Source organism: Chromatiaceae bacterium (assembly GCA_024235395.1).
In the GTDB taxonomy this organism is placed as follows: Bacteria; Pseudomonadota; Gammaproteobacteria; order Chromatiales; family Chromatiaceae; genus Thiosocius.
Map to the genome: position 1 here is coordinate 288,358 of JACKMK010000004.1, position 57,671 is coordinate 346,028.

At 63.3% G+C, this 57,671-nt stretch carries 51 protein-coding genes and 1 pseudogene (1 of these 52 running past the window's edge); 26 read left to right on the forward strand and 26 right to left on the reverse strand.

What is annotated here, in order from left to right; genetic code table 11:
* Positions 1-162 precede the first annotated feature (162 nt).
* Positions 163-1,026 (reverse strand): hypothetical protein, encoded by an 864-nt coding sequence (locus H6955_19835; GenBank protein MCP5315819.1) that lies wholly within the window; start codon positions 1,024-1,026, stop codon positions 163-165.
* A gap of 367 nt (positions 1,027-1,393) precedes the next feature.
* Between H6955_19835 and H6955_19840 the strand changes: the two genes are divergently transcribed.
* From H6955_19840 to H6955_19855, 4 genes are all read left to right on the forward strand, one after another.
* Positions 1,394-1,660 carry a hypothetical protein gene (locus tag H6955_19840; GenBank protein ID MCP5315820.1) on the forward strand — a complete coding sequence of 89 codons (267 nt, stop codon included), beginning with the start codon at positions 1,394-1,396 and terminating at the stop codon, positions 1,658-1,660.
* A 244-nt stretch (positions 1,661-1,904) separates the two neighbouring features.
* Positions 1,905-3,692 carry a hypothetical protein gene (locus H6955_19845; protein MCP5315821.1) on the forward strand — a complete coding sequence of 596 codons (1,788 nt, stop codon included), beginning with the start codon at positions 1,905-1,907 and terminating at the stop codon, positions 3,690-3,692.
* 39 nt (positions 3,693-3,731) lie between these two features.
* Entirely contained in the window at positions 3,732-4,343 is a 612-nt protein-coding gene (locus H6955_19850; GenBank protein MCP5315822.1) for a hypothetical protein, read from the forward strand.
* A gap of 10 nt (positions 4,344-4,353) precedes the next feature.
* Positions 4,354-4,827, forward strand: coding sequence for a type III secretion system chaperone (locus H6955_19855; GenBank protein MCP5315823.1), 474 nt, complete (start codon positions 4,354-4,356; stop codon positions 4,825-4,827).
* A gap of 253 nt (positions 4,828-5,080) precedes the next feature.
* On the opposite strand, the gene H6955_19860 is transcribed toward H6955_19855, so the two are convergent.
* Both H6955_19860 and H6955_19865 read right to left on the reverse strand, forming a co-directional pair.
* The gene (locus H6955_19860; protein ID MCP5315824.1) at positions 5,081-12,880 is read right to left on the reverse strand and encodes an autotransporter outer membrane beta-barrel domain-containing protein; all 7,800 of its coding nucleotides are present in this window, start codon (positions 12,878-12,880) and stop codon (positions 5,081-5,083) included.
* Positions 12,881-13,097: 217 nt separating this feature from the next.
* Positions 13,098-13,454, reverse strand: a pseudogene (locus H6955_19865) (peroxiredoxin).
* 94 nt (positions 13,455-13,548) lie between these two features.
* On the opposite strand from H6955_19865, the gene H6955_19870 reads away from it, so the two are divergent.
* Positions 13,549-13,728, forward strand: a complete 180-nt coding sequence (locus H6955_19870; protein ID MCP5315825.1) for a helix-turn-helix transcriptional regulator — start codon at positions 13,549-13,551, stop codon at positions 13,726-13,728.
* A gap of 159 nt (positions 13,729-13,887) precedes the next feature.
* Here the strand turns inward: H6955_19870 and H6955_19875 are convergent, their stop codons facing one another.
* The 13 genes from H6955_19875 to H6955_19935 form a co-directional block, all read right to left on the reverse strand.
* A complete protein-coding gene (locus H6955_19875) occupies positions 13,888-14,298 on the reverse strand; it encodes a cupin domain-containing protein (GenBank protein MCP5315826.1) in 411 nt (136 codons plus the stop codon).
* A gap of 612 nt (positions 14,299-14,910) precedes the next feature.
* The gene (locus H6955_19880; GenBank protein ID MCP5315827.1) at positions 14,911-15,468 is read right to left on the reverse strand and encodes an alpha/beta hydrolase; all 558 of its coding nucleotides are present in this window, start codon (positions 15,466-15,468) and stop codon (positions 14,911-14,913) included.
* Positions 15,469-15,574: 106 nt separating this feature from the next.
* The gene (locus H6955_19885; GenBank protein ID MCP5315828.1) at positions 15,575-15,895 is read right to left on the reverse strand and encodes a cupin domain-containing protein; all 321 of its coding nucleotides are present in this window, start codon (positions 15,893-15,895) and stop codon (positions 15,575-15,577) included.
* Positions 15,896-16,411: 516 nt separating this feature from the next.
* Positions 16,412-16,879: a type III secretion system chaperone gene (locus tag H6955_19890; GenBank protein MCP5315829.1), complete on the reverse strand. Its 468-nt coding sequence runs from the start codon at positions 16,877-16,879 to the stop codon at positions 16,412-16,414.
* A 33-nt stretch (positions 16,880-16,912) separates the two neighbouring features.
* Positions 16,913-17,416, reverse strand: coding sequence for a type III secretion system chaperone (locus tag H6955_19895; protein MCP5315830.1), 504 nt, complete (start codon positions 17,414-17,416; stop codon positions 16,913-16,915).
* Positions 17,417-17,467: 51 nt separating this feature from the next.
* Positions 17,468-19,768 (reverse strand): hypothetical protein, encoded by a 2,301-nt coding sequence (locus H6955_19900; protein MCP5315831.1) that lies wholly within the window; start codon positions 19,766-19,768, stop codon positions 17,468-17,470.
* Between the two features lie 731 nt (positions 19,769-20,499).
* The gene (locus tag H6955_19905) at positions 20,500-21,972 is read right to left on the reverse strand and encodes an ATP-binding protein (protein ID MCP5315832.1); all 1,473 of its coding nucleotides are present in this window, start codon (positions 21,970-21,972) and stop codon (positions 20,500-20,502) included.
* Positions 21,973-22,493: 521 nt separating this feature from the next.
* Entirely contained in the window at positions 22,494-24,581 is a 2,088-nt protein-coding gene (gene sctV / locus H6955_19910; GenBank protein MCP5315833.1) for a type III secretion system export apparatus subunit SctV, read from the reverse strand.
* Complete coding sequence (locus H6955_19915) at positions 24,581-24,922, reverse strand: tetratricopeptide repeat protein (GenBank protein MCP5315834.1); 342 nt, start codon at positions 24,920-24,922, stop codon at positions 24,581-24,583. The genes sctV and H6955_19915 overlap by 1 nt, the downstream gene beginning before the upstream one ends.
* Before the next feature lie 16 nt (positions 24,923-24,938).
* Positions 24,939-25,319, reverse strand: coding sequence for a hypothetical protein (locus tag H6955_19920; GenBank protein ID MCP5315835.1), 381 nt, complete (start codon positions 25,317-25,319; stop codon positions 24,939-24,941).
* A gap of 46 nt (positions 25,320-25,365) precedes the next feature.
* Entirely contained in the window at positions 25,366-25,740 is a 375-nt protein-coding gene (locus H6955_19925) for a CesT family type III secretion system chaperone (GenBank protein MCP5315836.1), read from the reverse strand.
* Complete coding sequence (gene sctW, locus H6955_19930) at positions 25,737-26,807, reverse strand: type III secretion system gatekeeper subunit SctW (GenBank protein MCP5315837.1); 1,071 nt, start codon at positions 26,805-26,807, stop codon at positions 25,737-25,739. Before sctW ends, H6955_19925 begins: the two co-directional genes overlap by 4 nt.
* A 58-nt stretch (positions 26,808-26,865) precedes the next feature.
* On the reverse strand, positions 26,866-27,342 hold the full coding sequence (locus H6955_19935; GenBank protein MCP5315838.1) for an ATP-binding protein: 477 nt from the start codon (positions 27,340-27,342) through the stop codon (positions 26,866-26,868).
* Positions 27,343-27,738: 396 nt separating this feature from the next.
* Here H6955_19935 and H6955_19940 point away from each other — a divergent pair, with 396 nt between their 5' ends.
* The 9 genes from H6955_19940 to sctU all read left to right on the forward strand — a co-directional run bounded on the left by H6955_19940 (position 27,739) and on the right by sctU (position 34,570).
* A complete protein-coding gene (locus H6955_19940; protein ID MCP5315839.1) occupies positions 27,739-28,077 on the forward strand; it encodes an STAS domain-containing protein in 339 nt (112 codons plus the stop codon).
* 8 nt (positions 28,078-28,085) lie between these two features.
* Positions 28,086-29,435 (forward strand): type III secretion system ATPase SctN, encoded by a 1,350-nt coding sequence (gene sctN, locus H6955_19945; GenBank protein ID MCP5315840.1) that lies wholly within the window; start codon positions 28,086-28,088, stop codon positions 29,433-29,435.
* A 24-nt stretch (positions 29,436-29,459) separates the two neighbouring features.
* Positions 29,460-29,927: a YscO family type III secretion system apparatus protein gene (locus H6955_19950; protein ID MCP5315841.1), complete on the forward strand. Its 468-nt coding sequence runs from the start codon at positions 29,460-29,462 to the stop codon at positions 29,925-29,927.
* Positions 29,928-29,937: 10 nt separating this feature from the next.
* Positions 29,938-30,684 carry a flagellar hook-length control protein FliK gene (locus H6955_19955; GenBank protein MCP5315842.1) on the forward strand — a complete coding sequence of 249 codons (747 nt, stop codon included), beginning with the start codon at positions 29,938-29,940 and terminating at the stop codon, positions 30,682-30,684.
* Between the two features lie 15 nt (positions 30,685-30,699).
* Positions 30,700-31,719 (forward strand): FliM/FliN family flagellar motor switch protein, encoded by a 1,020-nt coding sequence (locus tag H6955_19960; protein MCP5315843.1) that lies wholly within the window; start codon positions 30,700-30,702, stop codon positions 31,717-31,719.
* On the forward strand, positions 31,712-32,362 hold the full coding sequence (sctR, locus tag H6955_19965; protein ID MCP5315844.1) for a type III secretion system export apparatus subunit SctR: 651 nt from the start codon (positions 31,712-31,714) through the stop codon (positions 32,360-32,362). Before H6955_19960 ends, sctR begins: the two co-directional genes overlap by 8 nt.
* A gap of 10 nt (positions 32,363-32,372) precedes the next feature.
* A complete protein-coding gene (sctS, locus tag H6955_19970) occupies positions 32,373-32,642 on the forward strand; it encodes a type III secretion system export apparatus subunit SctS (protein MCP5315845.1) in 270 nt (89 codons plus the stop codon).
* Between the two features lie 84 nt (positions 32,643-32,726).
* Positions 32,727-33,512, forward strand: coding sequence for a type III secretion system export apparatus subunit SctT (gene sctT / locus H6955_19975; protein MCP5315846.1), 786 nt, complete (start codon positions 32,727-32,729; stop codon positions 33,510-33,512).
* On the forward strand, positions 33,509-34,570 hold the full coding sequence (gene sctU / locus H6955_19980; protein MCP5315847.1) for a type III secretion system export apparatus subunit SctU: 1,062 nt from the start codon (positions 33,509-33,511) through the stop codon (positions 34,568-34,570). The genes sctT and sctU overlap by 4 nt, the downstream gene beginning before the upstream one ends.
* A 235-nt stretch (positions 34,571-34,805) precedes the next feature.
* Here sctU and H6955_19985 read toward each other — a convergent pair whose 3' ends face one another.
* From H6955_19985 to H6955_20025, 9 genes are all read right to left on the reverse strand, one after another.
* A complete protein-coding gene (locus tag H6955_19985) occupies positions 34,806-35,441 on the reverse strand; it encodes an HrpE/YscL family type III secretion apparatus protein (GenBank protein ID MCP5315848.1) in 636 nt (211 codons plus the stop codon).
* Positions 35,420-36,088 carry a SctK family type III secretion system sorting platform protein gene (locus H6955_19990; protein ID MCP5315849.1) on the reverse strand — a complete coding sequence of 223 codons (669 nt, stop codon included), beginning with the start codon at positions 36,086-36,088 and terminating at the stop codon, positions 35,420-35,422. The genes H6955_19985 and H6955_19990 overlap by 22 nt, the downstream gene beginning before the upstream one ends.
* On the reverse strand, positions 36,081-36,851 hold the full coding sequence (sctJ, locus tag H6955_19995; GenBank protein MCP5315850.1) for a type III secretion inner membrane ring lipoprotein SctJ: 771 nt from the start codon (positions 36,849-36,851) through the stop codon (positions 36,081-36,083). The genes H6955_19990 and sctJ overlap by 8 nt, the downstream gene beginning before the upstream one ends.
* A gap of 158 nt (positions 36,852-37,009) precedes the next feature.
* Positions 37,010-37,486 carry a hypothetical protein gene (locus tag H6955_20000; GenBank protein ID MCP5315851.1) on the reverse strand — a complete coding sequence of 159 codons (477 nt, stop codon included), beginning with the start codon at positions 37,484-37,486 and terminating at the stop codon, positions 37,010-37,012.
* 141 nt (positions 37,487-37,627) lie between these two features.
* Positions 37,628-38,017 (reverse strand): hypothetical protein, encoded by a 390-nt coding sequence (locus tag H6955_20005; GenBank protein MCP5315852.1) that lies wholly within the window; start codon positions 38,015-38,017, stop codon positions 37,628-37,630.
* A 1-nt stretch (position 38,018) separates the two neighbouring features.
* Positions 38,019-38,228 carry a hypothetical protein gene (locus tag H6955_20010; GenBank protein ID MCP5315853.1) on the reverse strand — a complete coding sequence of 70 codons (210 nt, stop codon included), beginning with the start codon at positions 38,226-38,228 and terminating at the stop codon, positions 38,019-38,021.
* Between the two features lie 15 nt (positions 38,229-38,243).
* Positions 38,244-38,453, reverse strand: a complete 210-nt coding sequence (locus tag H6955_20015) for a hypothetical protein (protein MCP5315854.1) — start codon at positions 38,451-38,453, stop codon at positions 38,244-38,246.
* On the reverse strand, positions 38,450-40,042 hold the full coding sequence (locus H6955_20020; GenBank protein ID MCP5315855.1) for a hypothetical protein: 1,593 nt from the start codon (positions 40,040-40,042) through the stop codon (positions 38,450-38,452). Before H6955_20020 ends, H6955_20015 begins: the two co-directional genes overlap by 4 nt.
* Before the next feature lie 26 nt (positions 40,043-40,068).
* The gene (locus tag H6955_20025; protein ID MCP5315856.1) at positions 40,069-40,512 is read right to left on the reverse strand and encodes a type III secretion system chaperone; all 444 of its coding nucleotides are present in this window, start codon (positions 40,510-40,512) and stop codon (positions 40,069-40,071) included.
* A gap of 416 nt (positions 40,513-40,928) precedes the next feature.
* On the opposite strand from H6955_20025, the gene H6955_20030 reads away from it, so the two are divergent.
* The 9 genes from H6955_20030 to H6955_20070 all read left to right on the forward strand — a co-directional run bounded on the left by H6955_20030 (position 40,929) and on the right by H6955_20070 (position 53,864).
* Positions 40,929-41,228, forward strand: coding sequence for a hypothetical protein (locus H6955_20030; GenBank protein ID MCP5315857.1), 300 nt, complete (start codon positions 40,929-40,931; stop codon positions 41,226-41,228).
* Positions 41,229-41,290: 62 nt separating this feature from the next.
* Positions 41,291-42,064 carry a hypothetical protein gene (locus H6955_20035; GenBank protein MCP5315858.1) on the forward strand — a complete coding sequence of 258 codons (774 nt, stop codon included), beginning with the start codon at positions 41,291-41,293 and terminating at the stop codon, positions 42,062-42,064.
* A 276-nt stretch (positions 42,065-42,340) separates the two neighbouring features.
* Positions 42,341-42,862 carry a SycD/LcrH family type III secretion system chaperone gene (locus H6955_20040; protein MCP5315859.1) on the forward strand — a complete coding sequence of 174 codons (522 nt, stop codon included), beginning with the start codon at positions 42,341-42,343 and terminating at the stop codon, positions 42,860-42,862.
* Positions 42,862-44,157, forward strand: coding sequence for a type III secretion system translocon subunit SctE (sctE, locus tag H6955_20045; GenBank protein MCP5315860.1), 1,296 nt, complete (start codon positions 42,862-42,864; stop codon positions 44,155-44,157). The genes H6955_20040 and sctE overlap by 1 nt, the downstream gene beginning before the upstream one ends.
* 53 nt (positions 44,158-44,210) lie before the next feature.
* The gene (locus tag H6955_20050) at positions 44,211-45,287 is read left to right on the forward strand and encodes a hypothetical protein (GenBank protein ID MCP5315861.1); all 1,077 of its coding nucleotides are present in this window, start codon (positions 44,211-44,213) and stop codon (positions 45,285-45,287) included.
* A gap of 173 nt (positions 45,288-45,460) precedes the next feature.
* Positions 45,461-50,020 carry a hypothetical protein gene (locus H6955_20055; protein ID MCP5315862.1) on the forward strand — a complete coding sequence of 1,520 codons (4,560 nt, stop codon included), beginning with the start codon at positions 45,461-45,463 and terminating at the stop codon, positions 50,018-50,020.
* 171 nt (positions 50,021-50,191) lie between these two features.
* Complete coding sequence (locus H6955_20060; protein ID MCP5315863.1) at positions 50,192-50,746, forward strand: type III secretion system chaperone; 555 nt, start codon at positions 50,192-50,194, stop codon at positions 50,744-50,746.
* A gap of 72 nt (positions 50,747-50,818) precedes the next feature.
* Positions 50,819-52,465, forward strand: a complete 1,647-nt coding sequence (locus tag H6955_20065; GenBank protein ID MCP5315864.1) for a hypothetical protein — start codon at positions 50,819-50,821, stop codon at positions 52,463-52,465.
* 310 nt (positions 52,466-52,775) lie between these two features.
* Positions 52,776-53,864: a cache domain-containing protein gene (locus H6955_20070; protein ID MCP5315865.1), complete on the forward strand. Its 1,089-nt coding sequence runs from the start codon at positions 52,776-52,778 to the stop codon at positions 53,862-53,864.
* A gap of 110 nt (positions 53,865-53,974) precedes the next feature.
* On the opposite strand, the gene H6955_20075 is transcribed toward H6955_20070, so the two are convergent.
* Positions 53,975-54,769, reverse strand: coding sequence for a methyltransferase domain-containing protein (locus H6955_20075; protein ID MCP5315866.1), 795 nt, complete (start codon positions 54,767-54,769; stop codon positions 53,975-53,977).
* A gap of 168 nt (positions 54,770-54,937) precedes the next feature.
* Between H6955_20075 and H6955_20080 the strand changes: the two genes are divergently transcribed.
* The 3 genes from H6955_20080 to H6955_20090 all read left to right on the forward strand — a co-directional run.
* A complete protein-coding gene (locus tag H6955_20080) occupies positions 54,938-55,489 on the forward strand; it encodes a type III secretion system chaperone (protein MCP5315867.1) in 552 nt (183 codons plus the stop codon).
* A gap of 27 nt (positions 55,490-55,516) precedes the next feature.
* Positions 55,517-56,005, forward strand: a complete 489-nt coding sequence (locus H6955_20085) for a CesT family type III secretion system chaperone (GenBank protein MCP5315868.1) — start codon at positions 55,517-55,519, stop codon at positions 56,003-56,005.
* A gap of 204 nt (positions 56,006-56,209) precedes the next feature.
* Positions 56,210-57,671 carry the 5' portion of a hypothetical protein gene (locus H6955_20090; GenBank protein MCP5315869.1) on the forward strand. 458 nt of this gene lie beyond the right edge of the window, so the window shows 1,462 of its 1,920 coding nt (coding positions 1-1,462); its start codon is at positions 56,210-56,212; its stop codon lies beyond the right edge, outside the window.

Consider the following 57,671-nt stretch of genomic DNA (forward strand, 5'->3'; position numbering starts at 1 on the left):
TTGATGCCCCCTGCAACTCGGTCCAATCCAACACTGGCTGGATGACGACGCCCGAGGTCAACGCCGGGCCTGATACAAACCTTTGTGGCTCAACGCCTATCTGCGACGGGAGTACGTCATCAAAGGGCATCGACGCCGGAAGGCTACGAACAGCTGGGGCTGTCACCCTTTCCGACGGTTTCTAAACAGAGCAGTAAAGAAGAAGAGCCCCAGCAGGAATATCGCAAAGGAATACCACCATCCGATATTATCGCTTTTGTTTGCACGCGCCCTTGCTGACTCGACAAGTTGCTCTACGGATTTCTTTCCTGACTCGAAAAGATAGAGAAACTTTTCACTCTGATCCTCCACCGGATAGAGAACACCATCAGAGAGTCGTCCGATCAAACTAATCTCATCCAATGGATAGTAGGTAAAGGAAACTCGAATATCCCCCTCTTCGTAAGTCTTCCCCTCTTCTCGATTTGTAAACTCTCCATCAGAACGACACTTTAGAGTTTGCCCCTTATACTCTGGAATCGCTCCAATTCGCTCGTCGCCACACCGAATAACCTCACCTTCTATTGGCCAGTCGAGCATCTGGCTTGAAACCGCTACACCAGCCACCTTAAGCAATGATGGAGTTTGAACTGCATGCGAAAGTGGATGCTCACCTCCAAGCGACCATTCATAAGAGACGATCTTAGGTCCCCCCTCCATTCCTCTATGTTCAACCTGCCTTTTCAATTGCAAGACGTTGCGGTTAAAGAACACACCTCTAACGGTGAGCTGAAAAAGCTCATCAACCAGATCATCTTCTGACTCAGCTTTCCCTTGGACGTAGGCAAAGGGGAGGTCTTGAGATGCGATATTCTGCACACGCGAAACATCTTCATAAGAGACAAGAATCTCGTTTAGAGTATTGGTCGTGCCGGTTCGTTGTCCTTCACTCCAGAGGTAAAGCCAAGAGGCAGCCCCCATGATTGCTAGGCCGAGAACGATGGCTCCGATCCTTTTTCCTAAAGTGTGTTCTTCACCGTGACCCATAAACCCATCCCCAAAGCATCGTCGATACACTGATTAGTGTTAAGGGCGCTTCTAAAAATTCCCGTCCCGATGGAGCATGATGCGGTTTTCGGACGCAGAAGGAACGACGATGCAACCCAGCTCCTTCACGCTGGAGAACGAACCCCATCCCGATACCTATTTCGACTTTCCGGTGCGTTGAAGCGGCGTTGGACCCACTGCGTGCAGCGGGGCCGCGCAACTGGAAAAAGGGTCGCAACAAAAAAATGCTTCACCGGTCTGTTGATCAGGGCGGCACGACGCACATCACTCGGTACGCGGTGCCGGTTAGTATCGTCATTTGGAATCGCTGTGAACTCGGAGCCTATACTCCATCGGTAAGTACACGTTGACAAGCGTTGCCAAGGGCTGCCCGGCGCGAACCGTCGTCGCCACTGCACATCAGGTGAGGCGGCGGTTACGCGGCCGCGCCGGACACAACGACACGGAGTCCGTTTTGACCCGAGAAGGCAAAAATGTGGCAATCAACAACATCACCGATTTCGCCTTCGTGTCGATGCTGTCTGGCGCCGTTTTGGATGGCCTGTTTCGATCACTCGGCGGGCGTTTCTCTGAAATGTACGCCGTTTACAGAGGGCACCGATTGACGGTGTGACTATGCCGTGACCGAAACACCCAAGATCAATGGAGCGGCACCCCGGGTTCAACCGGCCGCTGCCAGCGCCGACGTTGGCGCGGCCGATGAGGCGCAGGCACAGTTGTGGCCCGCGGCGCGGCACGACCTGCGCCGCAACGGGCTCGCGGCGTTGCACCCGCAGTACCGAAAATCCGGACCGAGCGATAGAGACTTCGTCTGGGGACGCGCAGATCTCGCGGATTCCAAGGCATCCCTCGCGCAATTGCACAGCCTGGTGAAAAAACGGCACGACCAGAAGACCGAAAAACTGTCGTCATTGCGGAAGACGTTCGCGCTGTTCCGCAGCGGGCTGTTCGGCAACCAGACGATCAATGCTGCCAAGGACGAGATCGAGTCCCTCGAGGTCCTGCGGGGCGCCGCCGCGTCAGCCTCGAAAGCGGCCCAGGATTTCGATGTCGGCTACAAGAACTTCCATGCACTGCGATCGCAGGAGATCCCGACCGACGCTGATGTCCGCGCCGCGCACTTTCAACGCCTGCGTGCCGCCGGAAATGCACTGCAGACCGCCCACGATCAGCTCTCCCGCGCTGCAGATGCGTTGGACGAGACGCTGCTGCTGAGGCGCAATCACATCAAGGCAACGCGCACCATTTTCCGGCGCCTGCGGAAGCAGAGCGCCGCCTATCGGCCTCTCCGGCAACAGGAGGCGGCGCGCGATGCCTTCCGCGCGAATCTCCCGCCGACCTTCAGACGCGGCTCCATGGCGCAGCGCGTGACGCAGGAGCTGTCACGACTCGACGAACTGGAGCGGCAGCTGAATGGCGTGGCGCCCGCTCCGACGGGTCAGGCCGATCTTCGCCACTTGGTCGGCGACCCCGATGGGCGGGGGCCCAGGCTCCGCACGGGTATCGCGCTGGCCGCGCTGGCGGCTGGAGAGCCGCTGAGTCCGGCATTGAAGAACACATTGCCTCAATCTGCGATTCAGGGGTCATTGCGTCACCTCGGTGGCGGCGGTTTCAATGTGGTCTATAAGGCCAAACTGGCGATACCTGATGAGAACGGTAAATTCAAGGTCCGTACCTACGCGATCAAACCGCTCGATGCCAACGTCGTGAGCTCCGGGATGTTTGGTCTCGAACGCCGTCAGGTACGGGTCCATGCGCGGCAGATGGCAGCGGCTCGGACCTCCGCGGCGTTGGGCAAGAACCTGGTCCAAGAGCCGCATCTGATAGAGATCAATGGCCAACTCTGCATGGCGACTCGTCTCGTCAGCGGGATTTCGCCCATCGACTTTGAAAACAAGCTGGCGAGGCTTGGCGCAAAGACTTATCGCAAGGTCAACGAGGGCCTGCATAGCAACGCAGCAATGCAGACGGCGATGAAGAATGTGCAGCTCTTCCACACGATCACCGGCAATCCCGATGGTCACGGCAATAATCTGAAGTTGCGGTTTTTGGACCCGGTCACGCACAAAACCGTTTCGTTCGACGACATCGCCGCGATGTCGAAGGCCGACATCGCCCGCCTCGACGTTGGTGTGGGCCTGTACGACCTCGATATGGCGTTCATGCCGATCCACGACCACAACCCGGTTTTCAAGAGAGGGATCTACCCAAAGCACGGAATGCACATGCGGGATTACTTCCCTATGCGTTCACATTACCTCGGCCCTCCCCCGTATCATGACCAAGAAGACATGCGCGCTGTCGCGCAGTTGGAACAGGACCTGAACGGCGGCGAGTTGGGTCGGGATCTCCGATGGTCGCTGACCAATGATGAGCAGGGACACGACGAAATCGGTGCATTGCAATCGCGCGTCGCCGGGGTGCAGCGGACCATGGAGGATCAGTACCAGGCCCACCGCAGATTGGACGCGGCGTCAGGGCGCGTGATCGACCCAACGGACGGCCAGCCAATGGGCCCACCATCGCAGCAGCAAGCGATATCCGACCAAGCGCCGAAAATGTTGTCGTATGCCGATTCGATATACGGTTTCATGCCGACGCGTCGGTCACTGATGCACAAGTTCTTTCCGCTGCGACCCAGGTAGTCATCTCCAATATCGAGCCACTGGAATCGCGAGAAGCCGATGACAGACGAATTGACAGATCTCGGTGAAAACATGGCCATACCCGCCGATCCGCAAACAATCGTGCCGGGTGCGGTGGCCTGGCGGTTCAAACAGGCCGACCTGGTCGCGCAGCCATTGCCGAAGTCCCTGGAAGGCCACCTTCGCACCTATGGCGACTGGTGTTTCGCGACCTATGAGCCGACCGCGCCACCCTATCTGGTGGAGGACTTCATCGACGCATTGCTGCAGGCGTGGCCGGGTGATGGCCTGCTGATTGCCCACGACGGCCATGGCATCAACAGCTGGGCTCTGCACTATTTTTTGGTCCTCGGTTCATTCGCCTGTTTTCTGCAGCTTCCCTGGGGCGGTGCCGACATGGATGCGAACATGGGCCGGGAACGGATTCGCGATGCATTCGCCAAGGTCGAAGCGGTGATCGATACGCGCTATTCCGCCGGAGAGCGACTGATCGTCATCGACGTGCTGGCTGGTCGCTCGTTTGGGAAGATCCATGGCGGCACGGGGGAGATCGAGTGGCGGGAGTCGGATGACCCGCTGGCCGACGTCGTCGATGAGATCGGTGCCGGTGGCCTGCATGCCTCATCTTCGAACGTGATCATTCCTGTCTGAGAGGCTGGCGATGTCGAGGGAAACAGTTGAATCGGCGTTGAGGTCGCTGGCCGAGCAGCGCGGCTACGCCGGTGCCGGTCTCGACGCCGACGGATGTGCGGTGTTCGAACACGAGAACGGCATCGGTATGCTCGTCGTTTACGTACCCGAAGGGCCCGGTGCCGTGGCCTTGTACGCCGAGCTGGGACCGGCGGTCGATCCACCGGCGGTATTCAGGCTGGCGCTCGAGGCAATGCATCTGTGGAGCCGAGCCGGCGAATTGACACTCGGCGTGCTGCCCGACACCGATATCCTGACCGCCAGCGCACTGCTGCCCGTGGACGAAGACCTGAGCGAGCAACTGGGGCCAGCCATCGATCGCTTCGCGGACAGGGCGATGCATTGGGCGCGACTGGCCCAGGCGATCGACGAACCCGACGAGGACGGCACACCCAAGGATGGTGATGCCGACCCCGCTGGCGGGTTTCCGAAGATCATGGGGTGATCGCCATCGGTAGTCGCGTCCCCCCGGGGCGGCCGGGTGTCGTCTGCGCGGAGATATCCGCTGCCGCATTGCGACGACATCATTGCGAGCGGAGACGACCGGAAACATCAGAGCAAGGGCGACGAACATCACGACGATTCGCCGGGCGGTTCGGCAACCACAGCGACCTCAAGCGGATCGTCCATCCGTGGATCGACGGCTACGCAATCCGTCCTTTCCGGCCAACCCGGATGACCGGCCGCTTCCGACCGGCCTAGAACGGAATAGACAATCTCAAATGCCCTCCGTAGCTCTCGGTATTGTCTGAAAACCGGCCATTGCCGCCGATGCTGACCACCCAACCCCTGCCGGATATGACGTCTGCACTTAGACCCACATCGAACGATGTCCGATCGAGTTCACTCTTGCTGTCAAAATGGCCGATGTTCGACGGTGAATCCCTGAACCTCGCAGTCGCGGAGGGGGCGGCGTCCGTGAGGAATTGGGTTATCCCGAGCGTCAGCTTGGGGCGCACCAGGGTCTTGCCCCCTAGATCAACTTCGCCGCCGATCTCCACCGCCGGCTGCACGTAAACGTAAGTATCGTTCTGATCGTCGACGTGCAGGTTCACGCTACCGGGACCTTTCTCATCAAACTCATCCATGGCGATGTGATCGACCCCCAGATCGGCAAAGGGCTTGACGTACCAGTTGCCGTGCTCAAAAGCATGTGCCGCTCGCATCTGGGCCGAGGCGACCCAGAGCCTGGCGTCCCCTCTGGCCGTCGCCCCTCCGAACACATTTCGCTCCATATCGAATTCGGCGCGACCCACCGATAGTGCGCCCGCGATCGTTGTCGCGTCGATCTGCTTCTTGGCCACGATACCACCCTGCAACTGCCAGCCGTCTGCTGTGCCCAGATCGTCGTTGAGTTCCAGATCGCTATCCTCGTACGAAAGTGCTCCGCCGACATGCCAGCCGTTACCGACGTGCACCTGCCCGCCACCGGCATACTGGAAGGAATTCTGTTTGAACCCTATATGGTCCCTGCCGCCATTCTGCTCAAGCTGCCGTGCCTGTAGACGCACCCAGCCGCATTGACCCTGACGGACAAAACGATAGTCACCGGCTCGCTCGGCACAACTCATCAGCGAGTCATTGAACAACATGCTGGAGTACAAAGCGGCCAGTTGGCCGTCCGCGTAGGACTCGGCACCCAGTGAATCCATCGCCGTCGCGTAGCTCGACGAATTGGAGATTGCAGTGAGGCCGGCAAACGTAGCGTCGAGTGCACCTTGGCCGAACAGGCGCTGGATCTCCCCAGTCACTCCACGTTGATTTTCATTGCTCGCCGCGAGTATCTGCGGATTGGCAAAATCGATCTCGTAACTCAAGTCGACCTGGTCGGGGTTGGCGAATTCGAGCACATAGTTCGCCACCATGCTGGGTTCGACAGAAAACGACGTTGCGCTGCGATCTGACAACCCGCCGCCCGCTTTCACGATCGTGACCGAATCGCGTGCCTTGGGCAGCCCCATGTCGACGATCTTCACGACGGCCTTTCCCGCCAGGTCGGCCGCGCCGCTGACCTCCACCCCGTCGGCCACATTTCGCCTCGCATCGAGGTCCAGCAGCAGCCTGGCGGTTTCCAGATGACTGAATTCACCGCGGTGTCCCGTCGTAAGGATCTTTCCGGATCCACCAATGTTGAGCGTACCCTTGTTGACATGACTGTCGACCAGGAACGCTTCGCCCGTGTTGATCACGCCTGTCGTCTCGTTGTTGAGCACGATCTTGGAACCGGCGACAGCAACGTCTGCAGTGGCGGCCAACCGCGCGACGGCAGGAACGCCGGCAACCGCGGAGACGGCGACAAGAGTAGAAGCGGTGACTGCGGCGTTACTCGATGGTTCGCAGTCCCCGTCGGAGCAGATAGCACCGGTAATGGTACCGGTGTTATTGATGGTCAACGTCGTATCTGCAGCGACGATCGCCCTGCCGCTGCCGCCCTCCACCGACTGGATCGTACCCTTGTTGGTAAGCGTGCTGCTGGTGCCGCCGACTATGAAGACCCCGGCGCCGTCGTCACCCCCAGCAATGGTCGATGCACTACCGCCTTCGACCAGCCCGGTTTCAGCGACCACGATGTCGATCGCTCCCGTTCCATCGCCCGCGCTCTGCGCGAAAATACCGTGCGCACCGGCACCGGAGGCACTGACGCCCGCCGAGACGTTGACGCTGACCTTGGTCGCGGTACTCGTCGAACTGCCGGGACCGCCGACGCTTTGCGCGAAGATGCCGTGCGCGCCGGCTCCGGTTGTCGACAGCGTCTGGTCGCCGGCGTAGGTGACCGTAACGGCACCCCCCGTCCCGGAACCGCCACCGTTGCCGATCAGTACACTGGACCCGCTGAAGGAATCGGCAGAACCGGCCACGCCTCCGCCGCCACCGACGCTCTGCGCGAAGATGCCGACTGACGATCCACCGAGGGTCGTGATCGAACCCGATGCCACCACCGTGACCGCCCCGCCGTTGCCGCTGGACGTGGAGGTGCTGCCGAGGCTCAATCCCGAACCGAAATCATCTGCGGATCCCATCACGATCGAACCGGCATAGCCGCCACCGCCGCCGATGCTCTGCGCGAAGATGCCGTGCGCGGCGGTGCTGTCATCCAGCGTCGCCGAGGTCGCGGTCTCGATGCTGCCACTGTGCGTCACCGAAACCGAACCGCCATTGCCTTGTGCGCTGCCGGACCCACTGACCGCGAAGGTCCCGGTGGCACCCTCGAGGCCGTCGATGGCCGAACCGCCTCCGCCGCCGATCGACTGTGCAAAGACGGCACTTGCCGCGCGCCCTGCGGTGCTGATTGCCGTGGCGGTGTTGCCGATGGTGACCTGGCCGCCATTGCCACTGACCCCTGCTTCGCCACCGATCGAGATATCCAGTTGCGGGTTGGCGACGACCGATTGCTTGATCCCGGTATCGCCGCCGCCGCCACCGATGCTTTGCGCCAGGATGCCGAGCGCGCCGGCGCCCTGCGTCGTGATGGAGGCGCCGGACTCGTTGGTCACCTTGACTAGCCCACCGTCACCACCACCGCTGCCGTTGCCGCCGATGCTGAGACTGTGTACCGGTGAAGACGCCGCGGCCCCGCCCGCGCCACCTCCACCACCGACGCTTTGCGCGAGAATGCCGTAGCTGCTGTCGCCCGCGGTGGAGAGAAAACCACCGTTGACGACGGAGACTTCCTCGCCGTCGCCGGTCGCCCCGCCCTTACCGCCCAGCGAGAAACCGAAGCTGGTCCAGGAGGTGAGCGCAGTGTAGGGATCAAGCTTGGTGGCATCGGACAAGACCTTGGCGATGTTCTGCGCCGTGGTATCGGAGGTAAAGGTTCCGATGCCGGTTGAGCCGGAACCACCGTTACCACCACCGCCGCCGATACTCTGCGCCATGATGGCGTGGCTGGCCGTGCCCTTCGTTGAGACCGTCCCATCGATGTTGTCCACCGTCACTATCGAACCGTTGCCACCGGCGCCGCCGTCTCCGCCGATGTTGCCATTGAAGCTGTACGTGGTGGTCGAACCGGACCCGCTCGGATTCCGACAGGAGTAGGAAAAGGTCTTGGCGCCCGATAGGCCACAGAGCCCCGTCAGCGACAGGCTGTAACCGGATGCCGAACCGCCGTTGCCACCGCCGCCGCCGACCGCCTGCGCAAATATCCCGTTGGCGGTCGGCCCCGTCGTTGCGATCGAGGCACCCGTTTCATTGGTCACGTTGACCGCCGTGGCGTCCTGGCCGGTGCCGCCGCTGCCGCCGACGGCGATCTGCACCGACGCTTTATAGGTGTTCTGGCTGTTGGCCGGGGCGGATCCGGCATTGATCAGGATGTTGCCGCCACTGCCGCCCGCACCACCATCGCCGCCGACAGTTTGGGCGAAGATCCCGTCTGAATCGGTGCCGGTGGTCGATATCGACTGGTAGTTGGAGACCGCAACCGCCCCCGGAGTCGCGCCTTTTCCACCGGAACCGCCGACCGTCACCTGGTAATTGGCGCTGTGTTCGGCCTGGGCCATCACGTTCAGCAGGATGTTGTACGAGCCACCGCCCTTGCCGCCGCTACCGCCGACGCTTTGCGCGAAGATCGCATCGCTGTCGTCACCGCCAGTGGAAACGGTGTCGTAGTTTTCGACCGTAACGGTGTTGCCCTCGCCGCCCGCACCACCGCTGCCGCCGACGTTGACCTCGACATTGAAGGTACTGTCAGTCAGGACGTTGGCTTCACCGGAGTAGACGGTACCGCCGGCGCCGCCGTGACCTCCCATGCTCTGAGCGAAGATACCGTCCGACGCGTAGTTCTTAGTCGTGATCGCAGCCGTGTTGAGCACGAGGACGGTACCGGCCTCGCCACCGTCGCCGCCCGCACCGCCGACGTCGACGCTCAGGTCGCCGGCCGGCACGTCGTCGACGGCGCTGACGTTGATGCCACCCTCCACGACGAACCCGCCCGCACCGCCGTTGCCGCCCAGGCTCTGCGCGAAGATCCCGCCGGACTGCGCACCCAGAGTAGTGATTGTTCCCGCGTTGGCGACCGTGACGCCGCTGGACGCGCCGCCGCTGCCGCCGCCGCCGCCCAGCGTCACGGCGACCTTTCCCTGCGACGCCAGTGTAGTGGAGATTGAACCGCCGCCACGCCCACCATTGCCACCGATGCTGGCGGCGGCGATCGCCGTCGAAAGGGAACCCTCGGTGACGATATCGCCGTTCGAACCAATCCTGACCGCCCCTGCATGGCCGCCATCCCCACCGGCACCGCCTACACCGATCTGCACGGCCGCCAGGCTTCCGCTGGAGCCGTTGATATCCAGACCGCCACGCCCCCCCGAGCCACCGGTGCTGGCGGCGTAGAGCCCCAGGCTTTGTGCACCGGACGTGGTGATCTTGTCGCCCGACCAGTCGATGACGACGTCGCCTGCGTTGGCACCCCCGCCGCCTTGGCCGCCGACCGCCACGCCGATATTGCCGAGGGACAGCCCGTTGCCGGAAAACGCCATGCCACCGACCCCGCCGCTACCGGCGGAACTGAGCGCGGCGATAGCATCGGACGACGATCCAGTGGTCGTGATGCTGTCGATCGATGTGACCGTGACGGCGCCCGCCCCCCCCGCCATACCGCCCTCGCCGCCGATACCCACGTTGACGTCGCCGGCGCTCACCAGGTTTGCGGCCCCGGTCAGATACGCCGCACCGCCACTGCCGCCGACGCTCTTGGCCAGTATGCCCTGGGCGGCTTGGCCGGCGGTGGTGATCCCGCCCGAGGAATAGACCTCGACCGTGTCGCCGCTGCCACCCGCCCCGCCGCCACCGCCGACCGCAATGTCGACGGCCGTCATGCTGACGGTCGATCCGGCGAAGGTGAAACCCGAATGACCGCCGCTGCCCCCGGCGCTGGCCGCCAGGATGCCGTGGGCCGCTTCGCCCTGGGTGGAGATCTCGAGCGAGTCGTACTGCGCACTGTCGATACAGTTCCCCGACGTAGCCGCGCGCGTGCCGCGGCAGACCAGGACCGCACCACCGTCGCCACCGCCGCTGCCGGAACCGCCGACGCCCACGCTCACCGACCCGACGGGATCCCTGGAGACGGCGAGTGTCGTGCCGGCGGAGCCACCGGCACCGCCGGTGCTGGTCGCCATGATGCCGATGGCGTGATCGCCCTGCGTGGTGGCCCGGCCGTCGAAATTCGCAGTGACCGCACCGCCGTCGCCGGCGGCGCCCCCCGAACCACCGAGGGCAATCGAGACGTCGATCGCGCCCGCGCCCTCGGACACCGAGAGGGCATTGCCGCCGTGACCACCACCGCCGCCGACGCTCTGCGCGACGACGGCCCGCGCGTTGTCGCCGCCGGTCTTGATCGTCGGTTGGTTGCTGCCCAGGAAGTCGTGAATAACGACCTCTCCGCCGTGTCCGCCGGTGCCACCACTGCCGCCAATCGCCATCGAAAAATCGACGCCGATCGCCAGTGTGTTGCCACCCCGGCCGCCACCACCACCCTGGCTCTGGGCGAAGATCCCGTCGGCATTGGTGCCACTGGTGGAGATATCGGCGACATTGGTGACGGACACCGAACCGCCGGTCGCACCGCTCCCGCCATCGCCGCCGATCGCGGCGATGCCCTGCGACGAACTCGCGGAGCCACCACCACCGCCGAGTGACTGCGCAAAGATGCCTTCGGCGTCCGCGCCTTCGGTAGTCAGCACCGACGCGTTGTGGACCAACACCTCGCCGCCGGTACCGCCCTTGGCACCGGCGCCACCAATAGATACCAGGCCGCGCGCCGAACCACCGTCTCCGCCGCCGCCTCCCGCCGACTGCGCGAAAATCGCGCGTGATCTATCGCCGGCCGTCGTGACGCTGGCGCCACTCGTTCGCACCTCGGCCTTGCCACCTTTGCCGCCGGACGACCCGGAACCGCTCAGGGCCACGACCCCCGACCCGCTCGACCCCTTGCCCCCCCCGCCACCCTGGCTCTGCGCGAAGATCCCGTCGGCGTCCGCACCCGTGGTCCGGAGAGCACTCGTTTCGTCACCGGTCCAGACGACGCTCGCTTCGCCGCCGTCACCCGCACTCTCCGACCCGGAGCCGTACGCCGCAAAACCGGACGAGGATCCGGCATCACCGGCGAAACCACCGACACTGTGTACCATCACCGCATTGGCTTCACTGCCGGTCGTCGTGACGGAACCATTGAAGTTCACTACGACGGCACCGCCGGGTCCGGAGCCGGCGGCGGACCCGCCGTCGGCCTTGCCGAACACGCCGTTGGCGCTCCCGCCGTCACCGCCGGCCCCACCGTAACTGCGCGCAAAAACGCCCTGGGCCGCCGACCCCGAAGTGATGATTGACAGCGTATTGGCCGGCAGCGCGACCGTGACCGATCCACCGGTACCGCCCTGACCGCCGCCGCCGCCAAAGGCACTGCCCCCAGAGGACGCATTGCCACCATTACCGCCTGCCCCAGCCAGGCTCTGCAGCACCAGCGCACCGTTGCCGCTGGCCACGATCGTGATGGCGCTGCTGTCATTCGACGACAATGCCACGGACCCGCCATCGGCACCGCTCCCCCCCATACCGCCCTCGCCCTTGCCGGTGAGGGTGTTGTCGCCGTCGCCGCCGCGTCCCCCGGCGCCGCCATAGCTCGCCATAGCGATGCCGGGCGCGCTCGCGCCCGTAATGCGCAGCCCGTCTGCGACCGCGACACTCACCGACCCGCCATCGCCGCCGGCACCGCCGACCCCGCCCTGTCCGGTGTAGTCGGCGGCCTTGCCGACCCCGCCGGTGCCGCCGCTGCCACCTCGCCGGGTGATGTCCACGACGGTGGCATTGCCCCCGTCATTGCCGATCAACATATCCAACAGGACCACGGTGGCCGAACCACCGCTCCCACCGTTCCCGCCGCGACCTCCGAATCCGTCGCCACCGGCTTGGGAATACCCCTCGCCGCCGGTGCCGCCCGTGCCCCCCGTGGCGGTCAGCTCAATGGGTTTGCCCGGGTTGGTGACGAAGACGCTGTCGACGATGGTGGCATTGAGGCTGCCGGCGCCGCCACCGTCCGCGCCGGCCTCTCCCGTACGTTTGCCATCGCCTTTGCTTTCACCTTTCGAGTCACCGGCACCGCCGGTACTCTTGATCTGCAGCGCCGGTGCCGAGGTTGACTCGACCACGAACTGACTCGCAATGTCCGTGACATTGAAATCGAATGCCATATCGGGCGCGCTAATGTTCGCGGCGCCCTCGACGGAAAACTCAATGGCGGCCGTGCCTACGGAGGCAATTTTTGTCGAAGTCAGGTGCTCGTAGATGAAGGACAACGCAGGCGCGCCGGCATCGTTGACCTGAACGACGAATGACTCGGCCCCAGTGACGTTGCCGGTGCAGGTTTGCGTGGTCGCACTGATCGAGCAGCCGGCAGCGACGTGATTCGTCCAGAACGTCAACGATGCGGATGTAAGGAAAAACGTGATGGCACTGCGGCAGCCTGGCCCGAGATTCTTTGCAATTGCGTCATTGTTGCAGCGCATTCCGCCCTCCCGCATACACAATCCGTGGTTCGATGCTTTTCGCCTGGGGCGTGCGCGTGCGCATCCATTCACTGAGCGCCGGGCCGGCCTAAACTGAATTACACACAACCATAGCAAAGGATCTGCGATCCGATGACGCGAATACCCGGCTGCATCGCCAAACGAGGCAATGCCAACCGCGGTGCCCGAATCGGCATTCATCGCCTTAGGGATACAGCTATTTGCGGTTGGCCTTGGAAAGCCACTCAATCGCTTCGACGGCGTTTCGGTCCGGTGGAAAGACGGGATAGAAGACGTGTTCGATCTTCCCAGCCAAGATGATGAGCGTGCACTGCTTCAGCAGCCGCGTTCCTTCCCACTACAAGGTCGGCAGGTCCACCGCATCGGTCAGCGCATTTTCGGCATCCGACAGCAGCGGAAACGGCAGGTGCAGACGTTTGACGACCTCGCGTTGACAGGCGGTGTCCTGGGTCGACAAACCATACACGTGATTGACACCCAACGCCGCGAGTTCCGCGTAGTGGTCGCGAAACGCGCAGGCCTGCGGCGTACAACCGCGCGCCCCAGGGATCAGGTCCCAACCGGGCCGAATCTCGCCACCGGGTGGCCCGGTACGCTTCAAACAGGCCACGGGGTACACACCGCCGGCATAGGTCCAGCGTCGCCGAATCGATCGCGCGAAAGAACTTCTTGAGGAGGGCAAGTTATCCGTCGACGCGATCAGTTGGAAGGTGGGTTACGAGGACGTCGCCTTCTACAACCGCCTTTTCAAGCGGATCACCGGTTTGACACCCAGCGCGTATCGCCGGAAATTCAGTCTACCTGTCTCGTTGTCTACGGGGATTTGAGACCAATGGAACGCTACAATCGAACGGCGGCGGTTCGGAAATCGGCGGGTTTCACGTCTGCACGAACATGGTGTCGAATCACGCCAGGTCGATTCGATGCGGTACCGATGAATTTACTCCACTGCATCAAGCCCCGCGACCGCAAAGAAAGACACCGGATCAGTGCCTCGCTGCAGCATCATCGGGCATCTTTATCGTGACGGGTTCACCTTTGATACCCGCATAGAACACGATGATCTCCGCCGGCTCGTCACCATCGTTCCGACCGAAGTGCAACTTGCCGACAACCTCGACAATGGACTCACCGGCCACAAGACGCAATATCTGGCCATCCTCAGTTTCGACGGTCAACGCGCCCGACAGCAGGACACCCGCGTTGATCACCGTATGCCGATGCCAAGCCAAGCGGGTGTGCGGCGGCACCGTAATCTTGAGAATTGTCACTTCCGGTCTGCCTTGCGGGTACGCCGGCAATTCCTGACCGTTCCAACTCGCCTCGGACTTGGCCAATACGTCCACCTGGACTGGTTCGGCATGAAATGCGACGGACCTACCCGACATGCAGAACATTGCCAACGCGATCGGCAAAATCACATACTGGCGAAACGTCAAATGAAGTGAAGTGAATGAACTAGTCATTGGCAATTCTCCACGAAGTCTCTGGTTATATCCGTGTCATAGGCAGCCGCATTAGTGCGGACCAATGTTGGATACCGACCCGCAACCGAAGCACTGGGCGCACGATACGCCTGCATCCGGGGCGCGCCCGCGCGCACAACCCACTGCTCTGCCTTCCCACGCATGACCAACGCGAACAGCGACTCATGGTCAGTCGACCGTTCCGGCACCGGTTTCGGTCGAGCTTCGTGATCGTGTCTCAACGCCTTGACCGTACGCCTGAACCCGAGCAACTTCAACGCCACAAAGCGATGTTACGCACAAGAAAGAGTCGCTGGTTTTCCTCCGGCCAGGGTTGCACGCACGGTCCTGCTCACACACACCGGAACACGCCAGCGGCTTTGATCGCTTGGGCTCCATGAGTCGACCGACGAAACCTTTTAGATCGGACGTTCTCGCTCCGTGAGTTTGTCTTTGGTGTTCGATGAAGTGTGATGCCACTACACGTCAAGCTGAGTCCCACGACGGGCCTGCACCATTCCTCGAGCCACCAGGCACACCACATCACTCGGGTGTAGAGTTTGGAACGGATGACCAGTCGGCCAGTCGGCGATACAAGACCAGGCCATCTCGCCATTCGCCGAGACCACTGTCGGCGTTGATGTGCCCCAATGGCCCAACATTGACGAAGTGACTACCCCAGGCGCTCGCCATCCGCGAGGCAAACTCCAGAGTCCCATAGGGATCATTCTCACTCGCGACCACGATGCTCGGGAAAGGCAGCTGTTTCAGCGGCAAAGGGGCAAATCCCACCGCATCCGCCGGAAAATTCGGGTTATCGGGATCGGGCGGGGCGACCAGCAAGGCGCCCTTGATTCGTTTCCCGGTGCGCTCCGCCCAATGGGGTACCAGGTCGCAGCCGAGACTGTGAGCGACCAACACCACATCGCTACCAGCAGACATTGACAGGGTAGATTCCAGCGCTTCTACCCATTCGTCGCAGACAGGGCGAACCCAATCCCGGTGACGGATACGAACAAACGAAGGATGCTGCCGCTCCCAATGCGTCTGCCAGTGATCCGGGCCCGAATTCAAGATCCCAGGCAAGATCAAGGCTTCCATATCCTCGTCCTCCATTCGTTTCCGGCTCGTCCGCAAGACGTTCGACTGAGTGCGGGTAATGATTTCCAGTAGCCACTACAGCCACATGCCAAGATCGGCAGCGGGCTTACTGGTAAAACACCGCCAGCCACAACGTCGCCGCATCTGGATCCGTCCACGTCACCTTGTGGCGCCGGTGGGCACGAATGGTTACGTAGTCCCCTTTGCCAAGCGACACTTCAGTGCCGTCGTCGAAGGCAATGCTGCCGCGACCCTGCAAGACCATCACCCACTCGTTCTCGTTTTGATCGTACCAGCCGGTATCCGGCGACGTATGGCCTTTCGATACTATGCGCTCGATCCTTACGTTGTCCGAGGTGACGATATCGTCAAAGACCTCTGAATCGAGCAGCGCGGGGACCGCATCGAACACGTTGCCTTTCGACATCACCGAGGACCTGGCAACTCGCGAGAGGGAAGGCATGCGCCGACAGGGTTCCAGCGGGCATGGACGACGCCGTCGTCCCATCTGCAGTGGATCTGCCGCAGCCCTGAGAAGAAAAAACTATCCGACCCCACCCAACCGCGGATGAAGGCAAATCTCCCTCGATCACAATCTTGGTCGACGATAACCCGCTTCATGATTCCCCGAACCGGAAGATCGGCCGCAAGCTGCAGCGCGTCTTGTCCAATGCTCCTTTTAGGTCGTGTCCCACGGATCCGATAACGGCGGTCCGCAGGCCACCTGCGATCGCCTTGGCACCCTCATCGAAGAGGCACAGCCTGTGACAACACAAAACCGTCACTCGAAACGTCCCCACAGCGGGGACAGCCCAACAGCGGGCTCGCAACACCCTGTCCACCCGATCACGTCCAAACCCTTGCAGCGCTCATATCGAGCAATGTAGTACAGAGCCCACGATTTGGCCGCGACGCCGAATACCTGCAGCAGCGAATCAGGGTATCAAGCCTTGACTGCGGTCCCACGATGCACCGAACCTTTGGGGCTGTCCGCCGCACCGGATGATGGGCCAGGTGTCTCGAGCATGGAGCGGATCCCGGGCGCTGCCTGCAGCATTGTCCGCAAGACCGCTTCCAGGGCAGGGGCCTTCAATTCGACCAGTGGCACCAGGTTCCAACCAACCACCCGCGCACCGCCAGGATCAAGTCCGATCGTCATGCACTGCTGCAGCCAACTCTGCAGATTGACTTCGAGCAACAGGTCGGCGATACCCTTCCGATCGTCCGGTATCGCACCGAGATCCACGTAGACCGATACCTGCTCGATCGGTGACTCAGAGTAACCGACCGTCACGAGTACATCACCGAACGTCAGGCTCAACAAACCGTTGTCGTCAAGACCCAGTCCCGCGATGCCCAAAGTCTCGCAGACCTCTCTGACAATCGTTTCGGCATAGTCTCGGCGGGACATGTCAGGTTCCTCATTGGGCCGTTCACGGCACCCTCAGGCATAGGGTATCGGGGTTTCCGGCCTGGATCGTATTGCATCCGGCGGCTCCGCCGGATCAAGATCCAGGGCAAGCTCGATTCTCTCCAGCCAATCCTGAGCCCTCTCGGCGAATGCAAGGAGATCGGCCTCGAATGCCACGTCGTCACCGGTGGTAAGCGGAATCAATTGGCAAAAGACGTAGTCCCCGGATTCCGGCAGGCGTCCGAAAGTGCCGCCACCGGTCGTCGCCCATGACAGGTTCGCCTTTAGCAAGTCTCGGGAAAGGTCATCCCGAGCAGCAATCTCCTTGGGCAGGGTGACCACCGCCATCACCCCTGGAAAAGACGGCACGTGGACGAGATGCAGGTCCATGTCATCCCCGACGCCGAACGCGATTTCACCCTCTGCGTCGAACAGAAGCGGTGCCAGATCGTTGCGCGCGGCAAATGCAGCCAGCACCGCCTCGACCTCGTCGCGGTCCGGGACCGCGTCTTCCAATCCGGCGATCCGTTGCTCCAACGCATCGTCCGCTTGCAGCTCATTCATTGGCATGCCCCGCCACCGACGCGGTCAGGTCTTCAGGCCCTTGAACCGGTCCAAGATGGCATTGCGTTCGACGATGTTCTTCGTCTTCGCGCGTTCGGTGAGATAATGATAAAAACGGTTGCCGGCCATTGTCGGTCTCTGGTCTGTCGTCTTCAGTTGCAGCTCTGCGTTGTAGATCGGTGCCGCCAGTGAGAGCAACTTGCCTGCCTTTATGTAGCCGCCCTCTTTGCGTTCACTGTAGTCGAGCACGCCACCGTCGACGTTATCGAGATTGGTGCCGAACTGTTGCAATCGCGCCGCCTGTTGCAGATCCCGGACAGCGCTGACGGGCAGCTTCACGTCGCAATCTACCAGTGTCCAAAAATCCCGCGCATCCGGACCGCCGCTCGCGGCACCACTTTGAGCCAACTTCGCATCGGCCTCGATCAACACCTTCTTCAGGGCGTCACGCCCGGCCTCGTCGCCGCCGAAGGAAAGGCGAGAGACAACCAACCAGCCGGCACGCAACATCTGGTTGTACGCAAAGCTTCGGCTGTCCGGTGTCGTTGCCTCCAGGTCCGTCGGAACCGCACCGAACTTGGCCCAGACGTAGCCGCCGAGTTGCATTCCCGCATCGAAACGCACCTTGTCGACGCCGGGTTGTGTTGCCAATTCCGCCATCAGGCCGTTCAGCGCGCCCTGTCCGCGGCTTTCACGCGCCAAATTGATGACCTCGACATCGACCACGCCCTTCTCGGAAACCGTCATGACGAGGTTCGCGAACGCAGGATGCAACACGCCGATCACGATCTGGCCATTCTTATTCGCGTCCTGCTTATAACCCATGACCACGTGGTAGTCCTTCTTGCTGCCTTTCAAACCGCCGTAAAGCCCATTGATGATCGTCGTGGCGACCTCCTCGCTCCGCATGCCGAGCAAGGTTTCCGAAAGTTTGTTGACCTCCTGCTGCAGCGCGTCGTTGTTGGGCTGCCACAAGGTACCGGCGGAATCTGTCGGCACGCGCTTATAGCCAAGTTCATGTTCGAGTTTGTGGGCCTCCCGCCGGACGTCCATCCCCCTCGCAATGTCCGCATCTTTCACCTGAAGTGGATCGATGCCGCACAGATAGGCAGGAACCTCGTCATTGGGATATGCATCGGCCAGAGGATGGACCGCGTCGTCGAACTCATCTTCATTGGTCGCGTCGGCATAGAGCTCTGCGTCGCTTTCGACATAGGTCTCAGCATCGCTCATGCCGTCATAGCCGTCGTCGAACGCGTCGATGTCACGCCCGGACGCTTCCCAATCAAGATGTTCGACGTCCGTCCTTTCATCCCTCTGCGGCGACGGCTCGGCCGTCGGCATCACGGCCGACGGCGTCCTTTCCCGTCGCGGCGCATCTTCGTGGGTCGCAGACTGATAGCGTTGGCGGACGGCGTCCAGTTCAGCGTTGAGATTGCGCAGCGGATCCATCACGACCTTCAGCAACTCGTTCTTGAATTGCTTGCCGGCGTAGGTCCCCTGGGCCATAGCCACCATCATCGAAGTGGACTGCATCTTCTCGCACAGCGCCCGGTCGGGAACCTGGCTGGGGTTGATATAGGTGGCGATCAGCGCCGCGCGGAGCCGCTTTGCCGCGTCAAGCCCGTTGTTAGCGAGTTCTTCAACCACGGCCTCCCGGATAGCCTGTCGACTTGATTTCGGTGAAACGTCCCGCAGGCTCACGTGCAGCAATCGCTGCCATTGCGCGCGGGAAACACTTTCCAGTTTCCGTTTTTGCGCGCTGGTGAAACCGCCGAGCCTGTCTTCCAACGCCGTCGTTGCCCGATCGAGGTGTCGACCCGCCCTGTCCTCGGCCTCTCCGGCGCGGTACCGCGCTACGCCGGCGCCCACGCCTACCACGGCACCAACGACGCCTCCGATAATTGCACCGGCCAACAAGCCGCCGACCGTACCGAGACCGAAAAAAGCAATGGTACCGGCGCCACCGAGAAAACCCGCGCCATACATCGCGCCGGTACCGGCGGCCGCACCGACGCCGGCGAGAAAAACTCCGATACCGGTGGCCTTGGCGCCGGTCCCCTTGTCATGGGGAGAACTCAGCGTGATCTGGCGCGCATTGAACCGCCGCTCAAGCGGCGCCGGCATCTCGTCCGCGCCACCGCCCGATGCGGAGAGAAGCGGCATGACGTCAAGATGTTGATGAGCCTGGGCGACGGCGAGCACGCGACCGTCAACGTCCAATCGTCCGGTTGATGGCGCAGCCAGGCTGTCGCCGCCATGGACCTGCTCGGCCCGTCGCGTCGCCCCTGCGTTGGAAACAGCATCTGGTCCTGTCCCGGGCATCGCCGCCCCCTCCCAACGAGTCCATACGCCGCCATACCGCGGCCCCATTGCTGAACACGTCACCCAGGAGCCGCTGCACTTAACTGCGAAACCCGAGAACGTCGATTGCCTAGCAGGCACCGACCCTTCCCTGAACCCGCCCCGTAGGTAGCCGGCGGTCAGGGCGATTTGCTCTCCTTCGATTGGCGGGGGGCAAATCTCGAAGGCGCACCTTCCAATATCCTCGTCTCAATTGCCGGCCAAGGACATGCACAATTATAGGACACCCGCCGATTCCGATGTTCCGTCCAGGATTGCCGAGTGAACGGGTCCATAGCCATTCAACATGCCACGCGACGGTCGACGCCGAAAACCCCATGGTGGCTTCGTATCTGCCGGCCTACCTGGCGGGCATGGAACCACACGCAACAGAAGGTCACAGACCGGCCGGTTCGCAAACTTGCCGTCGGAGAGGGCCCGCCGTCCAACTACGCGCCGCACCGAGACTCTGCACCACCGCCGGAAGCGGCGATGGTGCATTTTGCAGTTCAGACAACGCTTCCGCGGAATGTACCGACGGAAGACCGTCTTGAGATGTCACGATGAATTCGAAGACCTCGTGGGAAGGATTCGGCTTGCGACGCAGCCGATCGGCCGGGGTGTGTCCGGATACGCGCTCAATGTCCATCGCCGAACTTTGGCGCCGCGCAAGCGCAGGCGATGGCACCCGGTTCGTGATCGTGAGACAGTCCTTAGCAGTTCGACGGATCGAGTGTGGCGATGTAGCCGAGCAATTGCCGTGTTTCTTCCCGGTCAATTACCAAGTCATCGTATTCGACTTGAACGCCATTCATGTACTGCATGACCAGAGCATCGCCACCCAGGGCCTCGGGTAGCAATGCGGTAACAAAGAAGCCGAGCTTTTCCGCCTCCGCCACGCAGGTCGGCGCCGCGGGATCATGCAATGCCAAATATAGTTCGACAACCCTTGTCTCGTCGTGGCGCACTCTGCGAAGCTCTTTCTTCAGGGCATCACCAAAATCAGCGCCCAGCCGCGTCACGTGTATTTCCGACAATGATCGAATGCTGTCAACGGATACGTGAAACAATGTTTCGCCTTCGGGCGCGCATGCGGCGTCGTTTCCGATCAGTGTCACCCCTAATCGTTCGTAGATAGCAGTGAGAAAGCCCTTGTGCCGTTCAGGAAGGTAACGGGATCGCGCCTCCGGCGGCTCAAGATACTTGAAGCCCAATATGTCGGAGTTGCGCTGAGCGAGGTGGTCACGAATGCCCTTGAACGAAAGACTCTTGGGCGAATGCAACAGCAGGAATCCGGTAGCGACATAGCCGAGCCTAGCGCAGAATCTCTGCGTGTAGGGGTGGCTGGTAACCGCTTTGACCTGCAGACCCTTGTGACTTAGCTTCGCGGCTTCTCCTTCAAGAAACTCTGCCAAACCCAGAGCAAAGCCATAACCACGATACTTCTGCTTGGTCACCGCCACGCCGATCTCCGGCGGGAGGTGATCACGGAAGACCAACGCAAAGTGTCCTCCGATTTCGTCGGTCTGCTTCACCACGGCTACTGCGGAACGCAGGGTGCCACTGCTGTTCATCGCAGTGATACGTTCTGGGTAATAAACGTAGTCACCCGCATAGGAATAGCCGTAGCAATCGTAAACGGTACGAGCTATTTCAATCGACTCGTCAGGACGTGCCAAGCGGATCAAAAAATCAAGATCGGGCCGGCCCTTCTGTTCCGGCAAAGGCGCTGGATCGGGGGCAACAGCCTCGCCGTCTCCCACGAGACCTTTGCGCAGAAATCTTGAAAAGCGGGTTTCTTTGCCATCTCTTCCTCGGTTGATGAAGTCAAACCGATCGGTGAACTGCTCGACCAGGAATCGCGACAGACCGTCACCGGTCTGATGGCTGAGATCGGAGTCAGGATGAAAATCCGGTTCCAGGCGGAGATCCCAGGGGAGCCCCTGGTCGCACACGGCGACCGTGATGCCGCCGCCGTCATCGGTGATGTGAATTTCGAACTCCGCTTCCTCACCATTCGGGAACGCATTCCTCATCACCAACGCGATGATTTCCTCCATCGCGAGTTCGATCTGGATCTGGTCATGCCTTTCGAAGCCACATTTTTCGCTCACTTGACGCAGAAAGGCCAAAGCGGCTGGAAGGTACGAAATATCGTTAGTCAGACGGATCGAGCATGTGGCCATGGTGTTCTCGGAACCGAGTGCGATGGGCCCCTGGGTTTAGATCGCCACACAAGTGAAATCCTCATGCGCGTCTGAACCATCCCAACTGGTGCTTGCGGGACAAAGTAAACCGCACCTGGCGCGCGTCGTCCAGGCTGGGCGTTGCCACCCGGCATGTGTCCAAGCATTGCAGGGAAGTCCACACCCAAGCTCGACCGGTCCACACAGGGCGTGTGGCTGCGCGTCCGCAATCCAAACCTCACCGCTTCCGGGATAGGGCATGTTCACACTGCACGCAGCAACGCCGGTGTGTACGTAGTGCGAAGAGGCCCTAAACCGTCTGAAATCTATGCGGACAAACTTTCCTGTGTGCCTCGGTTCGGTTTATGGGTCGACGCAACTTCGGTTGGCGAGATCCCGACTGGCGTATCAGCCACCGCACCCGTTGGCGATTCAACGGTTGCCGTGCCGTGTCAGTTATCCCGCGGATTCGGTTCCTGAGCGGTTTGAAATCCGGCACATCGGTACTGGCGCCGTCACCGCTACATACTGATTTTCTCCAGCGGCTGCACGGATATCTCCTGGGTGAGTTCCTGATACGAGAGTACCGGTAGTTCGTAGAGGTCCATCTCGATGAGTTTTCGCACGTAACGGCGGATATCCATGGACACCACCAGCACAGGCCGGCTTCGTCCCGGACCCAGCTGACCCACGGACTGCTGCACCTGGGAGACAAACCGCCGCGTAACATCCGGGTCCAGGGCCAGGTAGCTGCCCGCCGACGTTTGACGGATACCATCGCGGATCATGTCCTCCACGTCCGGCGAAACGAGGAATGCAGGCAGCAGGTTCTGGCCGCTGCTGTACTTGTAGCTGATGTAACGCTTGAGGCTGCCTCGGATATATTCGGTGAGCAACACCGTATCCTTTTCTTTCTGTCCCCACTCAACCAAAGCCTCGAGAATGGTACGCAGGTTGCGGATGGATATCTCCTCGGAGACCAGTCGCTGAAACACCTCGGTGATCTTCTGGATAGGCAGAACGCGCTGAACCTCCCTGACCAGTTCAGCGAATCCACCCTCCATTTCGCTCAATAGGTAACGGGTTTCCTGAATGCCGACAAAGTCCTCGGCGTACTTTCTGAGCACAAACGAAAGGTGAAACGTAAGTACCTGGGGCGCGTCCAGATAGGCCAGCCCCGCCCGCTTCATCGGATCGCGGTAGCGGTCTGCGACCCAGATGGTTGGAACCCCAGGGAGAAAGGGGTCATCCTTTTCGTACCGGACGCCGAGCATGCGTAGATTGTCTTCATCCTCGCGGGAAAACAGGTAGCCGGGCCTGAGCCGGCCCTGGCTCATTGGGGTCTCCTGCACCAGGATCTGGTAGGTGTCAGCATCCAGGTTGGCGTTGTAGCGGAGGTGTATGCCCGGAAATGGCACGCCCAGGTCCAGGTAGAGGGCCTGGCGGACCTTGACGAGCTCGTCGTTCAATGCGCTGGCGTGCACCGTCTGTTCCAGGGACCCTGCGACGTCCATCAGAAGCGGCACAGTCAGGGAAAACTCGTCCCCCTCGGTGGATCCGGGGCGAGCCGCCCTCTCCCCCTGCCCAGCCGGCGCAAAAGCCGCCACCTGCGACCTGTCTTCCGCAGATGGACGCTGGTTCATGTTCAGCAACGTGTACCCGATACCTGCCAGAAAGATCCCCAGCGCCACGAACACGGCGCTGGGAAAACCGGGTACCAGCGCAAAGCCGAACATCAGTATGCCCCCAATGAGCAAAGCCCTCGGTTGGGCGAGCACCTGGGAGCCAATGTCGGCCCCAAGGTTGGTGGACTCCTCCGTGGTGACCCGGGTGACGATGACCCCGGCCGTGATGGCGATGAGAAGGGCCGGTATCTGTGCAACCAGACCGTCTCCGATGGTCAGGATGGAATAGGTAGACACTGCCTCTTCTGCAGACATGCCGCGCTGCAGCGTGCCGATCGAGATACCGCCGATGATGTTCACCGCGGTGATGATCAGCCCAGCTACGGCGTCGCCCTTGACGAACTTCATGGCGCCGTCCATCGAGCCATACAGCTGACTCTCCTTCTCGACGTTGCCACGGCGACGCCGCGCCTCTTGCATGTCGATCAGCCCGGCTCTCATGTCCCCGTCGATGCTCATCTGCTTGCCTGGCATGGCGTCCAGGGAAAACCTTGCCCCAACCTCCGCAACGCGTTCTGCCCCCTTTGTGATGACCATGAACTGGACAATGGTGATGATGAGGAAGATGACCGCGCCCACCGCAAAATTGCCGGCAACCACGAAGTTGCCGAATGCGAAGATGATGTCGCCGGCGTCCGCCTGCAGCAGGATCAGGCGCGTAGTGGTAATGGCCAACGCAAGACGGAACAGTGTGGTAATAAGGAGTACCGCCGGGAAAGCGGAAAATGCCAGTGGAGAAGGAATGTAGACAGCGATCATCAGCAGCACGATGCCAATGGTCATGTTGGTGGCGATGAGCGAATCCACCAACCAGGTCGGAAGCGGCAACACGATCATGAAAATGATCGCCACGACCAGCACTGCCAGCATCACGTCCGCTCGGCGGGTGACCCTGATCAGCAGGGACTGGGCGGCATCCAACATTATCGGTCCTCGCTCAACTCGAGATACCGGGCGAAGCTCTCTCTGGCTTCATCGTCGCGGCCCATTCCGATCAGGGCACGTCCCCGGATCAGGAGAATGGGAGACGTAGAGGGATCTACTGCCGACAGCCGCAGGAAGCGTTCTGTAGCTGCTAGGGCATCTTCATGGCGGCCTGCTCGCAGGTAAGCAAGGCTCAGGGCCTTGATTACCTCGCGCCGGTCGGGCTCAATATCGTCCAACCCCTCCAGCACAACCCGCGCCTTTTCCAACTGCCCCTGGCCGATGAACATGTCGGCCAGAAGCAACAATGCCTCGCGCTGTTGATCAGTCCACAGATGCATGGTTCCAGCGCAAGTATCAGACGCCCAGCAATGCGTTGCGGTAATGATGAAGCAGGTCACGCAATGCCAGCTCCCCGTCCAGCAGATCCCCCAACGCCCTGCGGGCCGGATTGTTCGAAGGCGCCAGGTCGCGCCTCAATGCCTCGGCAGCCTCGCGTACCAGGGACTCGAACCGGGTGGGCGCCAGTACCGACGGATCCGATGGGCGCGGGCTCACAAAGGCGCGTGCCTTCCGCTCCAGACCAGAATCCGGAAACAACTCCTTGACACGATGGCGAACCTGACCACCGGTCAGCTCTACCGGAGCTTGGTGAGGCAATTCGGCGCGCCGCTTCTCGTAGCGTTCCACGTACTCGAGTCCCAGCTCCGGCCTGAAACCACCGATCTTGTCTGTCATAACAAAGGGGTCTCCGATGCTTTGCCTGTATCGCGCGCGGGCCGCATCAGGCTCGCACCTTCTCGTGAAGGTCGCTTAGCAGCTCCAGTACCCGCTCGATTTCCGGGAGGGTGACCTGCTCGGACGGCAAGCGGACCAGAAAAACCAGCGTGCGTTCCGCGCGCAGACCTGGATGCACGGGGTACGCCAGACCCTGGCTATAGTGGCAGAGGCCGAGCGCCTTCTCCAGAACAGCGGCCCGGTCGGCGCCCAAATCGATATCGCGCGCCAAGTAAACCAGCAGTATCTCATCGCGGTCTTCCACGTAAAGGCTCCCGCGGCGGTCAAAACGCAGCGCCAGCGGGCGGCCCTCGGGCATCGCCAGCCCCTCGATCCCGAGGCTGCGACCGAGTTCGGCGACCACCTCCTGGTTGGTGTTCAATCGCTTCCCTCCTCTTCCTCGCGTTCGATTGCCTGATCCATGGCAAACTGCACGGCGTCAACCAGACCGTCGCGTTGCTGCAGATCGGCGTAAGCCTTGAGTGGCACCAGCCGTGCCAGTTCCTTGAACTCGCGCAGAAACGCGATCTCTCTATCCATGGCCTGCACGCCCATGCGCCCAGGAATCGGGCTCACCTGTTCGGGACGCAGCCACTTGTTCTGCATCAGATCCAGCAGCTCTTTCAGCAGCGCCGCGCCACCGGGCGCGACGTCGACCGTATCGCCTCGCACCCGCTTCAGCAGCCCGTCGCAGCGCTCTATCAGACCACCAAGCAACTCCAGCCGGTACATGTCGTCGATCACCGCCTGCAGCTTGGGTTTGTCGATAGAGCTACCGGACGCACCCATGTCCGCCGCCAGGGCGCTGACAAGGAACTTCAAGGCCGCGGGCAATCCGTCCGCGCCGTACTTGTCCTCCAGCGCGGAGAACGCCTGCGAGATCCCCTGATAATCCAGCACCGCGTCCTTATACGTCCCGCGCAGGTCACCGACCGTGCCCAGACCCTCGCCAGCCGCCTCGGTTGCCGCGGCGGAGATGTTCAACGCGGCCCGCACCTCGGGGCCGTGGTCCTTCATCAGCTGTTGCAGTGCCCCCTCCGCGATGCGAATCCGTTCGCCCTGCGCACCCCTTGCCTTCAGGCCCTCGACCAAGGCGGTCAGTGCCGCGTACTGATGCGCAGGGTCTTTGAACTCCTGCCGGGCGCGCTCCCCAAGTCGGTGGGAATTGGCGTGGCGAAGGCGCATGAGGATGGCAACGACCCGGCGGAGTTCCTTATTGTTCAGATCCCCCAGCTGGTCCATCAGCTCCTGCACGCGCTTGACGTTGAGGACGAGGTTGAGTTGGTCCGCCAACCTGCCTTCCTCTACGTCGCGCTCCGCAAGGTCCTTTTCCTGTCCCTCCTCCGCGGTTTCCGTCAGTTCTTCAAGCGCATCCTCGACCAGGGACGACTCATCCGGGATCGCGGCAACCTGCTCGCCCCGGTAGTTGCCTTCGAGCGGGCTCTGCATGGACTGGCTTCCGATGGAACCTCCAGAGCCGGCCACACCTGTGGGACCTGTTCGAACTCTATCTGTCACCTGATTTCTGCCCCCGGGAACCCGCGCCGCCGGACGCGCGGATTCGCATGTCCACGATCAGTCGGTTGCGTCCGGCTTCCCGACGGTACTCCAGGCGGTCGGCCAGTGCATGAAGAATGACCAGCCCCTGGTGGCCGGGTTCCCGTTCCAGCGGCGAGCCTGCCGGTTCCGCCTGCGGCGCCAGGGGGTCGAATGCAATGCCGTCGTCGGTCACCTCCATCCGAACCAGATCACCGGTCTGGCTCACCGCGAGCTCGAGCACATGCTCACCACCGTCGGGGAACCCGTGGGCGATCACGTTGCTCAGCACTTCGTCCATACAGACCAGCAGATCATGTGTTTCCCGCGCGCGAATCCCGGCGACGTCCAACGCACGGCCGACCTCAGCCGCAGCCTCGCGGATCCGGGCGCGGTCGTTGGTCAGGACCAGACGCAGATTCAGCGGCGCCGTGGGTGGACGGGCCATGCCATGACGCCTCCCGGAGCGGATCCTTTGAAGTCGCGTTCCTCAAGAACCTCGCCAAGAGTGTAGGTGATGAGAACGCGGGGGAACATGTCGGCTCGCTCGGGGTCCGGAACGGAACCCGGCAATCCCATTCCGCATCTCTGCTTGGCCCTGCAGCACATTGTTGGAGCATGCGCTGCCGGTGATCCGGGAGGTCCGGCGCCAGGCCCGTTGGCCGGCCGGGTAGGTGGGCCGCAACCGGGCGCTGAAATCACCGGCACGCCCCCCGGGGGAACGGGCCATGAACCGATCGGAATTCATCGCACCGTGCCATCCCGAGGCCACGGAAAGCGACGATTCGAGCTAGAGTTCCCTTGATGAGCTCCGTACGAGTATCGCCGAATTGGACGTATTTCCGTGCAGATCAACGAACAAATCCTTGAACGGGCAACCCTGGTGAGTACCCACGGACCTCTCGATAGCAGCAGCTCCCCCCAGTTGGAGAAATGGCTGGAGCGACTGACCGCGAACGGCGGCACCTCCATCGTGCTCGACCTCGCCGGCACGGACTACGTGAGCAGCGCCGGGCTCCGGGTCATGCTGTCGACCGTCAAGGCACTGCGAGGCAGCGAACGCCGCTTCCTGCTTTGCGGGGTAAACGACGACGTCATGGGAGTGCTCGCCGTGACTGGGTTTGACCGCTTTATCACCATCGCCGGCGACGCCGAGCAGGCGCTCGCGACGCTTTCAAGTTAGCAAACCCCATGAGTTCCATCCCATTCCATGACGGGCATCACGGCCTTCGTTACATCACCGACTCCCTGGAGCGGGTAGTGGAAGACACGCAGCTCCTTGGCATCCGTGGGAGGGTAACCGAGGTTACCGGGACCATCATAAAGGCCGTCGCCCCGAACGCCCGGGTCGGGGAGCTTTGCATCCTGCGCAACCCGGCAGACGGATTCACGCTCGACGCCGAGGTCGTGGGCTTCAGCGGCCAAGAGGCCCTGCTCACGCCGATGGGTGAGATGTACGGCGTCTCGACGGCCACCGAGGTAGTCCCGACCGGGCGTATGCACATGATCCCCGTCGGCCCGGGTCTGCTCGGCCGCGTAGTGGACGGAATGGGCCGTCCGCTCGACTCCGCCTCCAAAGGTGCGCTAGAGGCGGCCGAGCACTACCCGGTCTACCGCGACGCCCCGGATCCCCTGTCGCGCAACATCATCAGTACGTCGATGGCGCTAGGCGTGCGCGCCATCGACGGTTTCCTGACCTGTGGTGAAGGCCAGCGCATGGGGATCTTCGCCGCCGCCGGCGGTGGCAAGAGCACCCTACTCTCGATGCTCGTGAAGGGCGCGGACGTGGACGTAACGGTACTTGCTCTGATCGGCGAGCGGGGCCGTGAGGTGCGCGAATTCATCGAGCATGATCTGGGCCCCGAGGGCGCCGCAAAGTCCGTGATCGTCGTGGCCACATCCGACCGGCCCTCGATGGAAAGGGCCAAGGCGGCCTACGTCTCCACCTCGATCGCGGAGTACTTTCGCGACCAAGGGAAACGCGTGCTGCTGCTTATGGACTCGGTCACCCGTTTCGCCCGAGCCCAGCGTGAAATTGGCCTCGCCGCGGGCGAACCACCGACGCGCCGCGGATTCCCACCCTCGGTGTTCGCGACCCTGCCCCGCTTGATGGAGCGAGCGGGCCAATCGGACACGGGCTTCATCACCGCCCTGTACACTGTTCTGGTGGAGGGTGACGACATGACCGAGCCGGTGGCCGATGAGACCCGATCGATCCTCGACGGACACATCATCCTGTCGCGCAAGCTGGCGGCCGGCAATCACTACCCGGCCATCGACGTGTTGGAGAGTGTGAGCCGGGTCATGAACGCCATCGTGCCACCGGAGCACAAAAAGGCCGCCAATCGGGCCCGGGAACTGCTGGCAAAGTACGCCGAGGTGGAGCTCCTGGTGAAGATCGGCGAGTACAAGCCGGGCAGCGACGCCCTCGCCGACGAGGCCTTGGCCAAGCGGGACGCCATCAACGGCTTCCTGCGCCAGAAGACGCAGGAACAAGCGGTGTTCGAGGACACCGTGGCCGCTCTGGAGCGGCTGGTTTAAACTCTGGCGACCACGCACGAGAACATGTACGAGGATCTGCTGCGCATCAAGGATTTCCGCGAGCAAGGCGCCTCGACAGAGGTCACCCGCCGCCACCGGACGTTGGACGAGCGCACCGCGGACGCAGAACGCGTGCGCCAGGAGCGGGAGACCTTCCACGTGCGCCGCCTGGCGCGGGAGAAGCAGCTGTTCGACGACCTCCGGGGGCGTGCCGTGGGTCTGCGGGAGTTGGAGGAGATGAACCAGCGGGTATCCGCCATGCGCGAGCACGAGGCGGAAATGGAGACCCGCGTAGTGGAGGCGAATCGCCAGGTCGAGCAGGCCCGCGCGGACCTCCAGGACGCGCGCGCCAAGCATTCGGAGAGCGTGCGCGAGTTGGAGAAGTTCCGGGAATTCATCAAGATCCAGAACGAAGCCGAACGGCGCGAACAGGCGCGGCGCGAAGAGAACGAGGTCGAGGAGCAGGTGAGCGCCAGTTATCGGCAACCATGAGGCCGCCAGCATGACCAAGATCGACGACTCGGGACCCGGGCGGATCAATCCCTTCCCACCGGAATCGACACGGACTGCGGCCGACGCCGCGATCGGGACACAGGACAGCCAGCGCTTCTCCGAGTTGCTGAATCCGGATTCCGCCGACGGCGGTGAGCGGCAGACCGGGAATGGCAACGCCGGCGGCGACGCCCCATCCGCGCGGCCCGACGAACGTTCCCCCGCGCAGAGCAAGGAAGAGGGAGAACAGGGATCTTCGAGCGAATCCGGGGACCGAAAAGGGACGAAGCGTGAAGCGGAAGCCGGTGCGACGGCTGCAACGGACATCGCCGGTGATCGAATCCTGCGCAACATCTTGGGAGAGGCGGGTGAGGTGCAGCCCCAGCGGCCGGCGGGTGCGGAAGGGATCTCCGAACTCGCGGCCCGGATCGCAGATCGGATTTTGGTCATGGAACCCTCGTCCGCCACCGGGTCCGAGATACGTATACGTCTTGACGGCCCGGCCTTCCGGGGTACGGAGATCACCGTCAACCGCGCTCATGGGGAGATCAGCATCCGCCTGTCCGCGCCGAACCCGGCGATCGCCCAGCAACTGCAGTCCCACGCCGAGGGCCTTCAGCAGGCGGTCACCGCGCGGGTGCACGCACCCGTACGAGTCAGCGTGACCACCGAGTCGGGCGCCGACGGGGGGGACAACGCCGATGGCCGCTCCCGAAACAGGCGCGACCTGTATCAAGAATGGAAGCCCGAAGACTGAGCACTCGCCGAGCCAATGAACCAGGTCCAAGCTGCGCGATTCCCACAAGTTTCCGGCCTCCAGGCCAAGCTCGACAACCTGCTGATCAGTCGTCGCCCGCGGCTGCAGCTCGCGACCGATGACGACCTTGCCGTGGTGGAACTGCGGCCCGGAGCGGATCTCCGCAGCGATCTGCAGCATTATCCATTGCGGGCGGGAGATGCCAGCCTGTGGATCGCCGTCGCACCAGGCGTCGTCGCCCGACTCGGCAGTCCGTGGCTCGACGGCGGACCACGGCTGGAAGAGTTGCCCGCTACACTGCGTTCGGCAGCTCTGGCGGCCGCGCTCTCCCCCCTATTGGACGCGATTGCATCCCAACTCGGCATTTCCGCGACACTGCGAGACGACGGCGACGACCCTCCCACGGATGCCACTGTCCTATCACTCGCCTGGGAATCCGCCCGCCTGCCCGAGGGTCTCATCTACCTCGACGCGCGGGTGACAGCAGCCCTGTGTGACGCTCTGCAAGACATGGATCCGGTGGAAAATGGACTGGACGAGACAACGGTCTCGTCGGACCTCGCCCTGGAGGTTGCGAATATCGCACTTACCGTCGAAGAGTTGCGTGCGCTGTCCCGCGGAGACATCCTGGTGCTGCCGCCAGAAACGCCGCCACCCGGCAGCACCTTGATCCTCCGCCTCCCCGGCCGGGCGGTCGCTCAAGCACGCCTGGAAAACAACACCCTTGTAGTTGAACGGCTGCTGGAGACTGCCATGGTCGACGACGATGATCGAAAAGCACCGATTTCCGCAGACGACCAGCCCGCTGCCGACGACCTGGAGATCCGCCTGGACTTCGACCTCGGAAGCCTGTCGATCCCCCTGTCCGAGCTGCGTCAGCTGGGTCCCGACTCGACCATCGAGTTGGAATCGATCCCGGACGGCCAGGTGCGCATCCGCTCCGGCCGCCAGGTCATCGGCTCCGGCGAACTGGTGCAGATCGACGACCGCCTCGCCGTACGGGTGAAGTCATTATTTGGATCGCACCGTGGATAGCTTGCCGGATCCACTGTTCATCTTCGCCGGCCTGGCGTTGGTGGGCATGGTCCCCTTCATCGCGGTGATGGCCACGTCCTTCGTCAAGATCGCGATCGTCCTCTCCCTGGTGCGCAACGCCCTCGGCGTGCAGCAGATTCCCCCCAACATTGCGCTGCACGGTATCGCCTTGATCCTCACCATATACATCATGGCGCCGGTGTTCATGAACGCCTACCTAAAGCTAGCCGATCAAAACCTGACGAATTTGTCGACGACCGAGCTCGCCACAGTGGTGACGGACGCCACTCAATCCTACCGTGCCTTCCTCAGCAAACACGCAGCCACCAGCGACAAGCAGTTCTTCGTGGATACCGCACGCCAGCTCTGGCCCGAGGAGTTCTCGAGTGGTGTGAGCAAAGAAGACATCATGGTACTGATCCCGGCCTTCACGATCGGTGAACTCAAAACAGCATTCGAGGTCGGGTTCCTCCTCTACCTGCCGTTCATCGCAGTCGACTTGGTGGTATCCAACATCCTGCTGGCCATGGGGATGATGATGGTCTCACCGATGACGATCTCGCTGCCCTTCAAACTGCTGCTGTTCGTGCTCCTCGACGGATGGACACGCCTCATCCACGGCTTGGTGCTCACCTACCAGTAGGAGACCGCAGATGAATCAGGCACAAGTGATCGAATACGCCACCAACGCACTGCTGCTGGTGCTTTACTTGTCGCTCCCGCCAATTATCGCAGCGGCCACCGTCGGCACCCTGGTCAGCCTGATGCAGGCTCTGACCCAGATCCAGGAGCAAACGCTGTCGTTCGGCATCAAGCTTTTCGTGGTGGTCATCACCATCTTCCTCACCGCACAGTGGCTCGGCACGGAATTGTTCCAGTTCGCCTTTCGGATCTTCAACGAGTTCCACGCGGTGCAGCGATGACCATGTGCCCGCATCCCACGAACCCGCGTCAACGGTGCGCCGCAGGCCGGGACCGGACGCAGGCAGCGTGACGACCAACCAGCGATGAACGAATTCTCGGACTTCGGCCGGGCTCTGCTGATCTACAGCTTCTGCATACCAAGGATCCTGGGGGCCCTCATCCTGCTGCCGGTGTTCAGCAGCCAAATCGTCAGCGGCATGCTCCGCAACGGCATCGCATTCAATCTGGCCCTGTTCGCCTACCCGCTGGCGGCAGCGACGGCCCCAGGAGAAGGTGTGAATCTGGTTTGGGGTCTGGCCGTGATGTTCAAGGAAATGGTCCTCGGCCTGGTCATCGGGTTCGGCGCCGCCGTCCTTTTCTGGGCCGCCGAGTCCACGGGATTCTTCATCGACAACCAGCGCGGCTCCACCATGGCCAGCTCCCTCGATCCGCTGACCGGCTCGCAGACCTCGCCCCTGGGGAACCTGCTGGTGCAGACGCTGACGGTCATTTTCTTCGTCGGTGGGGGTTTCGTGATCTTTCTCGGACTCGTCTACAAAAGTTTCCTGGTATGGCCGATCTTCTCGTTCTTCCCCGGCATTTCGGAGGACGGCTCTCTCTATTTCCTCGGGCTGTTGGACAAGATCGTGGCGCTGGCAGTACTGCTCGCCGCACCGGCGATCATCGCCATGTTCCTATCCGAATTTTCGCTCGGGCTGGTCAGTCGCTTCGCCCCGCAACTGAACGTGTTCTTTCTGTCGATGCCTGTCAAAAGTGGCGTGGCCATCTTCATGCTCGCGCTCTATGCCGGCATCCTACTCACGCAGTTCGGCGACGAACTCTACGAAATCGCCACGCACTTCCACATGCTGGAGGCGCTGCTGAAGTGAGCGAAAAGACAGAACAACCCACACCCAAGAAGCTACGCGACGCCCGCAAAAAGGGACAGGTCGCCTCCAGCAAGGAGATCTCGTCCGCCGCCCTGATTTTGTCCATGCTGGCCCTGCTCTGGGGCATGTCCGACATGTACATGGACATGCTGAGGGAGATGATCCTACTGCCCACCGAGTACCTCGGCGCCGAATTCCGCTTCGCCCTGCACCAGGTCTTGCACGGCGTCTTCTCGATCGCTGCCAAACTGGTCATTCCGGTCATCCTGCTGGTGATCGTAGTGTCGGTGCTGTCCCACGTCTTTCAGTACGGCCTGCTATTCGCCCTACAGTCCCTCAAACCGGACATCAACAAGCTCAACCCCATGCAGGGGGTGAAGAAGATCGTCTCGCTGAAGAATCTGGTCGAGTTCGCCAAGAGTGTCTTCAAGATCCTGTTCCTCTCCATCCTCCTTTTCCTCGTGATCCGCAGCGCCCTACCGGACTTGGTGAAGATCACGCGTTGCGGCCTCGGCTGCATCCCGGTGGTCCTAGGTGCATTGTTGAAGATTCTCGTCATCAACGCGGCGTTCGTATTCATTATCATTGCGGCGGCGGATTTCGTGTTTCAGAAGTTCCTGTTCATCAAGAAGATGAAAATGACCAAGGAAGAGGTCAAAAGGGAATACAAGGAGATGGAAGGTGATCCCTTCATCAAAGGAAAACGCAGGCAGCTCCATCAGGAGATGCTGGCAGAAAGCGTGGTACACAGCGTGAAACATTCGAGTGTCGTCATTACCAATCCCACCCGCATCGCCATTGCCCTCGATTACCGCGAAGGTGAGACGCCACTGCCCATCGTCCGCGCCAAGGGCGAGAACCTGATCGCCAAACGGATTATCGAGATCGCCAGGGAGGAAGGCATCCCGGTGATGGAGAACGTTCCGCTTGCCCGCGCCTTGCACGAGCAGACGCGGGTGGACCAGTACATCCCGCCGGACCTGATCGAGGCCGTGGCCGAAGTCCTACGATGGGTCCAGCGACTGGAACAGCAGAAGGCGGCGAAACTCGGGGAATAGGTGGCGCCAACGCCGACCGATGGCAGCTCACAAGGCCGCAACGAAGAGATGGCGGTCCGTGCAAGATGTGGGCAGTGTGTGGAAGCGACGCCTAACACGTCGAGCGCATCGCCGGATGTTGATGCACGACGGTTCCCGGGAAGTGGATCCTACCCGTCGCCACGGGCCGACCCGACGGATGGCGACAATAGCAGTGTCAGATCCTGTCGCTGCCCGGATCCGCTGGAATGCCGTTTCAACCACTCTGCGCGGGCTGACGGCCCAGGCGCGCCTTCATCGCCTCTTCCAGTGCCTTGAGTTGGGTCTCGATACTGGCCTCGACCACACCGAGCTCAGTCTCAAGGATGCAGCCTCTGGCAGCAAGGCGGTGATCGGGCACCACCTCAACAAATCCCACGTTGCCGAGTCCCGCTTGAATCTCGCCGATGCCCGACATCAGCTGTTCAGCCTCACCCGGGCTCACCCGCAGCGTGACCTTTTTCTGGTTGCGTACGACCTGCAGGGCGTTGCGCACCACGCGCCGGATCAGTTCGTGGTCGTCAAACTCTCCGAGAATCTTGCGCAGCGAGGACAACACCACGCCGATTGCGTCTTCCTCGACACCGGCAAAATAATCCACCGCCCGCCCGACCGAATCGATCATCTGCCCCCCGAACTCCATGCGTGCCGCCTCGCGACCTTCGGCATAACCCCTGGCCCGCTCCGACTCACGCTGTGTCTCGGCATCGTTCAGTATTTCCTGCGCCGTTCGCCGGGCTTCTTCGAGTACCTGACGCCCGGACTCCAGGATTTCGTACTGTGCCGCCTTGAGTACACGGGTATCGGGCGGCAGGGTGCCGTCAGCGCATTTCAGGCAAACAATGGAAACCATTGGGGGAACATCTCTTTTATGAGCTTGCGCAGCAAGGATGGCAGACCCGCTTCATCAGCCGGACAGTTTCGTGCCTCCGCGACCGTTGGAGCCCACGACACCGGCAGCTTGAGCGATAGACAGCGCAGCAGTCCACCGCTGACTGCCGCCACGTGCTCGGCGCAGAAGCGCGCACCGATCAAAGAATACCGCAGGCGCGGATCGGCGATCGGCGGCTCGAAGTCGAAGCTCGGAAGCCTGCCAAGGAACGGCGCACGCTTGAAGGCGAACGAGTAGCCATCTTCCCCCACGCCGCGCCGGATCTCGCGAAGGCGTCGGCCGTCGATCTCCAAGTGCAGTTCCCGGCTTCGCAATGCCACCCCGCAGTACAAGAACAGCCGTTCCAGCGTGGCACCGTCGACGAGGGCGAGCCGGGTGGCAGGACTGGAAAAGTCATCGCAGGCGCAGGCGGGAATATCGAGGATCTCGCTCAAATAGCGCGATACGGCGGCCGACGACCTCGGGCTCGTCCGTAGTCGGGACACCAGTTTGCCGTGAGGAATCGAATTAAACCAGGAGGGATGGATATAACCGCCGACGTGCAAGTTGAGGGCAAGTGCTGCCGGCACCCAACGTCGATCCGGTAATCCCAGTAGATCGTCACTCATCGGCAGGCGTCTCTTGACTGCGGGCGGTTCCACGCATCCGCCAAAAGAGGTACCCGTTGCCCGTCAGGGAAGCCACCAGCAGCACCAGAAGGCCGAGAACCAGCGTCATGAGCCAGTCTCGCGAATCCTGGGCGACCCGTACACCGAAAAAACTGCCCAAGGAGGGCCCCTCCATCGCCGGATCGTCAATCCGGGCGGGAAACATGGCCACCGAGATCTTGTCGTAGCTCAGCGCCTGCACACTGTTCTGGACGATCAGCTTGATCTTCGGCACCGCTTCTTCCAAGCCGAGCCCGGGGCGGTATTTCACGAACACCGCGGCGGATGCAGGCTCGGCCTGTTGCAATGAGGTCTGCCCCTCCGGCAGCACGATGTGTACCCTGGCGGTCAATACCCCATCAATCTGCGTGAGGGTCTCGGAGATGCTTTGTCCCAAACCGAAGCCAAAGCGGGCGCGCTCCTCGAGTGGCGACGAGATCAGACCCTGCTGCTGGAACACATCGCCGAGGTTGGAAAATTCGTCGCGAGGAAAACCCCGTCGATTGAGGATATCCACGGCACCGGCCACATCTGCGTCGTCCACCATGATGTCCACCAGTCCCCCCTTGCCCTGCACCTTGGTCGCGGGGATGCCGTGGCCGAGCAAGATCGCGAGCATCTCGTTGCCTTCCCGTTCGCTGAGCCCTGAATACAACTCGATCTTGCACCCGGTGAGCAGGATGCACAGGCCTCCGAGAACTAGCAGGCGAATTAGCGGTTGCACGCGGCTGTTTCCTTAAGACGCGGGGAAGGCACGAGATCCAAAGTGTAGACCGGGTCCGTAGGGCGCGGGTACAGGAAACGCCGCTTCGGCGACCGCGGCCCGCACGCCAAGCTGCATTGTTTGCCCCGTTTTAGCGTGACGCCAGACCGTCGCGGATCTCAGCTCTTCAGCAGGGTGTCGACGTCCTTCTCTACCGCGCCACCGACCTGGCCGATCAGCTGCTCATTGACCATTACCCGGCCCATGTGCATCTGGAGCTTCAGCAACTCCTCGGGCGCCACCTTCTTGGTGGTCATGTCCGACACATCACTCTGCAGGGCGGTGTATTCTTTCCGGATCTTAGCCACACCATGGAGTATGCGGTCGCCCGGCGACTGAGGGTCGTCTTGCGCAGGCTCGACGTGCATGCCGTCACGCGGCTGCGTTTCGCTCCGGTTCACGGCAGGAGGCTCATCCGCTGCCGGCCGCGTCGCGTGGCCGACCGGCTCCGACTCGCGGTCTTTGTTCATGGCCTGATGAAAACGTGCCTGCTCGTCCCCGTCGGGGACAGATCGACCGGATCCATCGCGACCCTGTTCCAGGCCCTGCTCTGCCACCTTGCTGGCCACGCGGCCCGCGCTACTGGGATCGATCATGTTGTCACCCTCCCCGGTCGTAGAAACATGCGCCTGGACGACACCCGACGCGGCCACCTTTCCGATCCGATGCGGACGTTGGCGCGCCGGCGTATCCCTCAACCAACACCGCCAGCCCTGCAGGGTTCGGCGCGGGCCGAACTACCTGGCCGCAAGCAGCTGCCTGGCGAATCCGACCGCATTCTCGTCCGTTCCCGCGGCCACCACCTCGTTGAGCACGCGCTCCGATTCCATCGCGCGGCCCTGCATCTTCAGCGATGCTCCGAGGTGTGCCTTCGCGATCGCGCTGTCCGGTTGCATCGCCAACGCCTCCGAACGAAGTATACGCTCGGCGGCAACGGCATCCTTCAGGTTCAACCTGGCCGCAGCGCGGATGACGTGCGGCACCTCGCTGCCCGGCCGCAGCACCGCGAGCGCACCCGCCACCAAGTCCGCGTGATCCAGCATCCCATAACCCCCCGCCGCCGCGGCGACCTCGGCCAGCAACCTAACCAGCTCATCCTCGGGCAATACCTGCTCACCGATGCTCATGTCACATCTTCTGGATCATGCTGGTGACGATGGACTTATAGTCCGCGACCATCGCGCTGATGATGCCGTACAACTCTTGATAAGTGGCCATCCCCTGCTGCAACGCAAACGCGTTTTCCGGGTCTGTGAGATCGGTGGCACTCAGCTTCTCCAACGACGCGCTGGCCTTAGCAAGCTGGGCGCCAATGGCGCTCATATCGATTCCGGACATGTCTTTGTTCTCCCGTTAAATCGATGCGGATCGTCTCGGATGATGACGATGCCAAACCACCGCGACTACCTGCGCCGCCGCCTCGAGGCCCTGGCGAAGTATCTCGAGCTGCCCGAAGCGGGCCGGCGAGACGCCAGCATCCTGCTCCCGTTTGACCTCCGCCGCCCTGGCGCGGAGCTTATGCAGCAGACTGTCGCGCTGCGCACCCGATACGTCCGCCTTCAAAACCCTTTCGACGTCGAACCAGGGATCGGAGTTCCCGTCGTCTTTTCCCACTGTCGTCCCCCAAGGTAGAGAATCTTGGCCTGGTTGCCGTAGCGCAACGTCACGCGGTCGGACGCGATCGACTCCACGACGTAGTTGCTGTCCACCGGATCGCCGACGCGCGCAACACGATTGTCACTGAACAAGGCGAACGCCACCTGGTCCTTGACGATTGCTATGCCGATCACCACAAGCCGTGTCTGCAGCGCGGCTGCCGGGTCCTTCGCGGTCGACGGCCGGACGGTACCAAGTGGGGTATCGAACGAGTCCTCAAGCGCTTTGACACGGGAGACCAGCTCGGGCACGCCGCCGGTGTCGCTGTCGAATCGACGGGCGACATTGCCCCAGGTACTCATAAGCCCGCGGCTCAGCACGCCTTCAGCGACGAGCGCACCACCATCGCTGCTGATGGAGACCTGCTTTTCCAACCCGGCGTCGCGCACGGCCTTTCGCAGCGCGGCCACCGAGCCGGCCAGCGTGCGCACCTCGGAATCCACACGGCTGATACCGGGAACATCGGTGCGCAACATGGCGACCAATTCGTCCTCCGCAAGGTCCTGGCCAAGATAACCCCGCAAATTCACCGCGCCATCGGGGGCAACTTCATAACTCAGATCCGCGCCGCCGAGGCGTGCAAGGGTCTGCCCAACGGACCGGCGCAGCAAATCCAGAGGCCAGGTGCGGTTCTCAGCCGGGATGCCGCGCTGTTTGAGTGCGTCCGACAGCTTGGCCTTCGCCGACTCTGATCCGGTGTAGCCCTCAAACACCAGTGTACCGTCGCGTCCGACGCGTACCGCAACAGACACCAGACCCAGCTGCGACAACAGCGACTTGCCGACACTCAGACGCCCCGCCCATGATTCTCCACGCTGGGCCATCGGGGTCTCAGAAACCGTCCCGTAAAAAACGACGACGACCAGCGTACCAACGGCTGCGACGATCGCACCGATCACCGCCACGCTGCGGCGAGACCAGACGCCCGCACGCTTGCCCACCGCAGACGGCGCGGCGTCCGTATCGACCTTGAAATCCAAGGCACGCGTTTCGGGGGCCGCACCAGACCTCGAGACGTCCCCACTGGAGGGGTCCGACGTATCATCGCCGACCCTTTCGGACGGCGCGGCAGCATCTGCTCCGCTCGACGCACTGCGCGGCGCAGATCTGTCCTCCGTCACGGGTTCCGGAATCGGCAGGCTATCCCAATCCGTCCCTTCAGCACCGATTGCGATAAAGGTGCGGCCGAGTCCGATCACGGAACCGAAAGGTAGCTCCTTGCCCTCGCCGGATGCCAGCAGCCCTCCGGAGGTAGCCACATCCCGGTCCCGTGCCTCGACCCACAGGCCACCAGTATCAATGCGCAACAACAGGTGTTCGGGGGCGATTGTCGCGTCCTGCAGCACCACATCGTTCTCGTCCCCACTGCCGATCGAATACTGGCCACTGGACAGCAATACCTCTGCTCCGGACTGGAATCCACTCAACAGACGCAGAACAGTCTTCTCCGCCGCTGCAGCATTCCGCGTCGACGCGTTCGTTGCTGTATCAGTCACAGCCAGCATCCAGGTTCAGCCCCCACTCATGGAAACAGCATCCGCATCGTTGACGGCGAATAGGCAACGCGGTTCTCCGCCCCTGTCTCCGCCATCCAATGATCGAGCGCATTGGCGAACTCTCCCAGGGCCCGCTCAAAACCGACTGCATCCAATGATCGAGCCGGCAACATGCGGTACATCATCAGTGCCGCACCGTCCGGTTCGAGGCAAAGGACCTCCTGCCTAGTGCCCTGCTGTCCAAGATGCTTTCGCAGGCAGTTATCCATGACGTCCTCGCGCTCAACGGCACTGGACGGCAATTCGACGATGCGCCCTTGAAGGTACACCTTGTCGCCCGCCTGGAACAGGGCAATCTCCAGGTCGCCGTCGAACAGCAGATCCACTCGCCCGGATTCATCGTTGTCCGATAGAACCAGGTTCCGGCGCCGGGCGAAATCTGCAAGCAAGGTATCGAGTTCGGCTGCCATAAGAGCTCCCAGTACTCCTACATCCAAAAACTTAAGGTTGTAAATCGAACGAATGCTTTAACTCGGGCGGAAACTATAATCATTTTTTTTATTTATCGAGCAATCACCGCCCGTGCAAGGGCATAAAAAAAATGTCACTGGACGCGATCATTTATCTCGACTTTAATTCAGTTCGAACAAGAATATGATAGTACAGCACTCGGCACGTTGTGCGCGGTGCATAATCTAATTTATTAGCTGCTCGCGCTTCTCGGATTTATGCGTAGGCGGATTGATTTTTTAATTAATCGAACCTATTCGAATTTGCTGCTACGCGCACTTGCAGGGTATCCCGGAAACTTTTCCGGCGGTGCGCACTCAACAATGTGCACTGAAACAACACTGACGACCGCTCGTTGCCAAAGGAGGCACCCAACATGACGGATCAATCCGCAGCTATTCAGCAGGCCAAGGAGACGCTACGCCGCGCCAAGGCCCTGTCACAACAAGCCGACGAAGCCCTTTCGCAAGGGCAACAGGTGTGGAAGGCGGCGGGACTTGAGACAGCCCCCGCCACCGACCCGTGGGATGCCCCGGGCGTGCCCGGCATCATCCGCGACACCATCAACAGCGACCACCAGGCCTTCCTGCAGGAAAGATCCGACAAGAAGCGCAAGACCATGGCCGCCAATGCGGGTTCAAAATCGAAACACCACAAGCCTCGCAGCATGGTCTGACCATCGCCCACTGCAGCCAATTTCGACCCGAATACGAAACAAATAGTCTGAGGAGAATCACAATGGCAGAAATGCGTATCGACGGTAGCGCGGCATCCGCCGCGGCAAGCGCCCTTTCGGGTGCCGCCGGTTCCGTCAATCCGGAGGCAATGTCCTCATTCTCGGCCGCCCTTACCCAGGCGTTCCCGAGTGCCGGTGGACAGCACCACCACGCTGGCGGTGGCGGTGGCGGCGGTGGCGGTGGAAGCGCGAGCGGCGCGGACACCCACTCCACGATCGACCAGATGTCGTCGGCCTTCGTCCAACTCGGCGATCAGGACAACGTCATCGAAATGGTCATGACGGCGCTGAAGAAGAAGGGCGGCGTACAGGAGGAGGAACTCAAGGCCCAGAAGGAGGCCTTCGACCGTACGACCACCCAGCTCGAAAACCAGATCAAGTTGCAGTCGTACTTCTCTTCTGGCTCGACCAACAGCGACGGCGTGAACGTCAACACCGACCCGATCACACTGACGGACCCCAACACCGGCCAGGAGGTCACCTACCCGTATACCGACAGCAGCGGAAACACCGTGACAGTGCTGGACTACGAGTCGCAGACCTATGGCATCACGCCGCCCGCCGTCGGCTCGGACGGCACAGTGGATCAGAGCGCGTGCACCAGCTACGAGCAGTCCGTATCCGGCGAGGTACAGACGCTGAACAGCACCAGTACCGAGCAACAGCAGGAGCTGCAGGAAACGGTGACCGACTACCAGAACACCAATTCGCTGGTGTCCACGTTGCAGTCGGATCTCAAGTCCATCCTTTCGGGCATCATCCAGAACACCCGTTAGGGACTGCAAGATGCCGCGTGGGTTCGTCGTGACTGCCGCCGCGGGAGGTGTACCTCCCGTGGGCTCGCAGCACCATATGAATCCGTGCCATCTGGCATGGGCCGGTGTTGGCACTCGGCCCTGCCAATCCGCTTGCCGGCGACCCCATCGCCTTCTTCCGCAGCACGGAGGCGTCGAGACCCGCGAACACCGGTCCGTCGCCGTGCCCATGGCATGCTCGGCGAGACCGATAGCCCATTTCCGGCGCCTGGAAGGCGTCGATGGAGTTCTACAACCATGACTGCCACCGCCACTGCATTCCAGGATCCGTTCGCCGACTTCAGCGACAAGGAACTCGGCGAGCTTCTGTACAGTTTCGTTCACAACTTCAAGACGCTGGGGGAGATCAACGGTATCTCGGAGACCAGCCTCGACGCCTTGTACAACCTGGCTTACTCCGCATATCGGGCGGGCCGGTTCAGCGACGCCCTGAAGGTGTTTCGCTTCCTGGTCACATTCGACCATCTGGAGAAACGTTACTGGATGGGTTTCGCCGCCTGCCGTCAGATGACCAAGGAGTACCGCGGTGCCATCGACGCCTACGCCGTTGCCAGCACGCTCGACCTCCACGACCCCGCGCCGCTGCTTCACACCGCCGAGTGTCTGCTAGCACTGGATCTGCGCGACAATGCCGTCGGGGCGCTGGAACTCGCGGTGGAGACCGCGGGAGAAGACGTGCCCTACCAGGCGGCAGCCGAGAAGGCCCGCGCGATGCTGGACATCACGCGAGCCGGCGATCCCGGACCGGGAGGTGCATGATGCCCGACAGCATCGGCAATCGCCCGGCCATGCCTCCAGGGCTCACCGGCCGCCCGGACTCACCGTCCGGGCTGGGTGGCACGGATTCGACAAAAACCGTTCAAGGCACCAGCCAGACCGCCGCGAGCGCCCGCACCGAGGCGCCGCCGCCAGCTGCCGCGCCGAGCGGCAGTGGGACCATCATTCTCGAGCCACCGATGCCGATGTCGGTCGACCAGATCATCGACGAGGTCACGGCGCTGTCGCGCAAGGTCACCGACAAGCTGACCACGGTGCAAAAGAACGACATCCAGCGACGCAGCACCGAGATCACCCACAAGAACAACGACCGCCTGAAGAAGTTCGAGGATGAGTTGGCGGCACAGGCGAAGAAGCGCAAACGCCACCACAGCTTCTGGGGCAAGCTCGCCGACGATTTCAAGAAGGTTGGCGCCATCGCGGCGGACGTCGGTGAGATCGCCGCCGGTATCGCGGTCCTGTGCACGAGCGTCGGTGACGGCCCCGTGGGGGTCGTCGGCGGAGTGCTGCTGATCACCGCCGGCGTCGTCGGGGCTACCCAGTATTCGGTGGACCAGGCCGATCCGAAGTGGGCCGAAAATCACCCGGCATTCAACATGGCGATGGGCGGTACGCAGCTGGGCCTGAGTCTGGCGGCGGGCGGCGTACTGGCCGGCCCGGCGATCGCGGCCGGCATGTCCAGCCTGGGCAGTTCGCTGGCCAGCACCTTGGTCACCACCACCGAGGTCACTGCCGAGGTGGGCGTGGACGCCGGCGTGGAGATGACCGAGGTGGGCACTGAGATCGGCTCGGAGGCCGCGGAATCGACGACCGAGGCCAGCACAGAGGCCAGCACCGAGAGCAGTGCGGAGAGCAGTGCGGAGAGCAGTACCGAATCGACCGACGAGATCGGTGCTGACGAAGCGTCCAGCGGAGAAGACACCGGCGATGCCGCCAACGAGAGTACCGAACTCAAGCGCACCCAGTCGAGCGTATGGCAGACCATCCGCACTATGACCACCCGGATCAACATGGTGTCGCAGGCCGTTTTGGGTGCAGACGACGTCGGCGAGGGCGTGATGTCGATCGAGGATGGCAAGGACGACAAGGACGCCGACGATGCGGCGGCCGACGCCACGCAGGACGCCTCGGACGTGAAGCAGCAGCAGGCCCTGGTGGCCGCCCAGTACAGCTCGCTGCAGAAGACCATGAAGGAGTTCGAGGCGGGTGCCCAGGCCCTGACCAGCGCGCTCAAGGATTGGGAATCGAACAGCACCCGCTGGAGCCAGACCGTCTAGGCGTGCCGGTACGGGTCCTGGCAGCGGCAACCTTACAAAAGGAGTTGCAGACGATGAGCGATTTCGACATTCGAAACCCCGGCAGCGGCGGCCCGCCACCGCTCGGCCAGCCCAACGTCGCCCCGTCTGGCGGTACCGCCCCTGCGGGTACCAGCCGCGGGGTTGGCGCCACGACGAACCAGGTGGACCCGGGCGTCGCTCCACGCCAGCCCGCGCCGGCGAGCCAGGGCCCCACGCTCGAACCGGCCAGCCCCAGCAGCGGCGCAGCACTTGCGGCCTTCTACCAACAGGATGCCGCCGCGTTCGAGGACGTCATTTCCGAGATCCGCAAGGACCTGGTCACTGCCGACGAACAGGAATGGAAAAGCAACCGCCAGGCGATGATGTCGGCATTTCAGGTCGTCAAGGACAAGCTGGACGACCAGATCAGCGAGCTGCGCAAGTCCGCGAAAGACACCATGGCGGCGGCCCTGTTTTCCGGCATCGCGCAGATCGCCGGCGGGGTCGTCAGCGTGATCGGCGCCACCAGCGCCCTGCGCAGCGGGAGTATGGTGGACGAGGAGATCCCGGAGGCCGAACAGATCTCCGATGTCGACGTCAAACCTTCGGCCGACGAGGATGCGTCCTCGATGGAGATGGACGACGACCTCCAGGGCGGCGACGAGGCGCCGGACGCCGACATCGAGTTGCAACCGATGAACCAGCAGCCCGCCGAGGTCGAGGAACCCGCTCCGAACCAGGCGCAGAACTCCGACGCCGACGACGTGCAGGACAAAACGGACGACGCCGACGACAAGGCGGGCGACGAAAAGCGCACCGGCAAGAACACTCGCAAGGTTTGGCGACCGACCGACGAGGCCCATCGCCAGGCCGTGCTCGCACGCTGGCAGGCGCTCAGCTCATCCCTCGGCGGGACCGGGACCATCGGCTCCGGCCTGGAGACCCAGGCGGCCACGGATCACTCGACCAATGCGACCAAGGATCAGAGCGAGGCCAACCAGGCCCAGTCGCAGTTCCAGGACTTCCAGAGCTTCGCCGAGCAGGCCAGCCAGACCCTGCAGACCGACTGGCAGACGGTCCAGGCCATGCTGAGTTCGCTGAATTCAGTCAAGGAAAAGGTCAGCGCCTAGCCGGATGCCGGGGCGACGCGTCTCGCCTGCCGGAACGGCGCTCGCCGGTCGGGGGAATGGATGACCGTGGTCTGCCGCGAAGCCGGCCACGGATAAGGCAGCCGCCCCAGGCCCTTGTCGGCGCGACCGTGCGGGGCGCGGCAACACCAATAATTACCGCGCAGGAGGCGACCATGGAGACCAATAAGCTGTTGCAGTCGCTCGCCGGGGGATTCGGCACGGTGCAAACCCGCCGTGGAGCATCGAGGCGCCTGTTCCCCGGACCCGCCATGGGCCGCCCGCTCGTCCGTTCACCCCGCCTCGGCTCGCTCACCGTTTCACTGCTGTTCGGCCTGCTCCTGGTCGCAAATGCGGTCCTCGCCGCAACCACGACAGACCCGCTGGAGGGCCGGCGGGTGATCCCCAGGGGCAACGTGCTGATATCCAGCCTGGTCGGTTTTCGAGATCACTCCTCCGAAGTATTCACCACCGAAAGCCTGCCGCAACTGCTGAACGCCACCCCGTCGGCCAGCGATCCGTCGGTCGGCATCATCGATACCACGCCGGTCGGTCCGGATGCACCCGACGCGGCGACCTGCCTAGGCTCGGTCGCCCATCCTTACATCGTCCGTGCGGCACGCCTGTTCAACCTCGACCACGACGTGCTGGCCGAGGTGCGCCTGAACCCGGCGAATGGCAGCGCGTTCCTCGCCCCGGACTGCACACCGGCATCGGATGGCGCCCTCAACATGTTGCTGAGCGTCCTGGGCCCGCCGGGCGCCGACGGCGAATTCCCCGTGTTCACCGAGTTCGCGTTCAGCCTCCCCGCGCCGGGCACGCTCCAGGTCACGGCCGCGGACCTCGACTACGACGGCTTCGACGAGATCATCGTGCTCGGCGGTCAAACGCTGCGCATCTTCTACGCGGCGAGCCCGTCGGACCCGTCGCAGGGGCTCGTCGCCGGTCCGGTATACACATTCATCAACGACGAACAGGCGCCGCTCAACGAACCGGGCGTCGGCGACTTCAACGGAGACGGCCTCCTGGAGATCGCCTGGGTCGGGGGGCTTCGGGGCACGGCCTCGTCCCAGATCGACTTCGTCACCGTCTGTCCCGGCCAGGGTATCGCCGGGAAGCAGAGCGGCGGTGCGTCGCTGTGCGGCAGTGACGCGCGGTTTGCGATCGTCCCCAACCCGATTGTGGCGCTGTTCGCGGGTCACACGGTGGTCCAGGGCGGATCGGCGATCTCGCTGCCGGATACCGCGAACAACACCACTGAGAATTGGTGCCTTCACGCTCAGGGAGACCAGACGGTGCGGCGCCCCGCCGCGTTGGCGATGGGCAACTTCGTGGACAACGGCGTCAACGGGCGCGGCGGCCCGATCGAGGAAATCGCCGTGTTCTACCTGGCCGGCGGCAACAACTGCGACGCCCGAGTCGCCTTATACGAATACGTCTATCCCGCCCAGAACAACGCCTTCTGGGCGAAAAACACCTTCGCGCAGGAACACCTGAACGGCAACGTCGCGATGGGTGCGAGCTACTCGCAGACAGTGCTGCTCGGTGTGACCGCCCACCTGGATCCGTTCAAGCTCACCGAACAGGCCGTGTTCGCCCTGTCGTACTACCCAGGGGGAACCTGGTACCGGTGGCCGCCGTTCGTGCTGCATGTGCCGGAGGGAGGCGGCGGACCGGTCTTGACCTCGGGCCAGGTCGAAACCATTGCACCCACATTTAATGGGTTCTATATGGGACTTGCCGTCGCGCCTTTGTCCTCGTCGAGCGTGGTGACGCCGGGGGCGGCCGGCGCCGATCTCGCGCAGGCCGCCGCCGGGCAATGTCCCTATCGGCCCCAGGTGACGCTCACCTTCGCGAGGTTCGATGACGATACGAGTTTCTTCCAGGGCGCCCTCGAGTACGTGCCGAACGCCGACTTCTCCCTGCAGAAGGTCGCGGAGGTGCAGTTCGATGCCACCTTCGCCTATCCGGACGACGGCCTACCCCCGTACCCCCTCGACGGCGTGAACCGCCTGTCCGCCGTCGACTTCGGCGGCGACACGTTGCGCCTGCAGGCCCCGTTCCAGACCACCGGCAGCGGCCACCTGCAACCGCAGTTCGTACTCCAGGCGCCGCCGGTACACATGGACTACGTCACCCCCGAGGGCGGGCGCGGTACCCAGGCGGCGATGCTCAACCTGAGCGCCGCGGCCGAGTTCGCCGCGACCCTGGATTTCGCCGGCGCCGGCCTCGCCGAGGTGACACCGATCGCCGGCTGGAGCGCCAGCGGTACCGGGGACGCGGACGACCTGGTCGCGTTCCCCAAGGTCACGGCACTGAGCACCGACGCGGACATCCTCGCACCGCTGGGCATGTTGTTCGAGTACGGGATTAAGCCGTCACTCGGGAGTTTCGCCCCTGCCCAGGCCGACCTGTCCGGCGCGACCGCCTCGCTGCTCGACGACCTGGTGGTCTTTTCCAGTGCCGAGACGGTGCAGTTCCACTACCCGGTCACCGGCGGCATCGCCTGTCCGGCCACCATCACGGTGCCGAACCTGGGCGCCGTGCTGCCGTGCGCCTTCGACGCGGCGATCGGCGGCTGCCTGTGCAAGGCGGTGGGTAGCAGTCCGATCTGTCCCGCGGTCACCACGCCGGCACTCACCTGCAACAACATCTCCGGCGGCCCCTGCTGCACCATCACCGGCAGCCAACTCAACTTCACCGTCTCGGTGCCCGATCCGGAGAGCGTCGTGTTACAGGCCGTCGAGGGCGGCACGTTGGAGTGGTACCAGCCGGATCACCAGCCCGGCCAACTGCTGTCCTACCCGTCGACCGTGGCACTGGCCCAGGCGCGGCATCCGGACATGGACCTGTTGACCCGCGGCGACACCGACGAACTCACCACCGGCACTTCGGGCGCCGGCAGTGCCGGGACCAGTGTCTGGGCCGCCGGGGCCGGCGACAAGACGCTCGGCAGCGACCTGGTCCATTCGTTCGACACGGCGCTCTCGGCACTGAGCGGCTCTGCCGACGTCGAGGACCTCTACGTGCTGGTCTCCGAGACCGTCGCGTACAACGCCAGCGACGTCATCGGCACGCCCTTCGCGTTCGAGATCGGTCTCGACGCCCTGTCCGGGCTGCAGGTCGTTTCGACCGGTGCCGGCTTCCTCGACCAGGCCAGCTACGGCTACTTCTTCACACCCTTCATCGCCACTGCCGGCAGTGCCGACAGCCTGCAGAGTCCCGGCACCCCGTCCTGCCCGGACGGCAGCGACTGCGCACTCGCCGCAAGCGGTGTACCGACCGCCGGCTTCGCCACCGATCCCACCGACTTCGAGGGCAGCTGGTGGGCCGACAGCGACTACACCTCGTACATCGACATCGCCCTCAACCAACCGGGCAAGTGGAAGCAGATCTCCGCGGCAAACGCGCTGGACACCGACCTGCAGTGCCGGGGCGACGCGAATACCTGCTTTGCGGTGCGCGCCCCGTCGCCGTCCGGCAACGCCACGACCGCCAGCGACGTGCTCGACAACCCCTTCTACTACACCCGCGGCCTGAAGGTGACCGTCGGCACGGCGGACGGCCCACAGCGCATCAGCGCCGAACCCGGCGAGACGGTCTACCTGACCGCGAACGTCTACAACTACAGCATCTCCAGCCTGAAGACGCTCAACACGGCCTCGGCGACCGACGTCTACGTCCAGTTCTACCGCCAGCTGGTATCGGTGAACAACGGCGAGTACAGCTACCTGGGGCTTTCCGAGGCGGTCGGCGACCCGGTTCCGGTACTCGGGAAGGACGGCAGCACCTTCCTTCGCCCGTTCAACGTCGGCAGCAACGCCGAACACGACAACATGGGCAGCGCCACGGTGAGCTTCACCACCTCGGCGCAGGACGCCGACACCTACTGGTTCTTCTGGGTGGTGGCCTGGGGCCAGTACCAGGACGACGGCACGCTGGTGCCGGAGTTGCCGGGTCACGGACTCGATGCGTCGTTCGACCCCACCAAGCTGTATTTCCGACCGACCGGCGTGCCGCTGGAGACGTCTGTCCTTGCCGACGGATCGAGTGCCAGCTTCAGCAACAACGTGGGGTTGAACAACCAGATCTTCCACATCAAACCCGTTGCGAGTCTTTCCGCACCGCCACCGGTCCCGGGACCGGCACCTGAACCACCCACGCTCGGCATCGAGGACCTGGTCCTCAGGCCCGCACGCTTGGGACTGCACGACGAGACGGTGGTCTCCGCCGCGGTCTGGTCCCACGGCGAAGATACCGAGGCGGTCACCGTACTGATGAAAGACGAGGACGCGAACGGCAACATCCGCCTGTTCGATGTCGAACTGCTGCCGCGGGTGCCGGCCGACGGCGACCACGCGGTGCGCGCGACCTACCGTCCACGCAGCTGCGGCGTCCACCGGATAAGCCTGGAGGCCAGTGCCAAGGACCGCGAGCCGACTGCGCTCGACGATGAGCTGCTGGTCGTCTGCCCGGACATCAACGGCGACGGCTGTGTCGACGTTCGCGACACCGCGGCCCTGTATTACGCGATCGCCCGCGGCCGGACCGACCCATCGATGGACCTCAACGGCGACCACGTCGTGAACCGGGCCGATGCCCGCAAGGTGTCGCGCTACTACAGCAATCCGCACGGCCGGCCCTGCAATACCGGCCGGAAACCTCACCACGGCGGTCCGCCGCATCACGCCGACGACCATCGGCCATGGGACCGCCGGCCGCGGCGCCACGGCTGATCAGGAACAAGGAATGGACCCATCCGATTCGGCAACGGTTTCTCGCCGGCCCCGTCCGACCCTCAGGCACGCCTACGGTCGACTGTCGCCGGCCGGGCGGATCGCGATCGGTCCGCACATCGGCCGGCCTCCCGGCCTACTCGCTGCATCCATTTTTGGAGTGATGACACATTGAACGAAGGCCACGCCTCAGTACTCGAACAATGGGTTGCAGCCATCAATGAACAGTTCGGCACCCGCTTCGAGGCGGAAGACCCCGAGCACCTGTTCCTCGAACTCGAACACGGCCGCCGCATCGGCGTCGAGCTGCCTGACGGCGGTCCGCACTACACGCTGTTTACCACGGTCGGACTGCTCAGCGACCCGGGCCAGCTCAGACGCCTGCTCGTGGCCCTGGAGATGAACCTCTACCAGCGCGCGACCGCGGGGGGCGTGATCGGCCTCGACAGTTTCACCGGCGCGCTGGCCTATTCGTTCAGCTTCCCCGTCGACCAGGGATCCGCGGAACTGCTCGCGCAGCAGATCGAGCACTTCGCGGAGATCGCGGACGCCATCCAGGGGCAGCTCGACAAGGTCGCGTCCGGGGATGACTACTCGCTCGAGGCGGCCGGCATCGCCGACGAGCTGGGTCTGGTGCCCGGCAGCGAGATCGATGCCGAGGAGTCCGGGGATCACCTGTCCGACGACAAGGCGGATGCGGGCGAGAGGCCCCTGATCAAGGTGTAAGACCGGCTGGCTCGCCTGGCGCGCTGCGGCGACACCCGGCGTTTGCCACCCCATTTCTGCGGAGGAACCGAGATGCCAACCGGGATAAGAGGCGACACTACACTGAGTTCGAACCAGCTGACGGCCCGGGTCCCGAACTACGAAGTGCTGCACAAGCTCAAGCACGTGGGCATGTCGCTGTTGCAGCTGTTCAAGAGCCGCAGCGTGCCGGACATGAAGGCGACCCTGCGCCCACCGGGCGACCTGCCCGAACCGGCACAGGCCGATCTGCGTGAGATCAGGCCGCGCCGCAGCGGTCTTCCGCCGCTCACCATGTCAGGTACGGCGCTCGCGCGCTCGCGGGAGACCCTGGAGGATCTTCCGCAGCTCCCGGCCTCGCAAGCCCGCTCCGCGGAGCGTTACATGCGATGTGTCGTCGTCGCTTCGAAGCCGGCGCGCACGGACAGCACCAGTCCGACGAAACTGCGGGGCGTCAGTCCCGGGATGCGGGATGCCTTTGTCACGACCGAAACGGACCGTCACGGAAACCCTGTGCACCTGCTCCCGCCGACGGTGCTCAACTCGAACCTGATCAACCGGTCGCTCGGCGACTTCACCGACCACTTGAACATGGCGCAGTTGCAGGCCGACGAAGACGACGCGGACCTGATCCGGCCCAACCCGGGCCAGGTGGACCCGCGTGTCATGACGTCGCTCACCGACCCGAGGACTGGCTTCGCCGCCGGCATCACCTACGACACGGAACAACGCGAGTTGATCATCGCGTTTCCCGGTACCGGATCGCATGGCATGGAAGGAAACCAGACACTGCGGAACCTCTTCGGCTTTCTCGGCTTTCATACCAAGAATACGTCGCAGGCATCGAAGCTGACGCGCCTCGTCAAGGCGCACGTCGACAGCCTGAACGAAAGGCTGCCAGCAGATCGACAGATCAAGTTGACCCTCACCGGCCACTCCCTGGGGGGCGCGCTGGCCGAGTATGCGAGCCTGCGCAACCGTGTCCCCTGCATCGTCTTCAACCCCAAACGGCCGGACTGGGCCGCACGTGCCAAGATCGGCGCCAACCGCCTCGCGGAGGCGCACAAGTACTGTACCGAGGTCTCGGTACAGGGGGATTGGGTCTCCGATACCCACCTGGCGAAGGCCGCCTACCTGACGAAGCTCCTCGGCTTCGACTCGCGCGGGCCACTCGGCACCGCACGGCGATTCATGCTCCCGGCCTACAACGTCAAGAGCAGGCATGAGAAGGTCCTGGATGCGCTCAACGGCTTGCGGAGTCAATCCGCCAGGGTGAAGCGTCTCCTTGTCCTCGACGGGGTGCTGAAAACGAGCGATACCGAGACTGCCCGCCGCGCCCGCGGCGACCTGATCGCCGGGGAGGTGAGGAGCGGCATGCGGCGCTACTTCATGGCCGAGGCCGACACGCTGGTGCGTTCGATGAAGCACCCGCGCTTTCTCGACAGCCTGGCGCTCGAGGACGACAACTTCGATCGCAAACAATGGGCGCGGGACGTCAGTCGACTCGAGCACGACCTGGTCGAGAACGTGCCGCGCTGGATGGAGCAGATCATCGAGGGGGGGGCCGAACCGCCCACCGAGACGGCCACATCGGCACGACAGGCACTGGAGGGCTTCTTTGACGACTACCACGCAAAGCGTGGCGAGCTTCCACCGGTACTCGATGCCATCGCCCTGGATTTCACCGGTCGGAAATTCTGAGACGACCTGTTGCGGCGTGGTCAGGGTCAATGAGGTCATGAGCGCACCGCGATGGCATAGCGGGGACCCGTCAGTGGTTCCCGCGGCAACAACGGGATCGCCCTGGACCGAGCCGACGCGGACGCAGGGATCCAGCCGGACAGCCATGTCGGCACGAGGGCGAAACCACCGAGGCGGAGGGCGTCTGCCACCGACGCGGGCTGCACTCCGCGACCGGACCTCACGACCGAACATAGAACGAACCACATCAGCCATACCACCGCGTCCGGTCGAATGGCTGCGGACCAGACCCTCATCGAGATCAGGCAGAATGAACAATATTCGACATCGTACCCAGGTAGGTCGCCCCGGAATCACCCTGGCAATCGCCGTCGCAATCGCCGTGTTGGTGGGGCCGGCCCGGGCGGGTGGCGGTTGCGACCGCTCCGTGCTCGATCTTGCGGCAGCTCATATCGACGCCATGCTCGGCAGTGTGGCCGCCAGCACGCGCGCCGTTGGCGAGGCGTTCGCCACGCAACTGCGCGACGAGGCCCCGATCACCCCGGAGGAGGCCGACACCTGGCGACGCCGCATCCGGGCCAGCGGCGACACGAAGGGCTTTCGCACCTGGTCCGAAGGTGCGCCGGCGCCGGCTTTCCAAGCGGATGCCCCCGGCATCTACAGCTATCGACCGGGGCCGCTGAGGGATGCCGACATCGCCCAGCTGAAGACCTTCGAGCGCCTGGTTCCGCTGCTGCGCGCCGCCTACCGAAGCTTCAATTTCTCCTGGGTCTACCTCACCAGCGCCGACGATCTGATGCTGATCTACCCCTATGTCCCGCTGGATGAAGCGGTGCACAACGCCATGCCGACCCGGCAGGTCTATTACACCGCGGCGGACTTCGACCGTCGTGCCGTCGGCTGGACCGCGCCCTACCTCGACCTGGTGGGTGCGGGCATGATGATTACCGCCTCCTACCCCGTCTACGAGGGCGATCGTCTGCTCGGCGTCGCCTCGCGGGACGTCACCCTGAGACAGCTCGCGAGCGGCGTGCTGGCGCGGCTGGGCCTCGAAGACGGCACCGAGGCGGTGCTGATGGACGACAAGGGGCTCGCCATCGAGGCGAGCGATCCGGCCCTGGCCGGCGAGATCGACAAGGTCAACAACAATGCCGGCGCCGCGGTGCTGCACCTGCGCACGCCCGACGGGCTTGCGGCGCTCGGCAGCGCGCGAGCGGTGGCATCCGGCTCGTCGCGGCTCAACCGCATCGGGGAGCAGGTGCTCGGGTCGTTGAAGCAGCGAGGCGCCGCCGAGGTGCGCTTCGATGACGAAGGCCGCACGGTGCTCGCGACCCGCATACAGCATACCGGCTGGGTGCTCGTCCTGATCCGCTCCGGGGGTTTGGCGGGCACCAAATGACAGCAGACCACGAGGCCCCGGGTTACAGACCGCGAGCAAGCAATTTCCGTCCCGTCCCGATGGCCCGGCGGGAAGCGCCCCGTGACCCACGCCCGCCGACCATGGCTGCGTCACTGCGGAACAAACCCCTTCGCGAGGACGTGCACATGCCCCACGACCGGCGCATCCCGCTGGGTGCGCAATACCACTTCCGCCTGGGAGACCACCACCATCCCGGCGGCCCGGGCCACGTCGCGAAGGTAGGCGGGATGGTGCGCGAAGCGGCCGGTGCGCCGCAGACGATATCCAGGCTCCGGCTGATACTCTGTGGTGCAGATGAACACACCGCCGGGATTCAGGCGGGACACTATCGCCTCCATCAGCGTCCCCAGTTCACCCAGGTACACCAACATGTCGGCGGCCGTGACGAGGTCGTAGGCCTGTTGTGGACGGCGCAGAAAGTCCACGACGTCCGCCTGAAAAAGCTCGTCGTAGACGCGGCGCCGGGCCGCCCCTCTGAGCATCTTCGGCGACAGGTCGACGCCCGCGAGGTATCCGACGCGCGGTGCGATGAGCACCCCGAGCAGGCCGGTCCCGCAGCCGAGGTCCAGCGCCCGGCCAGGCGGCGCGGCCCCGCTCGCCAGGTGGTCACCGAGTGCGGAGCTCACCCGGTTGGCCGCCTGATAGTCCAGGTCAACCAGCAGGTGCCGGTCGTAATGTCCGGCGTACCCGTCGAACAGGGCCCGGACGTACTCGCGCGGCGCCCTCCGCCCGCGCCACCCGAGTCGCGCGAGCGGCAGATGGCCATGGACGCGCAGCAGTTTCCGGACGGCGAACCCCAGCGCCACGGCCAGGAGCGCCGCGAGGGCCCACGCCAGTGGCTGCATCCCCACCGCGTTCACTTGCTGCAGAATGCCTGCATCCATCACACGGATAGTGTACCGGCAGACGCAAAACGAACAGCAAGCCGCCGCGCAACAGCGATACCCTGTTCACCGCCGGTTTGGCCGGACGCATCGGGGTGGACTACTCTTCCCATCTGTCGCCCCCCGGAATGCGTACCGGCGCGATGCGGGCGACCCAGGAGGCCTGGAATGACAGGAGCAGTCGATCACCGGGGCGTCGACCCCGAGGACCTCATCCGGGACACAGCGCAGCGAGCGCCCTCCCGCGAGAACCTGGAAACCCTGCTCGCCGCCGTTGCGGCGCGTAACGGCGCAGCTGCCCCCCGCATCGACGACGACGGGACGGTCGTGGTCTCCCTGGCCGACGAGGTCGAGCTGACGCTGCTGCACCGTGCCGGCGTGTCCGGGTTCATCGCCGCGGCACCAATGCCCGACAGGCTCGCCGGAGACCCCGACCTGCTGCTCGACCTGCTGTGCGCCAACCTGGACTGGCATCGCACTGCCGGGGCCACCTTCGCCAAGCTCCCAGACGGTGGGCCCTGCGTACTCTGCGGCCTGATCCCGGCGAGCGGCGGCGCGTCCGACCGGGACGTCCAGGCGTTCGAGAAGAGCCTGTTGGACTTCGCAACGCGGGCGGCGGACTGGATCGACGAACTGGAACTGGCCCTAGATCTCGCCGGCGACGACCGGGCAGCCGAGCCGCGGCCAGCCTCCGGTCCACCGCCCGCGGTATTCGCCTGAACACCAGCGTACAGAGGGGAGAACGCCATGTCGCGTCGTGAATACGCCAGCCGCATCCTCACCGAACTCTGTAGCGACCTCGGCCTGCCGGCCGCCGAGATGCAACCGGACGGCCTGCTCACCCTGGCCTTCGACGACATCCGCGTGACCTTCCGCCATGTGACGACACCGTTGGAGACGCTGGTGCTGCTCGTGGATCTGGGTGAGCTGCCTGCGGACGCCGGGCAGGCCGCTGCCATGCTGCTCGAGCTGAATCTGGTCACCTGGGGGCGCAACAACCTGACCATCGGGCTCGGCGCCGACGGCCGGCAGGTGCTGGGGCGCAACATCCTGCCCCTGATCACGCTGGACAGGACCGGCCTGCGCGAGGTCCTGGAGGCCATGCTCGAGTCGACCGTGCCGATCCGCGAGGCCGTCGCCAACTTCACGAGGGCCGCACGGCCACGCACCGGCGACGAGGCGGCGCGCCAGCGGCCTGCGCCGTTTCCGCGCGGTCCGGGCACGCTGCCCGTATGAACCCGCCGGTTCACCAACAGTTCACGGGAACGCAGGGGCATGCGGCGGCGTCTCAGGTACGGCGTGGCGCTGGTTGTTGTCGGTCGCGAGATCGCTCACCTCAAGCCTGGACGCCGTTGCCCGGTTCGGCGCAACCGCAGTTGAGGGCCATCACCGATGACCAACTCAATCGATAACAGCGGACAGGTATCCGGTACGAACGCGGTGCGGCACGCGGAGGTCAGCGGCCAGGAGGCGCCGCATGGCCGGCTCGCCACCGGTAATGCCGAGTTCCAGGTCAGCCAGAGTACGCAGCATCTGGGTCAGGATGGCGACAATGACGCCGGCAGCGCGTTGCTGCACGATCGGGAACCGTCGCCAGAGCCGCGCTTCCGTGCGGACCAGATCCAGTTTAAGAAGGGCAGTACCACGTCCGCAGTCGGGCTGGGTGTAGGGACCGCACTCGGAGCCACGGCGTTCGCCGGCAGCGTCGGCGCCGGCGTTGCTGCGGGCCTGATCGCCGGCGGCGTCATCGGCACAGCCATCCCGATTCCGATCGTCGGCACCGTCGCCGGCATGCTGGTCGGCGCGGCCATCGGCGGCGTGGTGGGCCTGGTCGGAGGCTCGATCGCCGGAGGCGTTGTTTACGACGACCAGTCCACCCGGCGTGCCAACAACTACCTGGACGAGGCTACCCGGCGCCTGCGCTTGCGGGGCCGCGAATTTTCTGGCGACGAAAAGCGCCGCCTGGAATCCATCGATCCGCTGCAATGGAAAAAGCTCCTGAAGATCAAGGACGACCAGATCGTCGGCAAGGACGCCCGCCGGGTGGCCAGGGACATGCTGGTGGAACGCGCGGCCACCGGCGGCCTGGCGGACGCCCAGCACGTCAAGGACCAGCTGCTGCGAGTCGCCGCGATCCGCGATCAGGATGCCTCAACCCCCGGCGACCGTGAGAAGATCCAGCGCGCCGTGATCGATCGCGCGGCCAGGAACGGCATCACCGCCGCGCGGCGCTTCAAGGCCGATCTCACCCAACTCGTGACCGGAATGCGGAATGGCTTCGATGCCTTCAGCGCCGAGGACCTGCTGGACCGGCGTGAGACGGAGGACAACCGCACCCGGATGCTGCCCCTCGACGTGCGCCAAGCCCTGCACGACCCCCAGCAGCGAGCAGTGCTGCTGACTTGGGTGCGGGCATCTCCAGCGGACCATGGTCTCGGCTCGGCGCACGACGCCGACGGCCTCGAGGCCATCATGGACCTGCTTGCCCGCGCACCTCAGATGGAGGACCACGCGTTCGCCGAGGCATTCCGCGTGGTCTACGACGCACACGTCGCATCACTGGATACCGGTCTGAACCTGTCGGACAGCACGCGCGAGCAGTTCAGCCTGGCGGCCAAGAGTGGCGACCGCGCCAGCCGCCTGCGGATGCTGAACACCGCCGTCGACCGTTACGTTCAGACGTTGGGAAACCAGGCACAGAGTTTCTTGGACTGGCACCGCAACAACGCCGTCATGCCGAGCACGCAGGACGCCATAGACCTCCGACTGGCCAGCCACGAAGCCAGTACGCTGGACGACAGCCTGCAGGGTGAGAACGCGCGCAATGCCGCGAGCAACTTCATCCGGAACCACACGGACGCGCTGCTCCTGGACGATTTCTGGACGGCGGAGGTCGCAAGGG

Excerpts from the sequence above, each read along its gene's own strand:
- H6955_19835 (MCP5315819.1), bottom strand. The coding sequence starts at position 1,026 with ATGGGTCACGGTGAAGAACACACTTTAGGAAAAAGGATCGGAGCCATC.
- H6955_19850 (MCP5315822.1), top strand. The coding sequence starts at position 3,732 with ATGACAGACGAATTGACAGATCTCGGTGAAAACATGGCCATACCCGCC.
- H6955_19855 (MCP5315823.1), top strand. The coding sequence starts at position 4,354 with ATGTCGAGGGAAACAGTTGAATCGGCGTTGAGGTCGCTGGCCGAGCAG.
- H6955_19860 (MCP5315824.1), bottom strand. The coding sequence starts at position 12,880 with ATGCGCTGCAACAATGACGCAATTGCAAAGAATCTCGGGCCAGGCTGC.
- H6955_19875 (MCP5315826.1), bottom strand. The coding sequence starts at position 14,298 with ATGTTCTGCATGTCGGGTAGGTCCGTCGCATTTCATGCCGAACCAGTC.
- H6955_19880 (MCP5315827.1), bottom strand. The coding sequence starts at position 15,468 with ATGGAAGCCTTGATCTTGCCTGGGATCTTGAATTCGGGCCCGGATCAC.
- H6955_19885 (MCP5315828.1), bottom strand. The coding sequence starts at position 15,895 with ATGTCGAAAGGCAACGTGTTCGATGCGGTCCCCGCGCTGCTCGATTCA.
- H6955_19890 (MCP5315829.1), bottom strand. The coding sequence starts at position 16,879 with ATGTCCCGCCGAGACTATGCCGAAACGATTGTCAGAGAGGTCTGCGAG.
- H6955_19900 (MCP5315831.1), bottom strand. The coding sequence starts at position 19,768 with ATGCCCGGGACAGGACCAGATGCTGTTTCCAACGCAGGGGCGACGCGA.
- H6955_19905 (MCP5315832.1), bottom strand. The coding sequence starts at position 21,972 with ATGGCCACATGCTCGATCCGTCTGACTAACGATATTTCGTACCTTCCA.
- sctV (MCP5315833.1), bottom strand. The coding sequence starts at position 24,581 with ATGTTGGATGCCGCCCAGTCCCTGCTGATCAGGGTCACCCGCCGAGCG.
- H6955_19915 (MCP5315834.1), bottom strand. The coding sequence starts at position 24,922 with ATGCATCTGTGGACTGATCAACAGCGCGAGGCATTGTTGCTTCTGGCC.
- H6955_19920 (MCP5315835.1), bottom strand. The coding sequence starts at position 25,319 with ATGACAGACAAGATCGGTGGTTTCAGGCCGGAGCTGGGACTCGAGTAC.
- sctW (MCP5315837.1), bottom strand. The coding sequence starts at position 26,807 with ATGCAGAGCCCGCTCGAAGGCAACTACCGGGGCGAGCAGGTTGCCGCG.
- H6955_19935 (MCP5315838.1), bottom strand. The coding sequence starts at position 27,342 with ATGGCCCGTCCACCCACGGCGCCGCTGAATCTGCGTCTGGTCCTGACC.
- sctN (MCP5315840.1), top strand. The coding sequence starts at position 28,086 with ATGAGTTCCATCCCATTCCATGACGGGCATCACGGCCTTCGTTACATC.
- H6955_19950 (MCP5315841.1), top strand. The coding sequence starts at position 29,460 with ATGTACGAGGATCTGCTGCGCATCAAGGATTTCCGCGAGCAAGGCGCC.
- H6955_19955 (MCP5315842.1), top strand. The coding sequence starts at position 29,938 with ATGACCAAGATCGACGACTCGGGACCCGGGCGGATCAATCCCTTCCCA.
- H6955_19960 (MCP5315843.1), top strand. The coding sequence starts at position 30,700 with ATGAACCAGGTCCAAGCTGCGCGATTCCCACAAGTTTCCGGCCTCCAG.
- sctS (MCP5315845.1), top strand. The coding sequence starts at position 32,373 with ATGAATCAGGCACAAGTGATCGAATACGCCACCAACGCACTGCTGCTG.
- sctT (MCP5315846.1), top strand. The coding sequence starts at position 32,727 with ATGAACGAATTCTCGGACTTCGGCCGGGCTCTGCTGATCTACAGCTTC.
- H6955_19985 (MCP5315848.1), bottom strand. The coding sequence starts at position 35,441 with ATGGTTTCCATTGTTTGCCTGAAATGCGCTGACGGCACCCTGCCGCCC.
- H6955_19990 (MCP5315849.1), bottom strand. The coding sequence starts at position 36,088 with ATGAGTGACGATCTACTGGGATTACCGGATCGACGTTGGGTGCCGGCA.
- H6955_20000 (MCP5315851.1), bottom strand. The coding sequence starts at position 37,486 with ATGATCGATCCCAGTAGCGCGGGCCGCGTGGCCAGCAAGGTGGCAGAG.
- H6955_20005 (MCP5315852.1), bottom strand. The coding sequence starts at position 38,017 with ATGAGCATCGGTGAGCAGGTATTGCCCGAGGATGAGCTGGTTAGGTTG.
- H6955_20010 (MCP5315853.1), bottom strand. The coding sequence starts at position 38,228 with ATGTCCGGAATCGATATGAGCGCCATTGGCGCCCAGCTTGCTAAGGCC.
- H6955_20025 (MCP5315856.1), bottom strand. The coding sequence starts at position 40,512 with ATGGCAGCCGAACTCGATACCTTGCTTGCAGATTTCGCCCGGCGCCGG.
- H6955_20030 (MCP5315857.1), top strand. The coding sequence starts at position 40,929 with ATGACGGATCAATCCGCAGCTATTCAGCAGGCCAAGGAGACGCTACGC.
- H6955_20035 (MCP5315858.1), top strand. The coding sequence starts at position 41,291 with ATGGCAGAAATGCGTATCGACGGTAGCGCGGCATCCGCCGCGGCAAGC.
- H6955_20040 (MCP5315859.1), top strand. The coding sequence starts at position 42,341 with ATGACTGCCACCGCCACTGCATTCCAGGATCCGTTCGCCGACTTCAGC.
- sctE (MCP5315860.1), top strand. The coding sequence starts at position 42,862 with ATGCCCGACAGCATCGGCAATCGCCCGGCCATGCCTCCAGGGCTCACC.
- H6955_20050 (MCP5315861.1), top strand. The coding sequence starts at position 44,211 with ATGAGCGATTTCGACATTCGAAACCCCGGCAGCGGCGGCCCGCCACCG.
- H6955_20055 (MCP5315862.1), top strand. The coding sequence starts at position 45,461 with ATGGAGACCAATAAGCTGTTGCAGTCGCTCGCCGGGGGATTCGGCACG.
- H6955_20065 (MCP5315864.1), top strand. The coding sequence starts at position 50,819 with ATGCCAACCGGGATAAGAGGCGACACTACACTGAGTTCGAACCAGCTG.
- H6955_20070 (MCP5315865.1), top strand. The coding sequence starts at position 52,776 with ATGAACAATATTCGACATCGTACCCAGGTAGGTCGCCCCGGAATCACC.
- H6955_20075 (MCP5315866.1), bottom strand. The coding sequence starts at position 54,769 with ATGGATGCAGGCATTCTGCAGCAAGTGAACGCGGTGGGGATGCAGCCA.
- H6955_20080 (MCP5315867.1), top strand. The coding sequence starts at position 54,938 with ATGACAGGAGCAGTCGATCACCGGGGCGTCGACCCCGAGGACCTCATC.
- H6955_20085 (MCP5315868.1), top strand. The coding sequence starts at position 55,517 with ATGTCGCGTCGTGAATACGCCAGCCGCATCCTCACCGAACTCTGTAGC.